At 67.9% G+C, this 55,910-nt stretch carries 60 protein-coding genes and 1 pseudogene (1 of these 61 cut by a window edge); 37 read left to right on the forward strand and 24 right to left on the reverse strand.

Going from position 1 to position 55,910, the window contains the following annotated elements; genetic code table 11:
• Positions 1-39: 39 nt before the first annotated feature.
• Together DL990_RS02255 and DL990_RS02260 are read right to left on the reverse strand one after the other, a co-directional pair.
• Positions 40-825 carry an alpha/beta fold hydrolase gene (locus tag DL990_RS02255; RefSeq protein ID WP_125779840.1) on the reverse strand — a complete coding sequence of 262 codons (786 nt, stop codon included), beginning with the start codon at positions 823-825 and terminating at the stop codon, positions 40-42.
• Positions 826-839: 14 nt separating this feature from the next.
• Complete coding sequence (locus DL990_RS02260; protein WP_125797745.1) at positions 840-1,328, reverse strand: GNAT family N-acetyltransferase; 489 nt, start codon at positions 1,326-1,328, stop codon at positions 840-842.
• A 150-nt stretch (positions 1,329-1,478) separates the two neighbouring features.
• On the opposite strand from DL990_RS02260, the gene DL990_RS02265 reads away from it, so the two are divergent.
• Positions 1,479-2,126: a VanZ family protein gene (locus tag DL990_RS02265; RefSeq protein WP_125797746.1), complete on the forward strand. Its 648-nt coding sequence runs from the start codon at positions 1,479-1,481 to the stop codon at positions 2,124-2,126.
• Here DL990_RS02265 and DL990_RS41410 read toward each other — a convergent pair.
• On the reverse strand, positions 2,067-2,243 hold the full coding sequence (locus DL990_RS41410) for a hypothetical protein (protein WP_199746188.1): 177 nt from the start codon (positions 2,241-2,243) through the stop codon (positions 2,067-2,069). The genes DL990_RS02265 and DL990_RS41410 overlap by 60 nt on opposite strands.
• A 97-nt stretch (positions 2,244-2,340) precedes the next feature.
• Positions 2,341-2,994 carry a bifunctional 2-polyprenyl-6-hydroxyphenol methylase/3-demethylubiquinol 3-O-methyltransferase UbiG gene (locus tag DL990_RS02270; protein ID WP_125779845.1) on the reverse strand — a complete coding sequence of 218 codons (654 nt, stop codon included), beginning with the start codon at positions 2,992-2,994 and terminating at the stop codon, positions 2,341-2,343.
• A gap of 28 nt (positions 2,995-3,022) precedes the next feature.
• Here DL990_RS02270 and mug point away from each other — a divergent pair, with 28 nt between their 5' ends.
• The 6 genes from mug to DL990_RS02300 all read left to right on the forward strand — a co-directional run bounded on the left by mug (position 3,023) and on the right by DL990_RS02300 (position 8,219).
• Positions 3,023-3,589 carry a G/U mismatch-specific DNA glycosylase gene (gene mug / locus DL990_RS02275; protein ID WP_125779847.1) on the forward strand — a complete coding sequence of 189 codons (567 nt, stop codon included), beginning with the start codon at positions 3,023-3,025 and terminating at the stop codon, positions 3,587-3,589.
• Between the two features lie 282 nt (positions 3,590-3,871).
• Positions 3,872-4,672, forward strand: a complete 801-nt coding sequence (locus DL990_RS02280; protein ID WP_125779849.1) for a response regulator transcription factor — start codon at positions 3,872-3,874, stop codon at positions 4,670-4,672.
• Between the two features lie 183 nt (positions 4,673-4,855).
• Positions 4,856-6,700: an acyl-CoA dehydrogenase gene (locus DL990_RS02285; protein WP_125797747.1), complete on the forward strand. Its 1,845-nt coding sequence runs from the start codon at positions 4,856-4,858 to the stop codon at positions 6,698-6,700.
• A gap of 123 nt (positions 6,701-6,823) precedes the next feature.
• Positions 6,824-7,099: a GlsB/YeaQ/YmgE family stress response membrane protein gene (locus DL990_RS02290; RefSeq protein WP_125797748.1), complete on the forward strand. Its 276-nt coding sequence runs from the start codon at positions 6,824-6,826 to the stop codon at positions 7,097-7,099.
• 71 nt (positions 7,100-7,170) lie between these two features.
• Positions 7,171-7,470 (forward strand): GlsB/YeaQ/YmgE family stress response membrane protein, encoded by a 300-nt coding sequence (locus tag DL990_RS02295; RefSeq protein WP_125779855.1) that lies wholly within the window; start codon positions 7,171-7,173, stop codon positions 7,468-7,470.
• A gap of 32 nt (positions 7,471-7,502) precedes the next feature.
• Positions 7,503-8,219: a leucine-rich repeat domain-containing protein gene (locus DL990_RS02300; RefSeq protein WP_125779857.1), complete on the forward strand. Its 717-nt coding sequence runs from the start codon at positions 7,503-7,505 to the stop codon at positions 8,217-8,219.
• A gap of 108 nt (positions 8,220-8,327) precedes the next feature.
• Here DL990_RS02300 and DL990_RS02305 read toward each other — a convergent pair whose 3' ends face one another.
• From DL990_RS02305 to DL990_RS02315, 3 genes are read right to left on the reverse strand one after another with little or no spacing between them, the layout of a single operon-like run.
• Positions 8,328-10,172: a VanW family protein gene (locus tag DL990_RS02305; RefSeq protein ID WP_125797749.1), complete on the reverse strand. Its 1,845-nt coding sequence runs from the start codon at positions 10,170-10,172 to the stop codon at positions 8,328-8,330.
• A 30-nt stretch (positions 10,173-10,202) separates the two neighbouring features.
• Positions 10,203-10,496 (reverse strand): co-chaperone GroES, encoded by a 294-nt coding sequence (locus DL990_RS02310; protein WP_007032412.1) that lies wholly within the window; start codon positions 10,494-10,496, stop codon positions 10,203-10,205.
• A gap of 40 nt (positions 10,497-10,536) precedes the next feature.
• Complete coding sequence (locus DL990_RS02315; RefSeq protein WP_125797946.1) at positions 10,537-12,345, reverse strand: NHL domain-containing thioredoxin family protein; 1,809 nt, start codon at positions 12,343-12,345, stop codon at positions 10,537-10,539.
• A gap of 179 nt (positions 12,346-12,524) precedes the next feature.
• Here DL990_RS02315 and DL990_RS02320 point away from each other — a divergent pair, with 179 nt between their 5' ends.
• Positions 12,525-13,094 (forward strand): hypothetical protein, encoded by a 570-nt coding sequence (locus DL990_RS02320; RefSeq protein WP_125797750.1) that lies wholly within the window; start codon positions 12,525-12,527, stop codon positions 13,092-13,094.
• A 61-nt stretch (positions 13,095-13,155) separates the two neighbouring features.
• Here DL990_RS02320 and DL990_RS02325 read toward each other — a convergent pair whose 3' ends face one another.
• Both DL990_RS02325 and DL990_RS02330 read right to left on the reverse strand, forming a co-directional pair.
• Positions 13,156-13,620: an SRPBCC family protein gene (locus DL990_RS02325; protein ID WP_125797751.1), complete on the reverse strand. Its 465-nt coding sequence runs from the start codon at positions 13,618-13,620 to the stop codon at positions 13,156-13,158.
• Between the two features lie 35 nt (positions 13,621-13,655).
• Positions 13,656-16,001: an oxidoreductase gene (locus DL990_RS02330; protein ID WP_125779865.1), complete on the reverse strand. Its 2,346-nt coding sequence runs from the start codon at positions 15,999-16,001 to the stop codon at positions 13,656-13,658.
• A gap of 276 nt (positions 16,002-16,277) precedes the next feature.
• Between DL990_RS02330 and DL990_RS02335 the strand changes: the two genes are divergently transcribed.
• The 5 genes from DL990_RS02335 to DL990_RS02355 all read left to right on the forward strand — a co-directional run bounded on the left by DL990_RS02335 (position 16,278) and on the right by DL990_RS02355 (position 20,094).
• Positions 16,278-16,868: a DUF3558 domain-containing protein gene (locus DL990_RS02335; protein WP_125797752.1), complete on the forward strand. Its 591-nt coding sequence runs from the start codon at positions 16,278-16,280 to the stop codon at positions 16,866-16,868.
• 172 nt (positions 16,869-17,040) lie between these two features.
• Positions 17,041-17,544, forward strand: a complete 504-nt coding sequence (locus tag DL990_RS02340) for a hypothetical protein (protein ID WP_125797753.1) — start codon at positions 17,041-17,043, stop codon at positions 17,542-17,544.
• Positions 17,545-17,579: 35 nt separating this feature from the next.
• A complete protein-coding gene (locus tag DL990_RS02345; protein WP_233620362.1) occupies positions 17,580-18,155 on the forward strand; it encodes a DUF3558 domain-containing protein in 576 nt (191 codons plus the stop codon).
• Positions 18,156-18,158: 3 nt separating this feature from the next.
• Positions 18,159-19,349: a hypothetical protein gene (locus DL990_RS02350; protein ID WP_125797755.1), complete on the forward strand. Its 1,191-nt coding sequence runs from the start codon at positions 18,159-18,161 to the stop codon at positions 19,347-19,349.
• A gap of 1 nt (position 19,350) precedes the next feature.
• Entirely contained in the window at positions 19,351-20,094 is a 744-nt protein-coding gene (locus DL990_RS02355) for an ESX secretion-associated protein EspG (RefSeq protein ID WP_125797756.1), read from the forward strand.
• On the opposite strand, the gene DL990_RS02360 is transcribed toward DL990_RS02355, so the two are convergent.
• The 4 genes from DL990_RS02360 to DL990_RS41675 all read right to left on the reverse strand — a co-directional run bounded on the left by DL990_RS02360 (position 20,091) and on the right by DL990_RS41675 (position 23,129).
• Positions 20,091-20,846: an amino acid ABC transporter ATP-binding protein gene (locus tag DL990_RS02360; RefSeq protein WP_125797757.1), complete on the reverse strand. Its 756-nt coding sequence runs from the start codon at positions 20,844-20,846 to the stop codon at positions 20,091-20,093. The genes DL990_RS02355 and DL990_RS02360 overlap by 4 nt on opposite strands.
• Complete coding sequence (locus tag DL990_RS02365; RefSeq protein WP_125779879.1) at positions 20,843-21,649, reverse strand: amino acid ABC transporter permease; 807 nt, start codon at positions 21,647-21,649, stop codon at positions 20,843-20,845. Before DL990_RS02365 ends, DL990_RS02360 begins: the two co-directional genes overlap by 4 nt.
• A 70-nt stretch (positions 21,650-21,719) precedes the next feature.
• On the reverse strand, positions 21,720-22,541 hold the full coding sequence (locus DL990_RS02370) for a transporter substrate-binding domain-containing protein (protein WP_125790815.1): 822 nt from the start codon (positions 22,539-22,541) through the stop codon (positions 21,720-21,722).
• 216 nt (positions 22,542-22,757) lie between these two features.
• Positions 22,758-23,129: a hypothetical protein gene (locus tag DL990_RS41675; RefSeq protein WP_125779883.1), complete on the reverse strand. Its 372-nt coding sequence runs from the start codon at positions 23,127-23,129 to the stop codon at positions 22,758-22,760.
• 116 nt (positions 23,130-23,245) lie between these two features.
• Between DL990_RS41675 and DL990_RS02375 the strand changes: the two genes are divergently transcribed.
• From DL990_RS02375 to DL990_RS02385, 3 genes are read left to right on the forward strand one after another with little or no spacing between them, the layout of a single operon-like run.
• Positions 23,246-24,907, forward strand: coding sequence for a circularly permuted type 2 ATP-grasp protein (locus tag DL990_RS02375; RefSeq protein WP_125797758.1), 1,662 nt, complete (start codon positions 23,246-23,248; stop codon positions 24,905-24,907).
• Positions 24,908-24,919: 12 nt separating this feature from the next.
• Positions 24,920-25,867, forward strand: a complete 948-nt coding sequence (locus DL990_RS02380) for an alpha-E domain-containing protein (protein ID WP_125779887.1) — start codon at positions 24,920-24,922, stop codon at positions 25,865-25,867.
• Entirely contained in the window at positions 25,864-26,706 is an 843-nt protein-coding gene (locus DL990_RS02385) for a transglutaminase family protein (protein WP_125779889.1), read from the forward strand. Before DL990_RS02380 ends, DL990_RS02385 begins: the two co-directional genes overlap by 4 nt.
• Positions 26,707-26,710: 4 nt before the next feature.
• Here the strand turns inward: DL990_RS02385 and DL990_RS02390 are convergent, their stop codons facing one another.
• Positions 26,711-27,715 (reverse strand): iron chelate uptake ABC transporter family permease subunit, encoded by a 1,005-nt coding sequence (locus DL990_RS02390; protein ID WP_125797759.1) that lies wholly within the window; start codon positions 27,713-27,715, stop codon positions 26,711-26,713.
• Positions 27,712-28,695 carry an iron ABC transporter permease gene (locus DL990_RS02395; RefSeq protein ID WP_125779893.1) on the reverse strand — a complete coding sequence of 328 codons (984 nt, stop codon included), beginning with the start codon at positions 28,693-28,695 and terminating at the stop codon, positions 27,712-27,714. The genes DL990_RS02390 and DL990_RS02395 overlap by 4 nt, the downstream gene beginning before the upstream one ends.
• A gap of 114 nt (positions 28,696-28,809) precedes the next feature.
• Between DL990_RS02395 and DL990_RS02400 the strand changes: the two genes are divergently transcribed.
• Positions 28,810-29,808, forward strand: a complete 999-nt coding sequence (locus tag DL990_RS02400; protein WP_125797760.1) for an ABC transporter substrate-binding protein — start codon at positions 28,810-28,812, stop codon at positions 29,806-29,808.
• 41 nt (positions 29,809-29,849) lie between these two features.
• The gene (locus DL990_RS42345) at positions 29,850-30,005 is read left to right on the forward strand and encodes a hypothetical protein (protein WP_158632580.1); all 156 of its coding nucleotides are present in this window, start codon (positions 29,850-29,852) and stop codon (positions 30,003-30,005) included.
• A gap of 17 nt (positions 30,006-30,022) precedes the next feature.
• On the opposite strand, the pseudogene DL990_RS42350 reads toward DL990_RS42345, so the two are convergent.
• Both DL990_RS42350 and DL990_RS02410 read right to left on the reverse strand, forming a co-directional pair.
• A pseudogene (locus DL990_RS42350) lies at positions 30,023-30,124 on the reverse strand (hypothetical protein); the annotation flags it as partial.
• A gap of 43 nt (positions 30,125-30,167) precedes the next feature.
• Complete coding sequence (locus tag DL990_RS02410) at positions 30,168-31,580, reverse strand: M20/M25/M40 family metallo-hydrolase (protein ID WP_199746189.1); 1,413 nt, start codon at positions 31,578-31,580, stop codon at positions 30,168-30,170.
• 373 nt (positions 31,581-31,953) lie between these two features.
• Here DL990_RS02410 and pdhA point away from each other — a divergent pair, with 373 nt between their 5' ends.
• The 7 genes from pdhA (at position 31,954) to DL990_RS02445 (ending at position 39,273) form a co-directional block, all read left to right on the forward strand.
• Complete coding sequence (gene pdhA / locus DL990_RS02415) at positions 31,954-33,159, forward strand: pyruvate dehydrogenase (acetyl-transferring) E1 component subunit alpha (protein ID WP_125779899.1); 1,206 nt, start codon at positions 31,954-31,956, stop codon at positions 33,157-33,159.
• Position 33,160: 1 nt separating this feature from the next.
• The gene (locus DL990_RS02420; protein ID WP_125797762.1) at positions 33,161-34,153 is read left to right on the forward strand and encodes an alpha-ketoacid dehydrogenase subunit beta; all 993 of its coding nucleotides are present in this window, start codon (positions 33,161-33,163) and stop codon (positions 34,151-34,153) included.
• Positions 34,154-34,170: 17 nt separating this feature from the next.
• The gene (locus DL990_RS02425) at positions 34,171-35,532 is read left to right on the forward strand and encodes a dihydrolipoamide acetyltransferase family protein (RefSeq protein WP_125797763.1); all 1,362 of its coding nucleotides are present in this window, start codon (positions 34,171-34,173) and stop codon (positions 35,530-35,532) included.
• Positions 35,533-35,680: 148 nt separating this feature from the next.
• Positions 35,681-36,259, forward strand: a complete 579-nt coding sequence (locus DL990_RS02430) for a TetR/AcrR family transcriptional regulator (RefSeq protein WP_125797947.1) — start codon at positions 35,681-35,683, stop codon at positions 36,257-36,259.
• Between the two features lie 26 nt (positions 36,260-36,285).
• On the forward strand, positions 36,286-38,229 hold the full coding sequence (locus DL990_RS02435; RefSeq protein WP_125797948.1) for an ABC transporter ATP-binding protein: 1,944 nt from the start codon (positions 36,286-36,288) through the stop codon (positions 38,227-38,229).
• Positions 38,230-38,231: 2 nt separating this feature from the next.
• A complete protein-coding gene (locus DL990_RS02440) occupies positions 38,232-38,732 on the forward strand; it encodes a DNA topology modulation protein FlaR (protein WP_125797764.1) in 501 nt (166 codons plus the stop codon).
• A 58-nt stretch (positions 38,733-38,790) separates the two neighbouring features.
• Positions 38,791-39,273, forward strand: coding sequence for an FxsA family protein (locus DL990_RS02445; RefSeq protein WP_125779909.1), 483 nt, complete (start codon positions 38,791-38,793; stop codon positions 39,271-39,273).
• Positions 39,274-39,533: 260 nt separating this feature from the next.
• On the opposite strand, the gene DL990_RS02450 is transcribed toward DL990_RS02445, so the two are convergent.
• On the reverse strand, positions 39,534-40,124 hold the full coding sequence (locus tag DL990_RS02450; protein ID WP_125780076.1) for an SCP2 sterol-binding domain-containing protein: 591 nt from the start codon (positions 40,122-40,124) through the stop codon (positions 39,534-39,536).
• Positions 40,125-40,210: 86 nt separating this feature from the next.
• Positions 40,211-40,882 carry an SCP2 sterol-binding domain-containing protein gene (locus tag DL990_RS02455; protein WP_125797765.1) on the reverse strand — a complete coding sequence of 224 codons (672 nt, stop codon included), beginning with the start codon at positions 40,880-40,882 and terminating at the stop codon, positions 40,211-40,213.
• A gap of 126 nt (positions 40,883-41,008) precedes the next feature.
• Here DL990_RS02455 and DL990_RS02460 point away from each other — a divergent pair, with 126 nt between their 5' ends.
• Positions 41,009-41,674 (forward strand): TetR/AcrR family transcriptional regulator, encoded by a 666-nt coding sequence (locus tag DL990_RS02460; protein ID WP_125779914.1) that lies wholly within the window; start codon positions 41,009-41,011, stop codon positions 41,672-41,674.
• On the opposite strand, the gene DL990_RS02465 is transcribed toward DL990_RS02460, so the two are convergent.
• Positions 41,657-42,502, reverse strand: a complete 846-nt coding sequence (locus DL990_RS02465; RefSeq protein WP_125779916.1) for a MaoC/PaaZ C-terminal domain-containing protein — start codon at positions 42,500-42,502, stop codon at positions 41,657-41,659. The two genes, DL990_RS02460 and DL990_RS02465, sit on opposite strands and share 18 nt — an antisense overlap.
• Before the next feature lie 2 nt (positions 42,503-42,504).
• Positions 42,505-43,839 (reverse strand): 3-oxoacyl-ACP reductase, encoded by a 1,335-nt coding sequence (locus DL990_RS02470; protein ID WP_125797766.1) that lies wholly within the window; start codon positions 43,837-43,839, stop codon positions 42,505-42,507.
• A gap of 92 nt (positions 43,840-43,931) precedes the next feature.
• Here DL990_RS02470 and DL990_RS02475 point away from each other — a divergent pair, with 92 nt between their 5' ends.
• The 4 genes from DL990_RS02475 (at position 43,932) to DL990_RS02490 (ending at position 47,534) form a co-directional block, all read left to right on the forward strand.
• A complete protein-coding gene (locus tag DL990_RS02475) occupies positions 43,932-45,221 on the forward strand; it encodes an acetyl-CoA C-acetyltransferase (protein WP_125797767.1) in 1,290 nt (429 codons plus the stop codon).
• Between the two features lie 68 nt (positions 45,222-45,289).
• Positions 45,290-46,243 carry an ATP-binding cassette domain-containing protein gene (locus tag DL990_RS02480; RefSeq protein WP_125797768.1) on the forward strand — a complete coding sequence of 318 codons (954 nt, stop codon included), beginning with the start codon at positions 45,290-45,292 and terminating at the stop codon, positions 46,241-46,243.
• Entirely contained in the window at positions 46,240-47,043 is an 804-nt protein-coding gene (locus DL990_RS02485) for an ABC transporter permease (RefSeq protein ID WP_125779924.1), read from the forward strand. Before DL990_RS02480 ends, DL990_RS02485 begins: the two co-directional genes overlap by 4 nt.
• A gap of 119 nt (positions 47,044-47,162) precedes the next feature.
• Entirely contained in the window at positions 47,163-47,534 is a 372-nt protein-coding gene (locus tag DL990_RS02490) for a YciI family protein (protein ID WP_125779926.1), read from the forward strand.
• A gap of 66 nt (positions 47,535-47,600) precedes the next feature.
• On the opposite strand, the gene DL990_RS02495 is transcribed toward DL990_RS02490, so the two are convergent.
• Both DL990_RS02495 and DL990_RS02500 read right to left on the reverse strand, forming a co-directional pair.
• Positions 47,601-48,107, reverse strand: a complete 507-nt coding sequence (locus DL990_RS02495) for a DoxX family membrane protein (protein ID WP_125797769.1) — start codon at positions 48,105-48,107, stop codon at positions 47,601-47,603.
• A gap of 129 nt (positions 48,108-48,236) precedes the next feature.
• On the reverse strand, positions 48,237-49,268 hold the full coding sequence (locus DL990_RS02500; protein ID WP_125797770.1) for a glycerophosphodiester phosphodiesterase family protein: 1,032 nt from the start codon (positions 49,266-49,268) through the stop codon (positions 48,237-48,239).
• A 65-nt stretch (positions 49,269-49,333) separates the two neighbouring features.
• Between DL990_RS02500 and DL990_RS02505 the strand changes: the two genes are divergently transcribed.
• The 7 genes from DL990_RS02505 (at position 49,334) to DL990_RS02530 (ending at position 55,658) form a co-directional block, all read left to right on the forward strand.
• Entirely contained in the window at positions 49,334-50,101 is a 768-nt protein-coding gene (locus DL990_RS02505) for a MerR family transcriptional regulator (protein WP_125797771.1), read from the forward strand.
• A gap of 189 nt (positions 50,102-50,290) precedes the next feature.
• Positions 50,291-51,481, forward strand: a complete 1,191-nt coding sequence (locus tag DL990_RS02510; protein ID WP_125779934.1) for an ATP-binding protein — start codon at positions 50,291-50,293, stop codon at positions 51,479-51,481.
• Between the two features lie 553 nt (positions 51,482-52,034).
• Positions 52,035-52,184, forward strand: coding sequence for a hypothetical protein (locus DL990_RS41415; protein WP_007032374.1), 150 nt, complete (start codon positions 52,035-52,037; stop codon positions 52,182-52,184).
• Positions 52,185-52,419: 235 nt separating this feature from the next.
• Positions 52,420-53,343, forward strand: coding sequence for a helix-turn-helix domain-containing GNAT family N-acetyltransferase (locus DL990_RS02515; RefSeq protein WP_125797772.1), 924 nt, complete (start codon positions 52,420-52,422; stop codon positions 53,341-53,343).
• 69 nt (positions 53,344-53,412) lie between these two features.
• Positions 53,413-53,769: a YciI family protein gene (locus DL990_RS02520; RefSeq protein WP_125779938.1), complete on the forward strand. Its 357-nt coding sequence runs from the start codon at positions 53,413-53,415 to the stop codon at positions 53,767-53,769.
• 19 nt (positions 53,770-53,788) lie between these two features.
• Positions 53,789-54,994: an RNA polymerase sigma factor gene (locus tag DL990_RS02525; RefSeq protein ID WP_125797773.1), complete on the forward strand. Its 1,206-nt coding sequence runs from the start codon at positions 53,789-53,791 to the stop codon at positions 54,992-54,994.
• 43 nt (positions 54,995-55,037) lie between these two features.
• Positions 55,038-55,658: a hypothetical protein gene (locus DL990_RS02530; protein WP_125797774.1), complete on the forward strand. Its 621-nt coding sequence runs from the start codon at positions 55,038-55,040 to the stop codon at positions 55,656-55,658.
• 1 nt (position 55,659) lies between these two features.
• Here DL990_RS02530 and mctP read toward each other — a convergent pair whose 3' ends face one another.
• Positions 55,660-55,910 carry the final stretch of a monocarboxylate uptake permease MctP gene (mctP, locus tag DL990_RS02535; RefSeq protein ID WP_125779944.1) on the reverse strand. The gene runs 1,393 nt beyond the window's last position, so the window shows 251 of its 1,644 coding nt (coding positions 1,394-1,644); its start codon lies off the right edge, out of view; the stop codon is at positions 55,660-55,662.

Consider the following 55,910-nt stretch of genomic DNA (forward strand, 5'->3'; position numbering starts at 1 on the left):
GACGATCACCAGAGGAAATAGTCGGACGATAGGCAAACGTCACATGGCGCGTGAACCGTTCAGAAGTACCCGCGCCACCAGCTCGGGCTCGTCGTTCATCGGCACGTGCCCGCAGCCGCGCAACACCAGCAGCTCGGCCTTCGGCGCGATGCGGCGCAGCTCGGCGGCCTTCGGACGGGCGAGGATGCGATCGCGTTCCGCCCACGCGATGGTCACCGGGACGTCCTGGACGACGCCGTCGAACCGGAAGCCGCCGCGGGCCTGCGCCAGCGTCGGCCGGAAGCCGGGGCAGCCGGCGAGCGCGCGGATGTCCTCCAGCACGACCTGCGTGGTGAGCCGGTCCGGGCGGCCGACGATCATGCCGGTCAGCATCGACCGGCCCGCCGGTGTCGCGGCGAGGCGCCGGGCGGTGCGTTCGGGGATGCGCTCGGCCAGCAGTCGGTGGGTGCGCAGCATGCTCAGCGCGTATCGCTGCTGCCGCGGCGTCCACAACCCGGCCGGGGACAACGCCGTCACGCTGCGGACGAGACCCGCTTCCCCGAGCGCGAGCGAGAGCAGGCCGCCGAGCGAGTTGCCCGCGACGTGCGGTTTGCCGAGGCCGAGTTCGCCGAAGAACTTCGCGAACATCTCGACAGCGGCCTCGACGCCGTACCCGCCGGAGTGCGGTGCGGATTCGCCGAAGCCGGGCAGGTCGACGGTGATGACGTCGCGGTGCGGGGTGAGCAGGCCGAGCACGGGCGACCAGGCTTGGCGCCGGTGGCCGACCCCGTGGATCAGCACCAACGGCTCACCCTTGCCCGCGCGGTCGAAGACGACGTTGTCCATCCCGCGAGGTTAAGCTATTTACTGCTACCTCCGGTAACAGGTAAATAAAGGCGTTCGCGCCGACGGGTGACGTCGTTCGGCATCGGCTCCAGTTCGCCCGTCGCGATGAACCCGAGTTTCAAATACAGCCGCCGCGCCCGGTCGTTGTCCTCCGCGACGTGCAACCACACTTCACGCGCGCCGTCGGCCTCGGCGGCCGACCGCACCTCATCCATCAGCTTCGTGGCCAGCCCGCGACCGCGCGTTTCGGGCGCGACCCACATCGAATAGAGGATCCAGCCGTCGTCACGCGCCCGCCCGGCGACGAGGCCCACCGGACGGTCTTCGTCGAACGCCGCGAACCAGGCGTCACCCGCCAGCTTCGCGAGCCATTCCTCGTCGGACTGCGCCCGCTCGGCCGCGGCGATCGAGCCGTAGTTCTCGGGGGTGTCCATCAAGGCGCGCAGGCGGATCTCGCGGAAGACGTCGAGGTCCGCGGGAGTGAGCCGTCGAACGAGCAGCATCCGGGCAGACTCCCATGTCGGCGGGCGAAGCGCGGAACGAATATCGCCGATCGGCCAAGATCGGGGTCGGCCACTCGGCCGATCCCGTCCCGGCTGTCGCGGCCCTTCGACCGAAGTGGCGGGGCCTGCCGGATCCATAACGTCAACGGCATGACGAACGCACAGGTCACCGCCCTGCAGTACGGCTTGATCGGCTTCTTCGCACTCTGGGCGACGGCGCTGATCCCGCAGCTGATCATCCTGCATTCGCGGCACGGCCGGGTGCGCCTTCGTCCGGTTCTGACCATGGCCGCCGTGCTGCTCTACGGCAGCATGACGCTGGCGGTGACCTTCCTGCCGATGCCCGGTCCCGGCGTCAAACCGCTGAGCCAGACCGTGCAGCTGAACCCGTTCCAGTGGATCGCCGACATCCACACCGAACTGCTCAAGCACGGGCTGCCCGCCGCCGACTGGTTCACCACGCAGACTTTCCAGCAGGCCACCATGAACGTGCTGCTGTTCGTGCCGCTCGGGTTCTTCGCCAGGACGCTCTGGAAGCGCGGCCTCATCGGCACGACGCTGATCGGTCTCGTCGCTTCGCTGCTGATCGAGATCACGCAGCTCACCGCGAACTTCGGCACCGCGCCCTACGTGTACCGGATCTTCGACGTCGACGATCTGCTCAACAACACCGGCGGCGCGATGCTCGGCTGGATCGCCGGGGCGCTGCTGCTCAGCCTCGTGCGGAAGCCCGCTCCGTCAACGGTCGAGCTTCAGCTTCCGCGCCGCGAGCGAGTCGACCTCGCCCAGATCCGCTAGCCTCGCCTGCCGTCGCTGGGCCGCGCGCCGCGCGGACCGCCGGTCTTCCGCGATCACCAGCACGGTCGCCACCACGAAGATCAACGCGACCACGCCGAGGATGAGCGAGAACTGCAAGACGCCTCCTCGAATACGACCTTGTGTGCGAGATCACAAACAGTACGCACGTCGTGGTGACTTGGCCACCCCTTGCGACGAAAGTGGGTGCCGTGGATCACGCGGGGACGGCCGCGAACCACGTCCGGCCTCCGGTGCACCAGCGCTCGAAGACCAGCCCGGCCTCGGCGAGCGCGGCCTCCAGTGCCGGGAGTTCCAGCCGGCGGCAGGTGAAGGCCTGCGTCCACGAGCGGCCCCCGGCCGAGTATCGAACGACCGCCGACAGCAGATCTCCCTGGTGGACGACCTGTTCGAGCCGGACGTCGACCTCGCCGAGCCTGCCGCCCCGCGCGTCGCGGACCGACTCGAACCACTCCGGCGGATGCCACTCGACGAGCACCCGCCCACCGGGCGCGAGATGCGCGCGGGCGGTGGCCAGGAAGGCCGCGCGATCGGCGTCGGCGGCGGTGTTGACCAGATGGCTGCCGAGCAGCACCACGTCGAAGACCCGATCGAGCCGCAGCTCCTCGATCTTCGAACACACCTTTTCGGCGCGGACATGGGCGAGCATCTCCGGTGAATCGTCCACCGCGACCACCGGATGCCCCAGGTCCAGCAGCGCGTGCGTGACCCGCCCGACGCCGCTGCCGAGCTCCAGGATCGAGGCGCCCTCCGCGACCGTCTCGTGCACGATCCCGGGCTCGCCGGCGGGCGGCAGCAGCCGGTACGCCTCCACCGGACAGCCGTCGACCGTGAACGCCCCTTCGCCCATACCCGCCAGCGTGCCGGAAACTGGCCGGGTGAGGACGAAACCGACCAAGGACGAGCTGGCCGCCGCCTACGGCAGGACCATCGACGACGTCATCGCACCGGATCTGGACGTGCTGTTCTGCGGGATCAACCCCGGTCTCTACTCCGGCGCGCTCGGCCTGCACTTCGCCAGGCCGGGGAACCGGTTCTGGCCCGCGCTGTACCGCGGCGGTTTCACCCCGCGCCTGCTCGACCCCAGCGAGCAGGAGGAGTTGCTCGAACTCGGCCTCGGCATCACCAACGTCGTCGCGCGGACGACGGCGCGGGCCGACGAGCTGACTCCGGACGAGTTCCGCGAAGGCGGACGGCTTCTCGTGGCGAGGGTCGCCGAATACCGGCCACGCTGGCTGGCCGTCGTGGGGATCACGGCGTTCCGGGCCGCGTTCGGCTTGCCGAAGGCGAAGGTCGGCCCGCAGGACGCCGAGATCGGCGGGGCGCGGGTCTGGGTACTGCCCAATCCGAGCGGGCTGAACGCGCATTGGACGCCCGCGGCGCTCGGGGACGAGTTCGGCCGGCTCTTTGATCAAGCACGGTGCCCCGAAGTCCACTCTGAGTAGCGAACACGCCAAGATCTACCCTCGTCACGCTCGTTCGAGGCAGAGATCCACGACCAGCTGATACGCAGAGTTTGCTGCGACGAGTCGATACATCTATGAGGGGGATATCGCGTCACGTGCACCGACCTGCTGACTCGTAATAGTTACGAGGTGTCATCTCTGTCCGGTCCCGCAGGGGGGACCGGTTGACGAGGGTGACCACGCCGGGGGGCGGTGGTCACCGAATGGGCTTTCGAGTCCTCTCGTCCGGAGATGGCGGGCAGGAAAACGGAGGGGTCCGTGATGCGAAGCATCGAGCCGAACCGAACGCAGGCCGGGAGGCCTGGTGGCCTGTCACCAGGCGGCCGAGGCCTCGGCGTGGCCGCCGTCGATCCGATCCCGGTCTTCTGCGAGGGACTGAGTTCGCTGGTCCACCGCACGCCGGGGTTGCAGTGGCTCGGGCACGCGTCGAGCCACCACGCCGCGCTCCAGCTGTGCGAGCAGCTCAAACCGGACGTCATCGTGCTGGATTCGGCGCTCGACCCGAACTGCCATCTGTCCCGGCTGCTCAGCGGCGGCGATCCGGCGCTGGTCATCATCACGCTGGTCAGAGACAGCAACCGCACGCAGCAATACCTCGCCGCGGCGATCGCGGCCGGCGTGCACGCGATCGTGCCGAGGGCGACCGACGGACGGCATCTGACCGAGGCGATCCGGCGCGCGCACAGCGACCGCCGGTACATCGACCCGACGCTGGCGGCACTGACCGCCCGGCCGAAACGCCAGCCCGTGCTCCCGAAGCCGGGCGACGCCCCCAAGCCCGCGGCCGCGCGCGGCCTGATGCCGCTGTCCCGCCGCGAGTACCAGGTCCTGCAACTGGTCGCCGAAGGGCTGGAGAACTCCGGGATCGCGAAGATCCTGTTCCTGTCCGTGGAAACCGTGCGGACCCACGTCAAGAGCATCCTGCGCAAGCTTTCGGCCAGGGACCGGACGCACGCGGTGACCATCGCGTTCCGCTCCGGCATCCTGATCGCCACCCCCGACGACGCGCACACCCCGGCCGATACGACCCCGGCCACTTCGATCGCGCCGTCGACCCGCTGAACCCGCCCGGCCGTAGGCTCCGCTATCGCGGTCGACGGACGCTGAGACCCCCATATTGCTGATTTACACATCACAACAGTGGCCATTCACTTGCCGCCGGTTACCCACAGGTAATATCCTGATGTTACCGGCGAGTAGGGAACATGTGCCCGGCCGGGGAGCCGAACACATTGGAGTGACGACATGGGCCACTACAAGAGCAACGTCCGAGACCTGGAGTTCAACCTCTTCGAGGTACTCGGCGTGCAGGACCGCCTCGGAAAGGGCGTCCTCGCGGAGTCCGACGAGGAGACCGCCCGCGGCGTGCTGACCGAGCTGAACAAGCTGGCTTCCGGTCCCCTCGCCGATTCGTACGCCGACGCGGACCGCAACCCGCCGGTGTACGACCCGAAGACCTTCTCGGTGAAGATCCCCGAGTCGTTCAAGAAGAGCTACCAGGCGCTGATGGACGGCGAATGGTGGCGGCTGGGCCTGCCGAACGAGCTGGGCGGCTTCGGCCTGCCCCCGACCGTGCAGTGGGCCGCGGCCGAGCTGATCCTCGGCGCCAACGCGCCGCTGTTCATGTACATGGCGGGTCCGAACTTCGCCGGCATCGTCGACAAGAACGGCACCGCCGAGCAGAAGCGCTGGGCGCAGATCATGATCGACCGCGGCTGGGGCGCCACGATGGTGCTCACCGAGCCCGACGCCGGTTCCGACGTCGGCGCCGGTCGCGCCAAGGCCGTCAAGCAGGAGGACGGCTCCTGGCACATCGACGGCGTGAAGCGGTTCATCACCTCGGCCGAGAACGACATGGTCGAGAACATCATGCACCTGGTGCTGGCCCGTCCCGAGGGCCCCGGCATCGAGACCAGGCCCGGCACCAAGGGCCTTTCGCTCTTCCTCGTGCCGAAGTTCCACTTCGACAGTGAGACCGGTGAGCTGGGCGAGCGCAACGGCGCCTTCGTCACCAACGTCGAGCACAAGATGGGCATCAAGGCCTCCACCACCTGCGAGCTGACCTTCGGCCAGCACGGCACCCCCGCCAAGGGCTGGCTGCTCGGCGAGGTGCACGACGGCATCGCGCAGATGTTCCAGGTCATCGAGTACGCCCGCATGATGGTCGGGACGAAGGCCATCGCGACGCTGTCGACCGGTTACCTCAACGCGCTCGAGTACGCCAAGGAGCGCGTCCAGGGCGCCGACCTGCCGAACATGCTGAACAAGGCGGCGCCGCGCGTCACGATCACCAACCACCCGGACGTCCGCCGTTCGCTGATGCTGCAGAAGGCGTACGCCGAAGGCCTGCGCGCGGTGTACCTCTACACGGCGACCTTCCAGGACCAGGTTTGGACCGGCGAGGGCGACGAGGCGTCGCTGAAGGTCGCGCACGGCGTCAACGACCTGCTGCTCCCGATCGTCAAGGGAGTCGGTTCCGAGCGTGCGACCGAGCAGCTCGTGCAGTCGCTGCAGACCCTCGGCGGGTCCGGCTTCCTGCAGGACTACCCGATCGAGCAGTACATCCGTGACGCGAAGATCGACTCGCTGTACGAAGGCACCACGGCCATCCAGTCGCTGGACTTCTTCTTCCGCAAGATCGTCCGCGACAAGGGTGCTTCGCTGGCCTACGTCGCCGGGGAGATCACGAAGACCATCGAGTCGGAGATCGGCAACGGGCGGCTCAAGAACGAGCGCGGTCTGCTCAAGCAGGCGCTCGAGGACACCCAGGGCATGCTCGGCTCGCTGATCGGCTACCTGACCTCGTCGCAGGAAGACCCGCAGAACATCAACAAGGTCGGCCAGCACACGGTCCGCCTGCTGATGTCGGTCGGCGACCTGCTCATCGGCTGGCAGCTCATCAAGCACGCCGAGGTCGCCATCGGCAAGCTCGACGCGGGCGCGTCGGCGAAGGACACCCCGTTCTACGAGGGCAAGCTCGCCGTGGCGTCGTTCTTCGCGAAGAGCGTGCTGCCGGAACTGACCGCGCGCCGCGCGATCGTCGAGGCCGCGGACAACAGCCTCATGGAGATCTCCGAAGCCGCGTTCTAAACGGTTTCGTGACGAAAGGCCCTCTCCCTCGTGGAGAGGGCCTTTCTGGTTTCGAGGGGGTTTCGGGCGGGCATCACCGTGCTGAGTCCGCCTCCGGGCGGAGACCTCGGCAAAGGAGTCTCAATGACAGTCACCGGCATCATCACGGCGATCGTGGTCGGTTTGATCCTCGGGGTGCTCGGCAGGTTCTTCGCACCCGGCAAGCAGTCAATCCCGATCTGGTTGACCATCATCGTCGGTATCGCCGCCGCCTTCGTCGGTACGGCGATCGCCCGTGGACTCGGCTACGCGGACACGAAGGGCTTCGACTGGCTCGAACTCATCACCCAGATCGTCATCGCCGGTCTCGGGGTCACCCTGGCCGCGAACCTCTACGGACGCCGCAGTGTCACCCGGTAAGGGGTCTTGAGGCGCGACGAGCCCGAATCGGTGTCACCGTGGGCTCATCGATATCCAGCTAAGGAGGAACCATGTTGGGTGGCCTTTGGGGCATCATCACCACGATCGTGGTCGGCCTGATCCTCGGTGTCATCGGTCGGATGATCGCACCGGGCGATCAGAAGATCCCGATGTGGCTGACGATCATCGTCGGCATCATCGCCGCGTTCATCGGCAATTGGCTGGCCGGGGTGTTCGGGGTCCGCGACACCGCGGGCATCGACTGGATCCGGCACGCCTTCCAGGTCGGCGCGGCCATCGTCGGCGTGATCGGCGCGGCGGCGATCTACGCGAAGATCAAGGGCGGCGGCGGGCACCGGGCCGTGACCTGAGCCCACCGGTCCATCGCCTACGGTCGGCCCCTGTGACCACTCGGCTCGAACTCAGTGGCCAGGGGCTGACCTCCCTGCGCGGACTTCCCTTTCCGACCTCGCTCGAATACCTGGATCTGTACGACAACCGGCTGACATCGGTTCCCGACGAGCTGTGGTCGCTTTCCGGGCTACGCGTGCTGAATCTGGCGACCAACCGGCTGACCGCCATCTCGCCGTCGATCGGCGGCCTGCGGAATCTGCACACGCTCGATCTGGGGCACAACGAGCTTTCGACCCTGCCGGACGAACTCGGCGAGCTTTCGGGGCTGACGGAATACCTCTACGTGAGCGACAACCGGCTGACCGAGTTCCCCGTCGCGCTGTGCTCGCTCGGACGGCTGAAATACCTGGGGTGTACGGACAATCGCATCTCCACCCTCCCGGACGACCTCTCCGGGCTGGCTTCGTTGCGCGAATTTCGCTTGTACGGCAACGGGTTGACCGCACTGCCGGAGTCGATCGGGACACTGTCCGCGTTACGCGAGCTGCATCTGCGGCGCAACCGGCTGACGGCGTTGCCGCCCTCCATCGGGGAGCTGAGCGAGTTGCGTCAGCTGGACCTGCGCGAGAACAAGCTCACCTCGCTGCCGGAGTCGATCGCCCAGTTGCCCAAATTGGACAAACTGGATCTGCGATGGAACAAGGAACTCCGGGAACCGTCGTGGCTCGCGGACTTCGAAGCCCGCGGCTGCATGGTGCTGCGGTGACGAGCCCCCATACCGCACGACCCCGCCTCCGCGTCGTTGCGAAAGCCACTTTCGCAACGTTGAAGGTTGCGAAAGTGGCTTTCGCAACGCGCCACGTCGCCTTACCGCTCAGGCGCAGATGACGGTGGCGCGCGGCGAGTAGGTCGCGTTGCGGGTCTCCCGGCGGACCTCCGTGCCGGTGACGACGTCGACCAGCACCCGCGTGTCCGAGGTGCTGAAACCGGCCGCGCCGGGATCCGGCACACAGCCGGGACCCGAACCGGCCTGCACCGGCTGCGGGACGAAGGAGTGCCGTTCGCCGCCGACGCTCTGTACGGAAAACCGTTTCGTGCCCCAGATCCGCACCGTCACCGAGCCGTTGGCGGGGAGCACCTGGATCGCGACCCCGGTCGGGGCGTCGTTGACGATCTGCATCTCGACCGGTGAACCGTTGTCGTCGATCGCCTTCACGTCTCGCGCGACCGGATAACGGTCGAGGTAGTGGTCGTGCTCCAGATGTCCGCCGTCGGCCATGCCTGCCAGGTACGCGGCGTTGTAGAGCGTCGTCGCGAGCTGTGAAACGCCGCCGCCGACCACCACCGGGCCGGTGCCGTCCTCGTTCACCGGGGCGGGGACGTAGCCCGCTTCCGCCGTCCTCGGCCCGGATCGCGCACCGAGGCTGAACGTCTCGTTCGGCTTCACGATGGCGCCGGAGACCCTGGCGGCCAGCGCCTGCACGTTCGTCATCGCCGGTCCGCTCAGGCCCGACGTGGTGAACTCGCCGATGACCTCGTTGATCCCGAGGACGTTCGCCGCGTCGGTGCTGACGGCCGGGCTGCTGGCGTCGTAGACCGCTTTCAGCTCCCTGTCCTGGCTTTTGGCGAGCGTCGAGGTCAGCGCGGAGAACGTGAGGCCCCAGTTGACCTTCCGCGCGTCCTTCGACGGCTGGACGGCCGGCCTGTCGCCGACGAAGACGATCTGGGCGTTCGCCCCGTCGGTCTCGGTCTCCTTGAGCTGCGGCTGCGCCGCGGCCCGCAGTTTCCCCTGGTCGATCCGGACTTCGAGGTTGCCGTCGTCGCGCGCGGCGAACTGGAACGCCCCCGCGATCGTGTCCGGTTTCAGCGTCGCGTCCTTGCCTTCGCCGCGGATCACGAGCGGCTTCGCGACCGCCGGGACGACGATCTTGGCGAGCGCCGCGTGCACCCCCGGCGAAGTCGCCTTCACCGGCGAGACGTTCACCTTCAACTCCACGCCGTCGTCGCTCAGCCAACCGTCGATGACCGCGGCGACCGCCGCTTTGACGTCGGCGAGCGACTGACCGGCCCGCGGTTCGACCGCCGCCGGAACGACTCCGCCGTCGGTGCCCTCGACGGACCGGAAGGTGATGTTCCCTTCGATCGGCGGACGGTTCAGCTGCGCGGCGGCGAGATCCGAGACGGTCTTTTCGAGCTTCGGCGCGTCGGTCCAGGTGACGACGCCGACCTCACGACTGGTGAAGAACGACATCACCCGCGTGTACGGGCTCAGCGGCTGGTGGCCGGCGCGGCCCAGCGTCTGCGGCCAATCCAGGCCGAGGCCGGACGACGTCGGGTACAGCACCGTGCGGACGTCTCCCGCCCGGACGCGGACCGGCTCGATCAGCCTCGGTTCCAGCTCACGGCGCAGCTTCGACTCCGCCTCTTTGTGCGTCAGGCCGCCGACGTCGATCCCGGCGACCGTGACGCCGCGCGGGACGTCCCCGGCGCTGACGATGAGATCGACCGCGTACACGAGCACGAACAGGCCCATGAGGACCCCGGTGACCATGAGGGCCTTGCCGAGGCCCCGGCGGAACTTCGACGCGGGTGTCGGTGGCGGCAGGGCCACCCTGTCGCCCTCGAAGAGCTCGTCGACCAGGTCTTCGTCGGTGTCCGCGGGGGGCAGGAGGTCGTCGGTGAACAGATCGGTGCCCGGCTCCTCGTGGTCATCGCGCACCTTCCCTCACCACCCCTCCCGCGGCTCGAGCTACAGGTACAACCCCGTGCCGTGTTCGGTCCGTTCGGTCGCCACGGCGTGGATGTCCCGCTCCCGCATCACCAGGTGCCCCTCACCCTGGATCTCGACCTCGTGCTGGTCATCCGGGTTGAACAGCACCCGATCGCCGGTCTTCACGTTGCGCACACTGTTGCCAACGCCCAGTACATCACCCCAGGCGAGCCGCCGCGCGACCTGCGCGGTGGCGGGGATGACGATCCCGCCGGAACTCCGGCGCTCTCCGTCCTCGGGGGACAGCTTCACGAGCACCCTGTCCTGCAGCATCTGAATCTCGAGTTTCGGCCCGTCTGACACGAGTACGACTCTACTTACCCGGATCGCCGGCCATGACCAGGCTCAGCACGCTTTCTCCACCGGTTTCGAACCGCACGGGCACGCCCCAGTCCTGCCGGGTGATGCGGCAGGCCGGGTGTTCGCCGCCGTCATCACAGCTCGCGGCCTGCGCGACGACCTGCAAGACGCCCGCGGTGACTCCTTCGGCGAAGCGGAGCTTGCGGAACAGGTCCGTGCCCACGCCCGCGCCGTCGGCGAGCAGTTCCGGCGGCGACGCGCTGATCTCCAGCCGTGTCGAGGGCCCGTAACGGTCGTCGAGCTTCTCGCCGGGAGGCGGAGTGAAGACGACGGAGAACTCCAGCCGGCCCGGCGCCAGCACGGTCGGCGGGCGGCGGACCGCGTGCGCGGCCCCTGCCACGGCCTGCTCACCGAGCGGCACCGGCCCGATCCGGCCGCCCGCGGACTCGACGACCAGCAGTTCGCCGTCGTGCACCAGCAGACCGGACGGCTCCGCGAGACCGGACGCGAGCGTGGTCACCTGGCGGGTGAGGGGGTCGTAGCGGCGGACGGCGCCGTTGTAGGTGTCGGCGATCGCGATGGTGTCGCCGGGCAGCACGGCGAGGCCGAGCGGATGCTGCAGGAGCGCCTTGTCCGCGGGGCCGTCGACGTGACCGAAGGAGAACAGGTCGACACCGACCGCGGTGTGCACGGTGAACGTCTCGCCGTCGGGCTCGATCCAGCGCAGCGCCGACGTCTCCGCGTCCGCGAGCCACAGCTTCTGCCCGTGGGGCGTGAGACCGGACGTCTGCGCGAAGAACGCCTCGTGGACGTCGCCGTCACGCAGGCCCTCGACGGTCGTACCGGCGAAGCGGCGGATGGAGCCCGAGACCGGCTCGAACACGCTCAGCGTGTGGTTGCCCGCCATGGCCACCACGACGCCGCCCGCGGGACCCCACCAGGCGACATCCCAAGGGCTGGTGAGGTCGATGTCGAGCGCCTTGCCGGTGTCGACGCCGTCGCGCCACTGGCGGCCGGTGCCGGCCACCGTGGAGACCTCACCGGTGATCAGGTCGATACCGCGCAGCCGGTGACCTGCCGTGTCGGCGACGACCGCGTGGTAACCCGCGCGCTCGGCGACCTCGTACGGCAAAAGGGTGATTCCGGCCGGCTCGGTGAAACTCGCCAGATCGAACGGACCATCCTGCGCGCCGCGCTCACCGCTGCCGAAGCGGCGGATGATCGTCTCGCCGTCGGACGCGAACTCGACGATGGAGTGGTTGCCGGTGTCGGCGACCAGGATGCGGCCTTCGGCGGTGGTGACGGCCTTGCTCGGGAAGCGCAGCTCGGTGCGCTGCTCCTCGGCGGGCACGTACGGGCTGCCGCCGCGGCGCAGAGTGCCCTTGGCCTCGTGGGTCGCGACGAGATCGGCGATCACCCGGCGCAACGCCTCGGCATGCCCCTCACCGGCGGCGACGTGGACGACATACCCCTCGGGGTCGACGACGACCAGCGTCGGCCACGCCTTGACCGCGTACTGCGACCAGGTGGTCATCTTCGGGTCGTTCAGCACCGGATGGTGCACCTCGTAGCGCCGCACGGCGGCCTCGATCGCGGCCGCCTCGCCCTCGTGCAGGAACTTCGGCGAATGCACGCCGATGGTCACCAGGACGTCGGCGAACTCGGCCTCCAGCGGCCGCAGCTCGTCCAGCACATGCAGGCAGTTGACGCAGCCGCTGGTCCAGAAGTCCAGCAGGACGACACGGCCGCGCAGCCCGGCGAGCGTGATCCGCTCGCCGCCGGTGTTGAGCCACACGTCACCGGCGAGCTCGGGCGCCCGCACGCGGGACTGCGTTCGTGGGGAAGTCACGACATGAGTGAACTACACCGATGGCCGCTCTGTTCCGAGGTCCAGGCGTTGAGAGGGCGAGCTCACCCCGGGGGAGGAGCCTCATGTGGGTGATGAGGGCGTGGCGTTAAAAGAGAAGGCGCCCGCGCGGTACGCAATTTAGGCTCGAACACATGTCCACTGTTGAGCACGCCTTCACCATCGAGGAGGCACACGACCTCCAGGCGAGCTTGGCCGAACCCGTGCGTCCCGGGTTGAGCGAGGCCGAGCTCGACGACGTCGAAGCCCGTTTCGGCTTCCGGTTCGCCGCCGATCACCGCACGTTCCTGTCCGCCGGGGTGCCGATCGGCGACCGCTGGCCGGACTGGCGTTGCGGCAACCCCGACCAGCTGCGGAAACGCCTGGACTGGCCGGTCGACGGGGTGCTTTACGACGTCGAACACAACGGCTTCTGGCTGCCCGGCTGGGGCATGCGCCCGATCGACCTCGACGACGCGCTTTCGCGAGCCCGCTCGCGGCTGGCGCGTGCCCCTCAGCTCGTGCCCGTCTGCGGGCACCGGTATCTGCCCGGGATCGCCGGGAGCACGGGATATCCGGTGCTGTCGGTGTATCAGACCGACATCGTCTATTACGGCTACGACCTGCGGGGATACCTGTGGCACGACTTCTGCGACCAGCCCTTGGGCCCGCCACCGGCGGGCGGGCCGCGGCACATCGAGTTCTGGTCGCGGTTCGTGGAGTGAACGGGGCCAGGGCGTTCACCGCGGTGCGTCGCCCTGGATCCGGGGTTCGCCGTGAGATGGGTCAGGACTCGGCGGTGGCCTTCAACCGGGCCAGCGTCGCCGCGATGTTCGCCCGGTTGGCGTCGTCCCGCTTCCAGACCCCGGTGAACAGCGACGTCGGCCCGCGTAGCCAGCCCGGCCGCCGGTCCCACGTGCTTTCGACGGCCACGCAACCGTCGCCGGTGGACTCGATGTCGTACTGCCAGCGCGCCACGGGGAGTCCGGCGACGGTGGTCACCTCGAACGCGAACCGCTTGCCCTCGTCGGCGTCGGTGATCGTCGAAAGGGTGCTCCAACGACGGATCCCGTGACGATTGCGGCCGCGGAACTTGGCGCCGACGGCGGGCTCCTTCGCCGCACCCACCCAACGATGCACCTCGTACTCTTCGGCCATGCCCGCGAGCGCGCCCGGGTCGCTGACCAGGGCGTACACCTTCTCGGGCGGGGCGGCGATCGCGATCTTGCCGGTGGCGCTGGGCTCCGTCATGACATACCTCCGTACTGAGGGTATGTGAAATACCCTCAGTTGTCGCGGCGGAGCATGCGGCTTATCCCGGCCGCCACCGTCGTCGCCAGCACCCAGCCCGAGGCGGTGAACCCGGCCGCGACCCAGTTGTCCATCCCGTGCATGTACCAGCGCGACTTGTTGCCGAAGTCGACGATCGGCACCAGGAGGTCGATCGTGTAGAGCACCGGGTTCCACTGCAGCCCGGTGTCGTCCTGGTTGACCAGGCACCGCGGCCCGCTCACCGTGAGCTTCGGATTCGTGATGCAGTCGTCGACGCCGAGCCCGAACCACAGACTGCCCAGCACGAGCAGCGTCAGCAGCCAGCCGAGCGCGCGCACCGGACGGAAGCCGTAACCGACCATCGACCGCTGCAACCAGCTCCACACGTGCACGCCTGGACCGAAGAACTTGAAGCCCTTCGCGAGCGCTTCGTACCGGAACTGCTGCTTCTTCAGCAGCACCGTGGACGCGTGCTCTTCATTACCGGACGCGCGCAGCGTCGCCGCCAGCTGGTCGTACGGTCCCGGGCGGTAACCGTCCATCGCCTTGCGCAGCAACACGATCCGATGGTCGATCGCCCGGTCGTCGTCGAGCGCGATGTCCTCTTGCAGTGCGTCGTACCGGAAATCCTCCAGCTCGATCCCCGTCGCCGACGCCCAGAACGCCTCGTTGTCGCCCATCGTCCCGCAATGCGCACGCCGCAACACGATCCGGCCGTCCGGCGGAGTGGCGGGCGTGAGCAGGAACTCGTCGGCCGAAACGTCACTGCCGTCGAGCGCGATCCCGTGCTGCGGAAGGGAACCGAGCCGCGCGCCGCGGAAGTCGACGCGCCGCGCGACCTGCGCGCCGTCGAGGTTGACCCCGCCCTGCGCGACGAACGGACGCTCCTTGTTCTCGGTGAGGATCAGATCCCGGCCGATCCGCGCGGTGCGGACGTCCAGCGAGTAACTGGTGCGCGTGCGCGCGCCGGGCTCGGTCAGGCTCGTGCCGAAGAGGTTCACGCTGCCGCCGACCTCGGCGCCCTGCAACCGCAAGGTGCCCTGGACGGTCGCGTCGGTGAGCTGGAAGTTGCCCGCGATCTTGGCGCGCCGCGCGGAAAAGACGTCACGGCGCGGGTGCAGGAACATCGAGTTCCACGCCAGCACGTTGCCGCCGACGGTGATGTCGGCCATGCGCAGCTGCCCGGACGGCACGCGCAGGCTCGTCGCCTCGAGATCGCCGCCGATGGTGGTCCCGTCGAGATGGATCGCGCGGTCGTAGTAGGGAATGCTCTGCCCGCGGACGACCTGGACCTCCGCGCCCGCCAACCGCAGCGAACCACCGATCCGGGCGTTGACCATCCGCAACGTCCCGGTCACCTGCATACCGTCGCTGAGCTCGAGGTTTCCGTTGACCGTACATCGATCCGCGACCAGCGCCGGCCGCGGATCGATGTACGGATCGTTCGACTTCCACGCGTCGACGACGATCGGCCCGGACTGGTTCACCGAGAGCTTGGCCTCGCGGAAAATGATGTCACTGTCCACAGTGGCGCTCGGCAGGAACATGATCCCACTGGCGGAGAAGCGTTTCCGCTGCGCAGCGGGCCCGTAGTTGTCCACCTCGCACAGCAGGCTGCCGCCGATGTGGATCCCGTTCCCGTTGAGCGCGAAGCCGTCCCGGTTGTTCAGCGTCGCGCCGGAGAAGTTGACATTACCGCCGGCCCGCATCCCCGGGAGGCGGACTTCTCCGTTAGCCACCAACCGATACGCCAGCAGCGCGCCCACGATGTTGACCCGGTCGGCCTGGATCGCCTTGCCGCGCGGATGGGTGATCACCGTGCGGGTCAACACGACCGAACCCTCGATGACCGCGTCGGTGAGGTTGACCGCCGCGTTCGGCATCCCGCGCTCGCGATCGTCGCCGCGCTGGACCGTGGTCTCCTCGATCTCGTGCTCGGCGTCGACGTGCACGACACTGCGGATCAGGCGGACGTCGTTGCGGGTACGGAGATTGCGCGCCTTGAGCCCGGGCAGCCAGCACTTGCGGAACACAAGCCCGAGCAGATGCGCCTCACGGACGTCCGGCGGATGCTCGAACCGGCACCGCTCGAACCGGAACAGATACTTGATGTCGGCCGCGCGCAGATCCAACGTCCCGGTGATGTACGCGTCCTCGACCTGCACGATCGGCGCGTTGGTCGCCTGACGACGCCACCGGAGCAGCCCCGTCGTCCCCGGCTTCATCAGCTCGGACGCCGGGACCTCGTACCGCTTGTCGGGGTTGGGATCGAACGGGTCGAGCGGCGGCAGGGACGTGTCGCCGTTCTGGTCACCTTCCCCCGGATCGCGCGGCCCGTTGTTGCGCCGAAAACCCGGCATCGTCTCGCTTCCCTCCCCCGTCGTTCCTCGGCCACCAGCGAAGCCGATCACGCACGGGATTCGCAAGTGGCCCAGGACAGTAGACCGGAACCTGCCACAGGACTACGACGGCAGAACGGCCACCCCGGGTTCCGGACCAGGGTCTTTCTTTGGGCGTTGGTGATCTTGACCGGATCCGGCGTTGGGGCGGCGGTTCGCTGCTACGGTCACTCAGCGGAGTCGGTGGTGGGCTACGGGTAGGTCGCGCCCTTCGCGGCCCGTGCGGGGAGGCACGAGATGAAGCGTTTCTTGCTCTTGGCAGCGGCAGCATCACTTTTGACCGGTGGTTGCGGCGCGCAGGTGACCGGCACCGCGACGACCAGCGCACCGTCCTCGGCGCGACTTCCGTCCGATGGAGCGCCGGCAGTGACAGACCCGATCGCCGCGACCGCGAGCGTCGAGGCGGATCCGTGCAGCGCCATCCCGACGGCCGAGATCGAGGCGATCGGCGGCAAGGTCAAGAACTCCCGCCTTGATGATTTGACCATGGGAAACAACTGCGTCTGGGTCTTCCAAGAATCGCCTAACACCGTCAGCGCCGGACTTGTCACTGGAAACAAGGACGGTCTGAGCGCCCTCTATGCACAGAACGCAACTTCCGGCCTGACCACCTTTAAACCGGTCGATCCGATCAACGGGTACCCAGCAGTGATCTTCGCCAACGGCGGCGAGGGCGAAGGAAACTGCACTCTCGCCGTCGGTGTTCGAGATGACCTGGTCTACACCGTTATCCCGCGCCTGACCGACCATCACCCTTCCTTCTCAGACCCATGCGGCATGGCGACCAAGGTGGCGGCCGCGGCGATCAACCACATCAAGAAGCCCTGATCAGGCAAAACCGCCGTTCGGGACAAATGACGCCCGGCCCCCCACCTTTCGATGGTGATCTTCCTCGAAGTGGCTGATCAACGGTTTACCTGCTGCTATCGTCACCGGTTGGAGTCAGCAGGGAACTACGGGTAGGTCGCGCCCCATCGCGGCCCGTGCGGGGAGGCACGTCATGACAGGACCGGGACGCGGCCCTCAAGGGGTCTATGACCAGATCAACGGGCCGGGGCCGCAGGCGCCGCCGCCGAACTCGGGGTTGATTCCGGGTGCCGCCGCAGCGCCACCCCCACCCCCGCCGCCCAACTACGGTGAACTGGGGAGCGGCCAGGCGAAGGCCGACTTCGCGACGGCGTCAGCGAACGGTGGCTGGGAGTTCGACCCAGTCGCCATGGACGCCGTGATCAAGTCCCTCGAAGACTGTCTCGAGAGCGACTTCCGGAAGGCGCGTCGCGAGGCCGACGTACTGAATCAGATCCAGCCACCGGGCCATGAAATCGGCAGCGAGGGATACACGGTCGCCGCGAACAACTCGGGAAGCTCCTACCAGGCCTTTATGCAGGGGGCCTGGGACTACACGAACTCATACCTGGACACTTTGAGGCAAATCCGGACTGCGTATCAGAACCAGGATCAAGCAGCCATCGACGCACTCCGCCAGATCGGGAAGGCCGACTGATGCTCCACGCCAGGAAGTTCGTGTCCATAGCCGCGGTGAGCGGTTTGCTGCTGGTGAGCGGATGCAGCGACCCGAAGACGGGAAATGCCACCTCAGCCGCCCCGACTGCGCCTACCTCGGCACGGCTACCGGCGAACGGCGCTCCTGCTGTGACAAACCCGATTCTGAATACCGCCCAAGCCGAATCGGACCCGTGTAGCACGGTAGCCACCGCTCAGATCGAGGAACTCGGCGGAAAAGTCGAGAAGACCGAGGTCGACGACGGAACGTTCGGAAAAAGCTGCGGCTGGATCTTCGAAGCAGGGCCTAGCAGCGTCACCGCGGGCCTTCTACCTGGCAATAAAGATGGGCTGAGCAGCCTCTACGCAAAACACGCGCAGGGCGGGCTCTCCACATTCAAGCCGATCGACTCGATCGAGGGGTATCCAGGCGTCATCTACGACAACGGCGGAGAAGGCAAGGGGCGGTGCGTACTCGCAGTAGGCGTGCGTGATGACCTTACTTATACGGTCACACCGCTCCTGACCACAGGGAACCCAATGCTGTCAGATCCCTGTGGTTTGGCAACCAAGGTCGCTGCCGCGGCGATCAAGAAGCTCAAAGGAGCTTAGGCCATGACCTATAGCGGCTGGGAGATCTTCACCAAACTCAACGCCAATCCCTCCACGACGGAAACTCTCGACAAAGCGCAGGTCGCCTCGCACAAGTTGATGGTCTTCCACGAAAACTTCAGCACGGCGATGGAGAAAAGCCAGACCGCGCTCAGCACGTTCTGGAAGGGCAAAGCCGCCGACAGCGGCGTAGCAGGCCTTGCTCCGCTCATCGCGACTTCCAAGATCGCGGGCGAGAACATGGATCGCGCCCGGCAGTCGATGTACGACCAGAACGCCTCTTTCCATTACACGCGCGGCAATGTCCGGCCGGTCGAGAAGGAGCGCGCGGGGGACAGCGGGCCGGAGGACGTTCTGTCCATCGGCGCGAGTGACGACGAGATCGCGGCCGCGAAGTTCGACGCGGACACCAAGCACAACGTCGAGATCTACGAGCCGTACTACCAGGACACGCAGCCTCGGCAGCAGTCGCTCGCGCCGGCGTATCCGGCCGCGCACGATCCGAACGTTTCATCCGGGCCGATCACGCCGGAGCCGGTCGACCCTGGTCAGACCAAGGTCAGCGGGTTCACCGGTGGGCCCGGTGACTCGGGGCGGCATGGTGGACCCGGCGGGTACACCGGCGGGCCGAGTTCGTACAGCGCGCCTCCGGGGGCCGAGGGTTATCAGGCGCCGAGGCCGCCGCAGGTTCCGCAGCCGCCGAGGATGCCGCAGATGCCGAGGCCGCTGCCTTCGCCGCAACCGAACGATCGGACCGACCTGTCCTCCAAGGCGGACGACAAGGTCCAGGGGCGTCCAGGCAACTTCCCACCGCCAAACCTCGGGCCGGGTGGACCCGGTGGCGGCACTGGATTCGGCCCGGGGTCGGGTGGGTTCAGCGGCGGATTCGGGCCTGGTGGCGGGTTCGGGCCGGGTGGGTCGACGGGTGGGCCGGGGAGCATGGGGCCCGGTCGCGGTGTCGGCGCCGGGATGCCTGGTGAAGCCGCGATGCGCGGTACACCGGCGGGAGGCCCCGCGGCGGCGGGTCGTACCGGCGCGCCGGGGATGGGCGGCGGCGGGATGGGCGGCGCCAAGGGCAAGGGCGGCGAGGACGAGGAGCACCAGCGCAAGATCATGCTGCAGGAAGAGGACGGCGACTCCCTCTTCGGCGGCTACGACGGGGACAAGCCGGTTCCGCCGGTGATCGGCGCGTAACGTGCTGCGGAAACCCGTCGAACTGACGCTCCGGACTTACGAAACCCTGCTGGACCAGCACAATCTGGGCGACATCCACCCGACGCTCGTCCGTGGCGCGCAGTGGTACCTGCCCGAGGAACGTCGCGGGCTCGCCGCGACCGCACAGTCCGAATTGGACGGACAGGGTCTGCTCAGGCATGGCCGGATCGACGACGAATTCCTCGACGCCTTGCGTTTCCTGCAGCGGCCTGCGGTGGAGTACTACTCGTGGGTGAAGTCCGAGGGGCGTGAGCGGACCGTTCGCGCCGCGGGCAGTGGCCGGGAAGCGGCCACGGTCGTCTTGGTCGACAAGGTCGTGTACCTGAAGCCGACCAGACCGGACACGCTCGCGCAGGATTTCACCGGTCTGCTCCCGGAGGCTCCCGCCGCGCGCACACCGTCGTTGAACTGCGCGGAAGCCGATCTGCAGGTCCTGATGAAGGGCGAAACGCTGACGGGCGGTGGCCCGAGCATCCGCGACGCCAAGAAGATCATCCAGTGGATCCGGTCGCCGCACACCTTCTTCGGCAGGCTGTACGTCGCCATCCGTGACGGCGGCGGCAACCGGAAACGCGTCGAAAGGCCACCGGGCTGGATGGACACCGAACAGGGCCGCGTCGTGTTCGGCCCGGACGCCAAGGGCTGGGTGAGCCTCATGGGCGCCGGGCCGCACGAAATCGTCTCCAAGGTGGTCCAGCTGGAGTCGCAGCTCCGGGGGCGTTAGCCCTGGTGGTTCGGGTTCAACACCCGCGAAAGGAACGTCTTCGTGCGTTCCTCCTGCGGGTCGCCGATCACCTGGGCCGGCGAACCCTGCTCGACGACGACACCGCCGTCCATGAACAGCACGGTGTCGGCCACCTCGCGGGCGAACTGCATCTCGTGCGTGACGACGAGCATCGTCATGCCCTCCTGCGCGAGTTGCCGCATGACCGCGAGGACGTCGCCGACCAGTTCGGGGTCGAGCGCCGACGTCGGTTCGTCGAACAGCATGACGTCGGGGTCCATCGACAGCGCCCTGGCGATCGCGACGCGCTGCTGCTGCCCGCCGGAGAGCTGTGTCGGCAGCGAAGATTCCTTCTCCGCCAACCCGACCTTCGCGAGGTTCTCCCGCGCGATTCGCTCCGCCTCGTCCTTGCCGCGCTTCAACACCTTGCGCTGCGCGACGGTGAGGTTGTCGAGCACGCTCAGGTGCGAGAAGAGGTTGAACGACTGGAAGACCATGCCGATCTTCGTGCGGGCGCCGTCGATGTCGACGTCCGAGTCGGTGATCTCGCTGCCGTTTACCACGATCTTGCCCTGCTGCGGTTCCTCGAGGAGGTTGACGCAGCGCAACAACGTCGACTTGCCGGAGCCCGACGGGCCGATGATGCAGACGACCTGGCCGCGCTCGACGTGCAGGTCGATGCCCTTGAGCACTTCGAGTTCGCCGAACGCCTTGTGCAGTCCTGAAACCTCGACGATCGTCTGGGCGCTCATACCGTTCCTCCGCCGGGCACTCCGGCTCCGTATTTCTTCTCTAGCCGCTGCTGCAGGATCGACAGCGGAATGGTGATGACCAGATAACACAGACCGGCGACGACGATCGGTGTCAGGCCCTTGGCCTCCAGCAGCGCCTGACGGCTGAACTGCGCGAGTTCCTGCTGCGCCGGCGTGGTGCCGAGCAGGAACGCCAGCGAAGAGTCCTTCGTCAGCATGATCAGCTCGTTGGCCAGCGGCGGCAGGATGATCCGGAACGCCTGCGGGATCACGACGGTGATCATCGTGCGCGCGGGCGACATGCCGAGCGACCGCGCGGCCTCGACCTGTCCGCGCGGCACCGCCTGGATACCGGCGCGGATGGTCTCCGCCATGTAGGCCGAGGACACGATGCCCAGCGCCAGCATGATCGAAATGTTCCGCGGCAGGAACACGTTCGGGAAGGCGATCGGCACCCCGACACCGACCGCCAGGAAGATCAGCAGCGCGGGCAGGCCGCGGAAGAATTCGATGTACCCGCGCGCGAACCAGCGGTACGGGGCGACCGAGGACAGTCTCATCAGCGCGAGCAGGAGACCGAGCCCGAGACCGAGCGCGAAGCCCAGCGCGGTGAAGATGATGGTGTTCTTCAGTGCGACGGTGATGACGTCCGGGAACTGCTTCGCGGCGACTTCGAGGTCGAAGAACGCCTTGCCCAGCCGTCCCCAGTCGGCCAGCAGCGCGAACACCACGACGATCACCAGCAGCAGACCGTACTGCGCCCACCGGAACGCCGATCGTCGCTGGCGGCGGCTCAGAGCCATTTCTCTCCTCAAACAGGTGGTGACAAGCCTGTGGCCGGTGCGCTGGGCACCGGCCACAGAGGACGGATTATCAACCGGCGGCCGGGCTGCCCGGCTGCCAGGTCGGCGCCTTGCCGAACCACTTCTGGTAGATCTGCGCGTACGAGCCGTCTGCGGCCGAGGCCTTGAGGACCTCGTTGACCTGGTTGAGGAGGGCGGTGTTGCCCGTCTTCATGCCGATTCCGTAGAACTCGTTGGTCTTGAACTCGGTGACGACGGTGGTGTCCGGGTTCGTCTTCACGAAGTCGTAGAGCACGCCGTTGTCGTTGACGCCCGCGTCGACCTGGCCGCTCTTGACCGCCTGCTCCAGCAGCGCGAGGTCGTCGAAGGTGACGATCTCGGCGCCGGCGGCCTTCTCCTTGGCGTAGTCGGCACCGGTGGTGGCCGACTGGACGCCGATCTTCTTGCCCGCGACGTTGCTCAGGTCCTTGATCGGCGAACCGGTCTTGACCAGCAGCGCCTGCGACGCCTCGAAGTACGGGTCGGAGAAGACGAACTTCGCCTTGCGCTTGTCGTTGATCGTCATACCCGCGGCGGCGAGGTCGCACTGACCGGTGTTCATCGCCTCGCCGGACTCGATGTTCTCGAAGGCGATGTCGACGATGCTCTGCTCGACGCCGAGCTTCTTCGCGACGAGGTCGACCAGGTCGACGTCGAAGCCGACGATCTTGTCGCCCTGCTTGACCTGGAACGGCTGGTAGGGCAGGTGCGTGCAGGTGGTGAGCTTGCCGGAAGCGACGAGCTGGACGCCACCGGCCGCGGTGCTCTGCCCACCTTCTTCGCCACACGCGGTCAGCGCACCCGCGGCTAGGGCGAGCGCCGGGATCAGGGCGAGCGCTTTCAATCGGGCCACGTCGTCACTCCTTGTAGTTCCCATGTGTCGAGAGCACGCATATTGCCACTCATCCGGCGGCAATCACAGCACCGAGACGTTACAGCGCTGTTTCCACCGACGACCGTCCCGACGACGGGATCGAGCCGACCTCGGTCCCGATGGGTCACGACAGGGGTTCAACCGGCCCAGCACGTGAAACACGGTGGGGCGCCGAAGCGCCCCACCGCCGCCTTACTACTTGTTCCAATAATCGAACACGTAGCCGTTGTAGCAGATACCCGCACAACTGGGGTCAACAGGAAAGTACCGGAGCGGCCCAACGTTGTAATATCGGGCGAATTCGCTCCGCTCACTGACACAGCTATTGTAGTTATGACCGCACCAACGACTGTTGACATCCGCTACGCCGACACTGGTCGACGGTGCTGCGGCACCGTCCTGAGCAGCCATCGCGACACCCGGGACAGCCAACGCCGCCACTGCGGCACCGGCCACGATGAACGCCTTTACAAGATTCTTCACAATTCCCCTTGAAAATTGCATCGAAAATTCAGATTCTGCTTGTCCAGCAGATAATGCGCGATTTATCACATGGCGAAACGCCAAACAGAATCCAACCTTCCCCAGTCAGGTTTGAATACGCCCGGGGAGGCTAGCATCAGGTTGATCATTACAACAAGCCAACCCCGGTGACTCGCGCCGGACGGGGTCCATGGGTCACGATGGCCCCCATGAACAACAACCCGGCGCCGCGCCTCCCACCTGCGGGCCGCCGCCCGCGGACGACGACGTCGGCGCGGCGCGCGGCGAGGCCCGGGGCGCAGTTCGACGGCTATCTCTCGCCGTCCCGGCCGCACGCGGGCGCGTACGACGAGATGTTCACCGCCGACGGCACGGTCCGCCAGCCGTATCGGGCGTTGTACGAGTCGATCTCCTCGCTGACGTCGGCGGATCTTTCGTCGCGGTCGGCGGCGATCGACCGGGCGATGGTGGATCAGGGCATCACGTTCTCGCTGTCCGGCCAGGAACGCCCGTTCCCGCTCGACCTGGTGCCGAGGGTGATCACTTCGGCCGAATGGACCAAACTCGAACGCGGTGTGGCGCAACGGGTCCGCGCGCTGGAGGCCTTCCTCGCCGACGTGTACGGCGATCGGCAGATCCTGCGGGACGGTGTGCTCCCACGCCGGCTGATCACCTCGTGTGAGCATTTCCAGCGCGAGGCGTTCGGGATCAACCCGCCCAACGGCGTCCGCATCCACGTGTCCGGTGTGGACCTGGTGCGTGACGAGGAGGGCACCTTCCGGGTGCTGGAGGACAATCTCCGCAATCCCTCGGGTGTTTCGTACGTGATGGAGAACCGCCGCACGATGGCGCGCGTGTTCCCGGATCTGTTCGCCCAGCACCGGGTCCGCCCGGTCGGCGACTACGCCTCGCATCTGTTGCGCGCGCTGCGGGCGGCGGCCGCGGCGAACGTCGCCGATCCGATGGTCGTCGTGCTCACGCCGGGAGTGCACAACTCCGCGTACTTCGAGCATTCGCTGCTGGCCCGGCTGATGGGGGTCGAGCTGGTCGAAGGCCGCGACATGTTCTGCCGTGACAACGTCGTCTACCTGCGCACCACCGAGGGCGAACGGCAGGTCGACGTCATCTACCGCCGGATCGACGACGAGTTCCTCGACCCGGTGCACTACCGGCCCGATTCCGTGCTGGGGGTCGCCGGGATCCTCAACGCGGCGCGCGCGGGCAACGTGGTGGTCTCGAACGCGGTCGGCAACGGTGTCGGTGACGACAAGCTCGTCTACACCTACGTGCCAGAGATGGTGAAGTACTACCTCAACGAGAAGCCGCTGCTGCCCAACGTGGACACCTTCCGGTGCTGGCTGCCGGACGAGTTCGACCACGTCATGCAGCATATGGACGAGCTGGTGATCAAACCGGTCGAAGGCTCGGGCGGATACGGCATCGTGTTCGGCCCGGAGGCGTCGCAGGCCGAGCTGGCCGCGCTGAAGCGGAAGGTCCGGGCGCACAAACGCGGCTGGATCGCGCAGCCGGTGGTCCAGCTGTCCACCGTGCCGTCCAAAGTCGACGAAAGGCTGGCGCCGCGGCACGTCGACCTCCGCCCGTTCGCGGTCAACGACGGCAAGGAGATCTTCGTGCTGCCGGGCGGACTGACCAGGGTCGCGCTCCCGGAGGGCAGCCTGGTGGTCAACTCGTCGCAGGGCGGCGGTTCCAAGGACACCTGGGTGCTGGCGCCGCGGTCTTCGACGGCGGAACGGGAGCTGGAACGCCCGGCGCTCGGCGCACTGTCCGAAGTGGACGGACTGGTCGCCGAACAGGGCCCCGAGCTGACCACGACCCAGCAGCAACAGCAGCAACAGGCCTAAAGGGAGGTTGATGTGCTAGCCCGTAACGCGGAATCGCTGTACTGGATCGGCCGCTACGTCGAACGCGCCGACGACACCTCCCGCATCCTCAACGTCTCCGTGCACCAGCTGCTCGAAGACGCGAGCGTCGACCCGGACCACGCGAGCCGCCAGCTGCTCGCCGTCCTCGGCATCTCGCCGGAGGGGATGGATTCGCTCGACGTGTGGAAGCTGACCGAACTGGTCGCCTACGCCAAGGACAATCCGGCGTCGATCGTCGGTTCGATCAACTCCGCCCGCGAAAACACGCGCGGCGCCCGCGAGGTCGTCTCGACCGAGCTGTGGGAATGCCTGAACGCGACCTGGAACGCGGTGCCGGACAGGCAACGGTACGCGCGCCGCGCCGGGCCGCACGCCTTTCTGTCCTTTGTGGAGGAACGCGCGGCGATGTTCGCCGGGCTCGCGGATTCGACGATGAGCCGCGACGACGGCTGGCTGTTCCTGGTGCTCGGCCGTTCGATCGAACGCGCGGACATGGTGGTGCGGCTGCTGCTTTCGCGGGTACAGGACAGCGCGTCCTCACCTGGCTGGATCACCGTGCTCCGTTCGGCCGGCGCGCAGGACACCTACCTGCGAACCTATCGCGGCGCACTCGACGCGGCCCGGGTCGTGCAGTTCCTGATGCGCGACACGCTGTTCCCCCGTTCGGTGTTCCACGCGCTGCGCCAGGCGGAGGAATGCCTGGAAAGGCTGGATCCCGGCGTCAACTCGCGGGCCAACGAGAAGTCCGAAGCGCTGCGGCAACTCGGCCGCGCCCGCAGTGAGCTGGAGTTCCTGCGGCAGTCCGATCTGCTGGAGGACCTGCCGAAACGGCTCGGCGCGCTCCAGACGTCGATCAAGGACATCGGCGACGCGGTTTCGGTGCAGTACTTCCATTCGTCGCCTTGGGTGGCCTGGAGCGGTGCGGAGGTTTCGCTGTGACCTGGCAACTTCGGGTGGCTCACCGCACGGGATACCGGTACGCGACGCCTGCCACGCAGTCGTACAACGAGGCGCGGCTGACCCCGCGGTCCGATCGGCGGCAGACCACGGTCGTGAACCGGGTCGAGACGACGCCCGCGACCCGCGCCTACCGGTACACGGACTACTGGGGCACCGTCGTGACCTCGTTCGACCTTCACGCGCCGCACACCGAGTTCACCGTGCTCGCGACGTCGGTGGTCGAGACCGCCGACGAGGGCGAGCCGATCCGCTCGGCGTCGTGGAAGGACCTGCGCGGAGACACGGTGGTCGACCACCGCACCGAGTACCTGACGCCGACGCCGTACACGCCGCGCGATCCGGAACTGACGAAGGTCGCGCGCGAACTGCGGAAGGGGCTCGACCCGGCGGAGGCCGTGCTCGCCGTCTGCGAATGGGTCAACCAGCAGCTCAAGTACCAGCCGGGGACGACCGGCGTGCACAGCACGGCGACCGACGCTTGGCGTGCGCGCGAAGGGGTTTGCCAGGACTTCGCGCATGTGACGCTGGTGATGCTGCGCGCGATCGGCGTCCCGGCGCGGTATGTCTCCGGGTACCTGCACACGAAACCGGAGGCGAAGCTCGGCGAGACGGTCGAGGGCGAGAGCCACGCCTGGGTCGACGTGTGGACCGGCGGCTGGTGGGCCTACGACCCGACGAACGCGATCCCGGTCGGACCGCGCCACGTCTGGGTCGCGTACGGCCGCGACTACGCCGACGTGCCACCGCTCAAGGGCATCTTCACCGGTGGCGGTCAGTCCACTTTGGACGTCTCGGTGCAGCTGACCCGGCTGACGTGAGCCGTCAGGCCCGGCGCCGCAGCAACAGCCAGAGCAGGTAGGCGCCACCGAGGGCCGCCGCGACGACGCCCGCGGGCAGCAGCGAAGACGCCAGAAGGCGCTGGCCGAGGAAGTCCGCCGCGACGACCAGCGTCGCCCCGGCGAACACCGACGCCACCAGGTTGGGCCCCGGCAGCCGCGTCATCCGGCGCGCCAGCTGTGGTGCGGCGAGGGCGATGAACGGGAGCGGGCCGGTCGCCGCGGTGGCGGCGGCGACCAGCGCGACGGCGACGAGCACCAGGGTCAGCCGCACGCGGTGGACGTCGACGCCGATGCCGGTGGCGGTGTCGTCGCCCATCTCCAGCATGCGCAGCGCGCGGCCGTTCGCGAAGACGACCGGGACGAACACCGCCATCGCGACCGCCAGCGGCACGAAATAGCTCCAGTCGCGGCCCGACAGGTCCCCGACCAGCCAGCCGACGGCCTGCGCGGCGGCTTCGAGGTTCGCCTTCACCAGCAGGTACGAGTTCACGCCGACCAGCACCGCGCTGACCGCGATCCCGAGCAGCACCAGCCGTGAACTCAGCAGGCCGTGCGGCGCGCACAGGGCCATGACGACCAGCGCGGTCAGCAAGCCGCCCGCCAGAGCGCCGAACGAGACGACCGCGGGGCTGCCGCCGAAGACCAGGAACGTCACGATGCCGCCGGTCGCGGAACCCGTGGTGAATCCGATGATGTCCGGGCTGCCCAGCGGATTGCGGGTGATCGTCTGGAAGATCGCCCCGGCCAGCGCGAGCGCGGCGCCGACGAGGACCGCGACCAGCACACGCGGAAGCCGTCCCATGACGACCAGGTACTGCGCCTTCGTCCCTTGGCCCGCCAGGGTCGCGAGCACCTCGCCGGGGCTCATCTCGTAGTCGCCCGTGCCGACCGAGAGCACGACGAGCGCCAAGACCACCAGGGCCAGCGCGGCGATGACGACCAGCGATCGTCTGTCCAAACCGGACTCACGGCGGACGGGGGCGGTCATCGGCGCACCGCCTTCAGCCGCCTGGCCACGATCACGAACGCGATCCCGCCGACCACGTCGGTCATCACGCCGACCTGGATCTCACCCGGCGCGCCGAGAAGGCGGCCGAGGACGTCGCAGCCGAGCAGCAGCACCGGCCCGAGAAGCGCCGAAAGCAGCATCACCCAGCGCTCGTCCTGGCCGACCAGCGACCGGACGACGTGCGGGATCATCAGGCCGACGAAGGCGATCGGCCCGCAGGCCGCGGTCGCCGCCGCCGACAGCAACCCGACGGCGACCATCCCGGCGACGCGGACGAGCGCCGGATTCGCGCCGAGACCGCGGGCGGTGTCCTCGCCGAGCGCCAGCGCGTTCAGCGCGCGGGCCAGCACGATCGCGATCACCACGCCCGCGACGAAGAACGGCAGCAGTACGGACAACTGGTCCGCGTTCCGGTTGACCAGCGAGCCGACCAGCCAGAACCGCATCGCTTCCAGGTTGTGCGTGTTGATCATCTGCATGCCCTGGTTGATCCCGACGAACACCGCCTGCACCGCGACCCCGGCCAGCACCAGCCGCAGCGGGCTCGTGGCGCCCCGCGTGCCGCCGATCACCGAGACCAGCGCGGTTCCCGTGAGCGCTCCGGCGAAGGCGAACCAGACGTACTCACTGGGCGAAGTCACCGAGAACACGGCCGAGCCGAGCACGATCGCGACGGCGGCGCCGTGGTTGATGCCGAGCAGACCGGGTTCCGCCACCGGGTTGCGGGTGATCGCCTGCATGAGCGAACCCGCCAGCCCGAGCGCCATCCCGACCAGGACGCCGAGCACCGTGCGGGGCAGACGATCGTCGCGGACGACGACGTCGTTGTAGCTGCCGTCGTAAGCGAAGAGAGCGTGCAGCACTTCGCCGAGGGAAAGGCGGTTCGAGCCGAAGCCGATCGAAAGCAGGACGACCGCGGCGAGCGCTACGAGCGACCCCGTCAGGACCAGCGTTCGCACGGAAACGCTGGTCCTCGGTGATCTGACGCGCTCCGTGACCTGGACCATGGCGTTCACGATAAGGGAAGGCTAGCCTAACGCCGAACTTCGGTCCCTCGGTGAAAGAAGATCTCCATGCACCTCTCTCGACGCGGCTTCCTCGCCGGCACCGCGGCGCTCGGCGCCACCGGCCTCCTGACCGCCTGCGGCTATCAGGAAGAGGCGCCCGCCACGGGAGCGGGCGCGACCTGGTCCTTCACCGACGATCGCGGCCGGAAACTCGAAGGCGAGCGGCCGACCCGGATCGTCGCGCAGGTGACCGCCGCGGCGGCACTGTGGGACCTCGGCGTGAAGTCGGCCGGGATCTTCGGCCCGTCGAAGTTCGCCGACGGCAAACCGGATCCGCAGGCGGGCGGCGTCGACCTGAACGCGGTGACCTCGCTCGGGAACGTCTACAACGAGTTCAACTTCGACAAGTTCGTCTCGCTGAACCCGCAGCTGCTGGTCAGCGTGATGTACCTCAAGGACCAGATGTGGTACATCCCGGACACGCAGACGGAGAAGATCGACAAGGCCGCGCCGAGCGTCGGCGTCCGGCTGCAGGGGCTCGCGATGCCGGAGGGGATCGCGAAGTTCATCGCGCTGGCGAAGGCACTCGGGGCCGACACGAACACTCCGGCGATCCAGGCCGCGAAGGCCGAGTACGAGAAGGCCGACGCCGCGCTGGGCGACGCGATCAAGAAGGCATCCGGACTGAAGGTCCTCCTGATCTCCGCGCAGAAGGACACCGTCTACATCGCGAACCCGCCGTCGTTCGCGACCTCGAAGCACTACCAGAACAAGGGGCTGAACTTCGTCCTCCCCGAGGCGCCGGACGAGAGCCAGGGCGGCTACTACCAGCAGATCAGCTGGGAGAACATCGGCAAGTACACCGCCGACGTGATCATGTACGACAACCGCGGCGGCTCGCTCTCCCTCGGCCCGGACGGGCTCGGCGGCGTGCCGACCTGGGGCCGGCTGCCCGCGGTCAAGGCGGGAAAGCTGATCCCTTGGAACAACGAGACGCCGTTCTCGTACCAGCGCTTCACGCCGCAGCTGACGGAGCTCGCGGCCGCGCTGAACAAGTTCGCCTAGCGACGAGGGCGGCGGTGGCCGTTCGGTACAGGTGGTCGTGAGTGGCGATAGGCGACGGCGCTGCCGCGATCGTGCCCGGCGACGGCGAACCGTTCGTGCCCGAGGTGACTCATGAGCGCGACGATGTGCCGGGCCATGGCACGTTTCGAGTGCGCGGAGTGACCTCGCTGGTCTCGGGTTTCGAGGACTGGCCGTAGCCGGGGAGATCCGGGCAGACGACGGTGAACGCGTCGGCGAGCCGAGGCGCGACGTCGTACCAGGTGGTGTGGGTGCGGTTCCTCCCGGAGCTGCAATGAAGGGGCCTTTCATAGCAAATTTTGCTATGAAAGGCCCCTTCATTGCAGCGTGAGCGGAGGAGATCAGCTCCGCGCGTGTGCGTCCAGGATGTGCGCGACCGCTTCGGTGACCCGCTGCGCGAAGTCGATGTTCAGCCACTCGTCCGGCACGTGGATGTTCGAGTCCGGCCCGCAGGCGCCGGTGACCACGAACTGCGCCTCCGGGTACTTCTCGCCGAGCAGCCCCATGAACGGGATCGACCCGCCCATGCCGAAGCTCTTGTGCGGCGCGCCGAAGACCTCGCCGCTCACGTGGTGCAGGACGTCGTCGAGCCACGACGCGGTGACCGGCGCGTTCCAGCCGTTCTCGGCCTGGAAGTCGCCGAGCTCCACCGAAGCGTCGTACGGCACGTCGGTGGTGAGCACGCGGCGGACCGCCTCCATCGCGGCCTGCGCGTCGGCCGTCGGCGGGAGGCGGAAGCTCAGGGTGAGCGTGGTGCTGTCCCGCAGCACGTTGCCCGCGTCGGCCGGGAGCGGGAAGCCCTCCGCGCCGATCACCGAAAGCGTCGGCCGCCACGAGTTGTTGAGCAGCAGCTCCAGGTCGTCGTCGGACACCGTCCGGCCGACCACCGGGAAGAGCGTCTTCGCCGCGCCGGGCGCGATCTCGACGACACCGCGAGCGTCCTCGACGCGGTTCTCCGGGATGTCGACGCTCAGCTCGGCGAGCTTGATCTCGCCGGTCTCGGCGTTCTCGATCCGGTCGAGCAGGACACGCAGGACACGGAACGAGCTCGCGACGATGCCGCTGGCCATCCCCGAGTGCTGCGCGGACTCGAGCACCTTCACGGTGACGTTGACGTGCAGCATGCCGCGCAGGCTGGTCGTCAGCCAGAGGCGCTTGTAGTCGGTGCCGCCGGCGTCGAGGCAGACGACCAGCGAGACCTCGCCGAGCTTCTCCTTCAGGTGCTCGACGTAGGCGGGCAGGTCCGGGCTGCCGGATTCCTCACCGGTCTCCAGCAGCACGACCGCGCGGGAGTGCTCGCCACCGGCGGCGCGCACGGCCTCGATCGCCGTCGTCGCCGCGTAGCCCGAGTAGCCGTCGTCGACCGCGCCGCGGCCGTACAGCCGCCCGTCGCGGATCACCGGCGTCCACGGGTCGAGCCCCTCGGACCAGCCGCCGACCGGGGGCTGCTTGTCGAGGTGCCCGTACATCAGCACGGTGCCCTTGTCGGCCGCCGCGGACGTCGCCGGGATGTCGACGACCAGCAGCGGGCTGCGACCTTCGAGCTCCACGACCTCGAGCGTCGCGCCGGGGATCTCCCGTGCGGCGATCCAGGAACGGACGTGCTCGACGGCGGCGGCCAGATGACCGGTCTTCGCCCACTCGGAGTCGAACGCCGGCGACAAGGCGGGGATCGCCACCAGGCCGGACAGGCTGGGAAGGACGTCGTTCGTCCAGTTCGAAACCACGGTTTCGCGTACGGATTTCTGCTCCACGTCCGCCATCCTGCCACGGGTCGGGGAGGGTGGGATGGGTCACAGCGGCGGGCACGGATCGTCATCGATCAAGCCCGGCAGGCCACCCGTCCGGACGAGTCGTCCGCTGGTCGGCCCGCGGGTGAATTCCCTACTTTCGGCGGCCCCACACTCGGGCTTCCTAGCATTTTCCCTGATCAGACACCCTTTCTCAGCAACAAATCAGCATCCGCCACTGACCAAAACGGCGTCCGGCATGCCAGGATGTGCGCACGAACCGTCAACGCCGATGGTGACCCAGCGCTTCAGATCCGACGCGCTGGTCCCCGCCGGCGCAGTCACTGTGGCCGCCACAAGTGGCCGCCAGAGGCGCCGACATCAAGGAGAGCAGCGCATGCCGTCCGAACACTGGACGCACCCGGAGCCTGGAGATGGTCCCGCCGCCGTAGCGGCGCAACCTTCCCCCGAACAGGTGATCGCCGGTTTGCGAGCAACGAGCGAAGGTGGCGCTGAGCTGACTCAGCTGCTCACCCCCGAAGGCGAACGAGTCGCCTCGCCGCAATTCGACCGCTACGTCGACGACGTCGACACCGAAGCCCTCAAGGGCCTGTACCGCGACATGGTCCTGGTCCGCCGCGCGGACCGCGAGGCCAACGCGATGCAGCGCCAGGGCCAGCTCGGCATCTGGGTCCCGCTGCTGGGGCAGGAGGCCGCGCAGATCGGCTCCGGCCGCGCGCTGCGGAAGACGGACATGGCGTTCCCCAGCTACCGCGAGCACGGTGTCGCGTACGCCCGCGGCGTCGACCTCAAAGAGGTGCTCGGCATCTTCCGCTGCACCGACCACAGCGGCTGGGACTACAAGGCCCACGGCTTCCACCCGTACACCATCGTGATCGGCAACCAGGTGCTCAACGCCGCCGGTTACGCGATGGGCCAGAAGTTCGAAGGCAAGGTCGGCGACGACGACGGCGAAGCGACCATCTGTTACTTCGGTGACGGAGCGACTTCGCAGGGCGACGTGCACGAAGGCTTCGTCTGGGCCGCCGTCTACGACGCGCCGCTCGTGTTCTTCTGCCAGAACAACCAGTGGGCGATCTCGGAGCCCACCGAACGCCAGTCGCGGCTGCCGCTGTACCAGCGCGCCCGCGGTTACGGCTTCCCCGGCATCCGCGTGGACGGCAACGACGTCCTCGCCTGCCTCGCGGTCTCCCGCTGGGCGCTGGAGGAGTGCCGCCACGGCAACGGCCCGGTGCTGATCGAGGCGTTCACCTATCGGATGGACGCGCACACCACCACCGACGACCCCACCCGCTACCGCCTCTCCGACGAGCTGGAGGAGTGGAAGCTGAAGGACCCGATCGAGCGCGTCCGGGCGTATCTCGCCCGCGGTGGCGGCGCCGACCAGGCGTTCTTCGACCAGGTGCAGGCAGATTCGGACGCGTTCGCGGCGGAGCTGCGCGAGTACTGCTTCAACATGCCCGAACCGCCACCCGAGCGGATCTTCTCCAACGTGTACGCGGAATCGACGCCGCTGCTGGACGCGCAGCGCGAAGAGTTCCTGTCCTACATGGACGGCTTCGTCGGGGCGGGTGAGCACTGAAATGGCCGACCTCCAGAAACTCACCATCGGCAAGGCGATCAACCTCGGCCTCCGGCGCGCCATGGAAGAGGACCCCAAGGTCCTGGTCATGGGTGAAGACGTCGGCAAGCTCGGCGGCGTCTTCCGCATCACCGACGGCCTGCAGAAGGACTTCGGCGAGCAGCGCGTCCTGGACACGCCGCTGGCCGAATCAGGCATTATCGGCACCGCGGTCGGCCTCGCCGTCCGCGGTTTCCGCCCGGTGTGCGAGATCCAGTTCGAGGGCTTCATCTTCCCGGGCTTCGACCAGATCTCCAGCCAGGTCGCGAAGCTGCACTACCGGACGCAGGGCAAGATCAAGATGCCCATCGTGATCCGGGTGCCGTTCGGCGGCGGCATCGGCGCGGTCGAGCACCACTCGGAGTCGCCGGAATCGCTGTTCGCGCACATCCCCGGGCTCAAGGTCGTGTCGGTTTCGAACGCCGTCGACGCCTACTGGGGCATCCAGCAGGCGATCAAGTCCGACGACCCGATCCTGTTCTTCGAGCCGAAGAAGCTGTACCACTCGGGTGCTTTGAAGGCCGAGATCGACACCGACGCCACGCCGGACCCGCTGTTCAAGTCCCGCGTCATCCGCGAAGGCACGACGGCGACCGTCGTCGCGTACGGCCCGTCGGTGAAGGTCGCGCTCGACGCGGCAGCCGCCGCCGAGGACGAGGGCAAGTCCCTGGAAGTCATCGACCTGCGGACGCTGTCCCCGCTCGACCTGGGGCCGGTGTTCGAGTCGGTGCGCAAGACCGGACGGCTCATCGCGTTGAGCGAGGCGCCGTCGGAGTCGTCGCTGACCTCGGAGATCGCCGCGCGTGTGCAGCAGGAATGCTTCTACTCGCTGGAAGCCCCCGTGCTGCGGGTGACCGGATTCGACACGCCGTACCCGCCGGCCAAACTCGAGGAGCACTACCTCCCCGATCTGGACCGGGTCCTGCACACCGTCGACCGTTCACTCGCCTGGTAAGGGGGGAAGTTCCTGAAATGCCCGAGTACAAACAATTCCCCCTCGCCGACACGGCGGAGGGGCTGACCGAAGCCGACATCATCGCCTGGCAGGTCAAACCGGGTGACACCGTGACGGTGAACCAGATCGTGGTCGAGGTCGAGACCGCGAAGGCCGCCGTCGAACTGCCCATCCCGTGGGCGGGCGTGGTCACCGAACTGCTCGTCGAACCGGGCCAGACGGTGGAGGTCGGCGCGCCGATCCTCACCATCGACGTCGACCCGGACGGCAAGGCGGCCCCCGCGCCAGCCGCTGCAGCCCCCGTGGCGGAAGAGCCGGCGGAAGAGGAGATGAAGCCGCTGGTCGGCTACGGCTCCAAGGCCGTCGTCACGCAGCGGCGTGCGCGGAAGGGCGCGGCACCGGCCGCTCCTGCCGTCGCCCCGGTGGCCGTGGCGCCCGCTCCTGCCAAACCCGCCAAACCCGCCGAGCCTGCCGCGCCTTCGAAGCCGAAGGGTGGGTACGTGCCGCTGGCGAAGCCGCCGGTGCGCAAACTCGCCAAGGACCTCGGCGTCGACCTGCACGCGCTCACCGGCACCGCCGAGGGCGGCGTCATCACCCGTGACGACGTACAGGCGGCCGCTAACGGTTCCTCGGCACCGGCCGCTGCTGTGTCCAGTGTGGACAGTGGCTACGACCCGGCGACACGGGAACGCCGGGTGCCGATCAAGGGCGTCCGCAAGGCCACCGCCGCCGCGATGGTGCAAAGCGCCTACACCGCCCCGCACGTCACGGAATTCCTCACCATCGACGTCACGCCGATGATGGAATTCCGGGAGAAGCTGAAGAAGTCGCGTGAGTTCGCCGGGGTCAAGGTCACCCCGCTGACCTTCGCGGCGAAGGCCGTCTGCCTGGCGGCCAAGCGCACTCCGGACGTCAACGCGGTGTGGGACGAGGCGGCGCAGGAGATCGTCTACAAGGACTACGTGCACCTCGGGATCGCCGCGGCCACCCCGCGCGGGCTCGTCGTGCCCAAGGTCCGTGACGCGGATTCGATGTCCCTCAAGGAACTCGCGATCGCGCTCACCGAGCTGACCGACGTCGCCCGTGAGGGCAAGACCACCCCGGCGGCCATGCTCGGCGGCACGATCACCATCACCAACGTCGGCGTTTTCGGCGTCGACACCGGGACGCCGATCATCAACCCCGGCGAGTCCGCGATCCTGTGCCTCGGCGCGATCAAGGACACCCCGTGGGTGGTCGACGGCGAGATCAAGGTGCGCAAGGTGCTCCAGCTTTCGCTGAGCTTCGACCACCGCGTGGTCGACGGGCAGCAGGGTTCGGAGTTCCTGGCCGACGTCGGCGCTCTGCTGGCCGACCCCGCGGTCGCGATCACCTACTGACGTTTTGCGCGTGAAGGCCCCCTTCCCTCGGCTCAGCCGAGGGAAGGGGGCCTTCATGCGCTTGAGGCTTAATCGCTTGACGGAGTGAGCGCTCACTCCGCACACTGAAGGCATGACAGAGACCGCCTCCCGGCGGAGAGCGCCGGGAATGAGTGCCGACGAGCGGCGCCGGATGATCGTCCAATCCGTGCTGCCCTTGCTGGTGGAGTACGGCGCCGGTGTCACGTCCAGCCAGATCGCCCGGGCCGCGGGCATCGGTGAGGGCACCGTCTTCCGCGTGTTCAAGGACAAGGACGAACTGTTCGCCACCTGCTTCGCCGAGGCACTGAAGCCCGACCAGGTACTCGACGCGATCGCGGTCATCGACCTCGACCAGCCCCTCGACGACAGGCTCATCGAGGCGGCCGACGCGCTCAGCGCGCATCTCCAGCGGATGGGCGCGCTGATGGCGGTCATGCACGGCTCCGGCAAGCGGCCGGAGCATCGCCGCAACGACCACCGTGACCACAGCGACCGGCGAAAGGAGTCGATGAGCGCGATGCGCGACGCCATGGCCGAACTGTTCGAGCCGGAGAAGGACCGTCTCCGGCTGCCGCCGACGCAGTCCGCGGCGCTGTTCCTGTCGTTGCTGTTCAGCGGCCGGATCCGGTTCAGCGAGACCGGCGACGAACCGACCACGATGGAACTCGTCGACGTGTTCCTCAACGGCGCCTTGGGGGCCGCGTGATCGGCCCGCCCGGTGGGGGAGGCGGCCTGGAACTGTTCATGGCGCGCGGCGGCAGACGTCGTCGCCCGCCGTCGACGGTGCCCGACAGCGGTCTGACCGGCCCGGTCGACATCCCGGAGCCCGAGCCCGAAGTACTCCCGAAAGACCTGAAGTCCCGGCTCAACCGCATGTGGATCAACATCGCGGGCACGGTCCGCGGCCTGCCGAAGGTCGCGAAGCTGACCTGGCAGGCGAGCCCGGCGCTGACCATCGTGATCACCCTGGTGACCCTGCTTTCCGGTCTCCTCCCGACGGCGACCGCGTACATCGCGAAGCTGCTGATCGATTCGGTGGTCGCGGCGATCCAGGGACACGGGACGAAGAGCGCGATCGTCGGCGTCGCCCTCTTCCAGTTCGGCGTCCTCGTGCTCACCGCGGTTTCGCAGGCCCTGACCACCTACGGCCAGACACTGCTGCAGGAACGGATGACGCTGACCATCCGCCACCAGGTGATGAGCCACGCGAGCGAACTGCAGCTTGCGTACTTCGAGGGTTCCGCGTCCTACGACATGCTGCGCCAAGCCGCGCAGGAGGCGCCGACGCGGCCGCTGTCGATGATGAACTCGGCGCTCGGCCTGATCCGGACGTTGATCACCTTCAGCAGCATGATCGTGCTGCTCGTCTCGATCAGCCCGCTGCTGGCGCTCGTCGCGCTGGTGGCGCCGATCCCCGCGTTCATCTCGCAGTCGAAGTACGGCGCCCGCGCGTTCTGGCTGACGTTGATGATGTCCCCGCTGAAACGACGCATGGACTATCTGTCCTCTTTGGTCACCACGGACACCTACGCCAAGGAGACCAAGCTCTTCGGGCTCGGCCCGTACTTCGCCGACCGGTTCCAGCGGCTCGGCCAGGTCTCCTACGACCGTCAACGGACACTGACCCGCAAACGCAGCGTCAGCTCGACGTCGTGGGGGTTGCTCAGCACCACCGCCGGATCCGCGATCGCGTTGTACATCGCACTGGAGGCCGTCGGCGGCAGGCTCACCCTGGGCGATCTCGCGCTGTACACGGCCGCGGCGGCGTCGGTGCAGACGTCCGTCCAGGGCCTGTTCACCGCGTTTTCCGGGATGTACGAGAACAATCTCTACCTCGACACGCTGTATCGCTTCCTCGGGACGAAACCGGAGATCGTCGCGCCGCCGGAGCCGCGACCCCTTCCGTCCACTGTGGAGGGACACATCCGCTTCGAAGAAGTGTCCTTCACCTATCCCGGAGCACCCGACCCAGCCCTCGACGGTGTGAGCTTCGAGATCCGGCCGGGCGAGACGGTCGCCGTCGTCGGCCGCAACGGAGCCGGGAAGTCGACGCTGTTCAAACTGCTGTGCCGGCTGTACGACCCGACGGGCGGGCGGATCCTGCTCGACGACGTCGACATCCGCGAATACGACCCGGTGGAACTGCGGCGGCGGATCAGCGCGATGTTCCAGGATTACGTGACCTACCAGGGCACCGCGGCCGAGAACATCGGGCTCGGCGACCTGACACACCTAGTCGACCGCGAACAGATCGAGACGTCGGCGAAACGGGCCGGCGCCGACGAGCGGATCGAGCGCCTGCCCAGCGGCTACGACACTCCACTCGGCCGTTGGTTCGACCAGGGTGTCAGCCTCTCCGGCGGCGAATGGCAGAAGATCGCGCTGGCCAGGGCGTTCCTGCGGGAAGCGCCGATCCTGATCCTCGACGAACCGACGTCCGCGCTGGACGCCCAGGCCGAGCACGACCTCTTCTCGCGGCTGCGGGAGCTTTCGGAGGGGCGCACGACGCTGTACATCTCGCACCGGTTCTCCACGGTCCGGCAGGCGGAGCGGATTCTGTTGCTGGAGAACGGAAAGGTCGCCGAATACGGAACACACGACGAGCTGATGGCGGCGAAGGCGGGCTACGCGGAGCTGTTCACGTTGCAGGCCGCCGCCTATCTCGACGAGGCCTGACGATGCGGCGGATCATGGTCGTCGGCTGCAGCGGCGCCGGGAAGTCGACGTTCTCGCGTCGGCTGGGCGCCGCTCTCGGCCTGCCGGTCACCCATCTCGATCGGCTCTTCTGGCGGCCGGGGTGGACCCGGGCGCCCGAGGAGGATTTCCACGCCGCGCAGCAGGAGATCGTCTCGTCGGACGCCTGGGTGATCGACGGGAACTACGGGGCGTCGATGCGTCTGCGGCTGCCGCGGGCCGACGCGATCGTGTTCCTCGACTTCCCGCGCCGCATCTGCCTCCGGCGGGTGCTGGTGCGGTGTATGCGCGAGCACGGGCAGGACAACCAGGCGCCCGGCTGCCCCGAGCGCTTCGACCGGGAGTTCTACTCCTACGTCTGGCGCCGGCCGAAGGACCACCGGGAACGGACGGTGCGGCGGCTTGCGGACCAGGGCGCGCACGCGCGGCGGATCGTGCTGACCAGGCCGCGTGAGGCAGCGGAGTTCCTGCGCCGGATCGGTTGACCTCGGTCACCGTATCGGGGGTTGGGAGCAAAACGGGCAAGCCGTACGTTGTCCAAGTATGGCTGTCGCGTTCCTGCTCTATGTCGTCGCCGAGATCGCCGCCGTGTGGGCGGTGGGCTCGGCCGTTGGCGTGCTCGGCACGATCGCGCTGCTCTTCGCCGGTGCGTTCGTCGGCTCCTGGCTCGCCCGCCGCGAAGGCGGCCGCGCCTTCCGCGCGTTCGCCGAGTCCGCGCGGCTCGGGCGACCGGCCGACGCGGAGAAGGAACTCACCGACGGGATGCTGATCGGGCTCGGCGGTCTGCTGATCCTGCTGCCCGGTTTCGTCAGCGACGTCATCGGCCTGCTGTTCATCCTGCCGCCGACACGGAGTGTCGCGCGCAAGGTCTGGCAGAAGCGGATGGCGCGCCGGGCGGTCAAGTTCGCCAACCGCACGCGCGGGCCGGTGATGGTGGTGGACAGCGAGGTCGTCGCGGACACCCCGCCCACCGAGGCCGCCAAGAAGCAGCCGCCGGTGATCGAGGGCCGCATCGTCGAGGGCTGAGTGCCGCTCGGCTTCGCCGCACCAATCAGCGAACTCTCGACGAGACAGGTGCCGTGCCGAGGGTTGAGCCCCTCGCGAGTGGTGGGGTGAAGGCGCCCTTCGCCGGGTCTGATGCGAGGGGGTCGCGGTCCGTGAAGGCCTCCTTGAGGGACTCTGGGTCCCTGAAGGACCCCTTCACGTACTTCGAGCGACCAGGGTGCCGGAAAGCGTTGGTACAGGTGGTCGTGAGTGGCGATTCGGGTTCTAACCCGAATCGCCACTCACGAGCCGCTCGGCTTCGGAATGTCGAAATACCCGCTGAACCGCACCGCCGGCGCGTACTCGCCCTTCACCTTCACCTTGCCGGTCACGAACATCGCCGCCACGGCCGCGTTGCCGGTGGCCATCCGGATGAAGTCGTCCACGGAGAGCGTGATGGTGGTGTCCGGAGTGCGCGCGAGATCGGTGCTGGAAACGCAGACGCCGTCTTCGATGACCGTTTGAAAGCGATCGAAACCGTCTTCTCCGTGACCGTCGGTAAAACGCCATGCGACGACGAAGTCGACATGCCGTGCGCGTTCCGGTGCGAAATGATCCGACATTCTGCGGAAAATCTCGTCGAGGAACGCCGCACGCAGTTCCGGATGATCGGCGATCGCCTTGAGTTGTTCGCGGGACGCCCGTTGCACGACGTCGACGAGCACCTCGGTCTCCAGCGAGCTCAGCTCGATGCCCGCACCGGTTTCGCCCAGCATGTGCAGGGTTTCCAGGACCTGGGTGAACTGCTCGGGGCTCAGTTTGGCGAGCTCGAGCTTCTCCGCGAAAGCGTTGACGACGTGCTCGCCACCGGTGCGCGTCTTGTGCAGCCGCAACGGACGGGAAAGGCGTACCTTGTCCCGCCAGCGCCGGATCGGAGAATTTCGGGGCACGGCACGGAAGTGTATCTGCTCGGCCGGGTTCAGGACGGCTTCGGCAGGTCGAAGAAACCGATCAGACCGGCCGCGAATGCCAGGTCACCTTTTACTTTGATCTTTCCGGTGACGAATAGCACAGCCGGCGTCACCTGATGGGTGATGAGCCGGAAGAAATCGACGGGCGCGATCGTGATCGTCACCCTCGGCTTCTCCCTCATGGGCGCCGATGGGCCCTCGGCGGGAAGACGTACCTCGGGCCTGCTCACGGTGCACTCGCCGTGCGAGATCACCGTCTCGTAGCGGTCGTACCCGCCGTCGCCGGTGCCACCGGACAGCCGCCAGTGGACGACGGCGTGCAGGGTCTTCGCGCGGTCCTGCCGGATGTGCGCGCCCATGCGGTCGAAGATCTCGCGCAGCACCCGGTCCCGGAGCGGCCGTTCGGCGACGACGCTCTCGAGTTGCGTACGCGAGGCGCGCGCGACGAGGTTCGCGAAGCGGGCCGGGTCGACCTTGCGGAGGTCGAACGCGGGCGCGGACTCGGCGAGCCGCCCGAGTGCGGCCAGCAGCCGCCGGACGTCGTCCTTGCCGAGGTCCTTCGGGTCGATGGCGCCCGCGACCTCGTTGACGTCGAGAGAGTGTGCTTCGGCCGAATCCGGCTCGATCCGTTCCAGCGCGTCGACCAGCGCGCGGCCGGTCAGCCCCACGGTCTCGGTCATCTGCCCTCCAGCTCGCCTACCCGAGCGTAAGGCTACCCGCCAGTAGGTAGGCGGGCAAGCGTGCCGAAATCACCCTTGCCGGTGGCAGCCCGGTAGCGTCTTACGCGAACTAAGGGGAGGTCCTGAGTGTCCGAGGAAGTATCGCGTCCCGCCGAACGCGCCAAAAGGCTGCCGAGAGCGGTGCGGGAACGCCAGATCCTGGACGCGGCGGTCTCGGTGTTCTCGCGCTACGGCTATCACTCCGCGTCGATGGACGAGATCTCCGAGGTCGCCGGCGTGTCCAAGCCGATGATCTACACCTATCTCGGCTCGAAGGAAGACCTCTTCGGCGCGTGCATCCGCCGCGAAGCCACCCGCCTGCTGGAGGCGGTGCAGGACGGGATCAAACCCGATCTGCCGCCCGACATGCAGCTTTGGCACGGGCTCCGCGCGTTCTACCGGTTCGTCGCCGACTACCGCGAGTCCTGGACGGTGCTGCATCGCCAGGCCATGACCGTCGGCGGCACCTTCGCCGCGGAGATCACCGACATGCGCACCCGCGCGATCGAGCTGGTCGCCGCGCTCGTCGTCTCCGCGGGCACCCGCAAGGGGCTCGGCGAGCAGGCCGAGTTCTCCGGCGCCGGACTGTCCGCCGCACTGGTCGGGGCGGCCGAGTCGCTGGCCGACTGGGCCCTCGACCACCCCGATGTCTCCGACGGCGTACTCGCCTCGTGGCTGATGAACCTGGTGTGGCTCGGGTTCAACGACCTCGTCGAGGGCGAGATCTGGAAGCCGTCAGAGAGCGACGACTGAGCCCTCCAGGTGCGGCTTCGGCTTGCGTGCGTTCCAGAGCTCGAACGCCCAGCCCTCGCCTTCACTCCACGTCGTGAACGCCGCCTTCGCCGGCAACAACACCGGCTGCTTGAACTTCACATCGACGGTGAACGCCTCCGGAAGCCTGCCTTCGAACGCCGCGAGCGCGTGCGCCTTCGTCCACATGCCGTGCGCGATCGCGGACGGGAAGCCGAACGCCTTCGCGGTGATCGAGTGCAGGTGGATCGGGTTACGGTCGCCGGAGACCTCGGCGTAGCGGCGGCCGATGTCGCCGGGCACCTGCCAGATCGCGGTGGGCGACGGCTGGGAGAGCTGCCCGCGCGAGGTCTTCTCGCCGCTGCCGCCACCGCGTCGCAGGTACGTGCTGACGTCCGTCCACACCGGACTGTCGCTGACGAGCAGCTCGCTGATCACGTCGAACTGCTTGCCCTTCTCGTGCGGGCGCAGGTCCTCGGCGCGTACGCGCAGGGTGAACGTCTCGTCGAGCCGCAGCTGCCGGTGCTGGGTGATCCGGTTCGCGACGTGCACCATGCCCAGCAGCGGGAACGGGAAATCGGCCTCGGTCATCAGCGCCATCTGCAACGGGAACGCGAGGATGTGCGGATACGTCGCCGGGAGGACGTCGTCCAGCCGGAATCCGCACACCTGGTTGTACGCGGCGAGATGTGCCGGGTCGACGACGACGCCCTCGCGGACGAACTCGGTGCCCGGCAGCGTGTTCCCGCCGCTCTTGCGCAGCGAGCCGAGCAACGCCTTGGGGTACAGCGAAGACAGGCTCGGCGATTCACGGAGTTCCTTGACCGCCATGATCACGCCCCCAGCAGTGCCTGGCCGCAGACGCGGACCACGTTGCCGTTGACCGCGGCCGAAGCCGGGTTCGCGTACCAGGCGATCGTCTCGGCGACGTCGACCGGGAGCCCGCCCTGGCCGAGGCTGGAGAGCCGCCGCCCTGCCTCGCGGATGAACAGCGGAACGGCGGCGGTCATCTTGGTCTCGATGAAACCGGGCGCGACGGCGTTGATAGTGCCGCCGTATTCGGCGAGCTTCGGCGCGCCGTCGTTCACCATGCCGATGACGCCCGCCTTGCTGGTGGCGTAGTTGGTCTGGCCGACGTTGCCCGCGATCCCGGCGATCGAGGAGACGCCGATGATCCGGCCGTTCTCGTGCAGCACCTTGTCGGCCACGAGCTTTTCGTTCACCGCGAGCTGCGACGCGAGGTTGACCGCGATGACCGAGTCCCAGCCGCCTTCGGTCATGTTGCCGAGCGTCTTGTCGCGCGTGATGCCCGCGTTGTGCACGACGATGTCGACGCCGCCGTGGCGCGTGGTCAGGTACTCGGCGAGCTTCTCCGGCGCGTCGGCGGCGGTGATGTCCAGCTGCAGCGAGGAGCCGCCGACCTTGTTGGCCACCTTGGACAGGTCCGCGCCCTGCGCGGGGATGTCGAGCGCGACGACGTGGGCGCCGTCGCGGCCCAGCACCTCGGCGATGGCGGCGCCGATACCGCGGGAAGCGCCGGTGACCAGGGCGACCTTGCCTTCGAGGGGCTTCGTCCAGTCTGCCGGGGTGGAGGCGGTCTTGGTCTCGGTGCCGACGCGGATGACCTGGGCGTCGACGAAGGCGGACTTCGACGACAGCAGGAACCGGAGCGTGGACTCAGTGGCCTCTTCGGCACCTTCGGCGACGTACACGAGCTGGGCGGTCGCGCCCCGCTTCAGTTCCTTACCGACGGAGCGCACGAAGCCTTCGAGGGCGCGCTGCGCGATCCTCTCGTGTCCTTCGGCCAGCTCCGGCGGCGTTCCGAGGACGACGACGCGGCCCGACGGCCCGACGCTCCGGATCACCGGGTGGAAGAAGGAGTAGATCTCGCGAAGCTGCTTCGGGTCCTTCACGCCAGTCGCGTCGAAGACGAGCGCGGCGTGCTTGTCGGCGGCCGCGGAGATGACCTCGATGCCCGCGCGGTGCAGCTGCGCCTCGATCACCTTTTCGAGGCGACCGCCCGGCGCGGCACCCAGAAGTGCGGGACCCTCGAGAGGGGGTTGACCGGGCTTGTACCGGCGGAGCGTCGCGGGATTCGGCAGGCCGAGCTTCGGCACCACGAACTTCCCCACCGGGGATTTCGTGAACTGCTGGTACCTGTCAGCCATCGCGTTCCTCCCGTGCAGTTTGCGTCACGTCGCATTCTAACCTACTCGCTAGTAGGTTACAGTGTGAGAGAGCCTACGGAGGAGTGGAAAAAATGGCCACGAAAAGGACGGCACCCGTGCGCAAGGTCGCGATCATCGGCGGCAACCGGATCCCCTTCGCCCGCTCGAACGGCCCGTACGCGCAAGCGTCGAACCAGGACATGTTCACGGCCGCCCTCGACGGCCTGGTCAGCCGATTCTCCCTCCAGGACGAGGTGATCGGCGAGGTCGCCGCCGGCGCCGTGCTCAAGCACGCCCGCGACTTCAACCTCGCCCGCGAAAGCGTCCTCGGCAGCAGGCTGAACCCCGCCACCCCGGCCTCCGACGTGCAGATGGCGTGCGGCACCGGTCTCCAGGCGATCATCAACGTCGCCAACAAGATCGCGCTCGGTCAGATCGACTCGGCCATCGCGGGCGGCGTCGACACCACGTCCGACGCGCCGCTGGCGGTCAACGACGACCTGCGCCAGATCCTCGTGCAGCTCAACGCCGCGAAGACGCTCCCCGACCGGCTGAAACTCGCCGCGAAGCTGCGCCCCGGCCACATCGTCCCCGAGATCCCGCGCAACTCCGAGCCGCGCACCGGCCTGTCCATGGGCGAGCACGCGGCGCTGACCGCGAAGGTCTGGGAGATCACGCGCGAGGCGCAGGACGAACTCGCCGCGACCAGCCACCAGCGCCTCGGCGCCGCGTACGACAAGGGTTTCTTCGACGACCTGGTGACGCCGTACCTGAAGCTGGCCCGCGACCAGAACCTGCGGCCGGACTCCAGCGTCGAGAAGCTCGCGAAGCTGAAGCCCGCCTTCGGTGGTCCTGACGGCACGATGACCGCGGGCAACTCGACGCCGCTGTCCGACGGCGCGTCGACCGTCCTGCTCGCGACCGAGCAGTGGGCGAAGGCGCGGAAGCTGCCGGTGCTGGCGTACCTGACGTTCTCGCAGACCGCGGCCGTCGACTACGTCCACGGCGACGAGGGGCTGTTGATGGCGCCCGCGTACGCCGTCCCGCAGATGCTCACGCGCGCCGGGCTCACCTTGCAGGACTTCGACTTCTACGAGATCCACGAGGCCTTCGCGTCGCAGGTGCTCGCCACCCTCAAGGCGTGGGAGGACCCGGCGTTCGCCAAGGAGAAGCTCGGCCTCGACGAGCCGCTCGGCTCCATCGATCGGGCGAAGCTGAACGTCAACGGCTCGTCGCTGGCGGCCGGGCACCCGTTCGCCGCGACCGGCGGCCGTATCGTCGCCACCCTCGCGAAGCTGTTGAACGAGAAGGGTTCCGGTCGCGGGCTCATCTCGATCTGCGCGGCGGGCGGCCAGGGCGTCACCGCGATCCTCGAAAAGTAACGTTCGCCCGCAGCGGATCGGGGAAAAACCCGGGTGCCTTTGTCGGTGCCCGGGTCTAGCGTGTGCGCATGTTCGCAGTTCAGGCGAAAGCGCTGGTCAAGACCTATGGGTCCACACGGGCGCTCGACGGGGTCGACCTGTCGATCCCGAAGGGCAAGGTGCTGGGCCTGCTGGGGCCGAACGGTGCCGGCAAAACGACGACGGTCCGCATCCTGACCACCCTGCTCCGCCCGGATTCGGGTGAGGCGGAGGTGGCCGGGTACGACGTGCTGGCCCAGCCCGACGCCGTCCGGCGGTCGATCGGGTTGTCCGGGCAGTACGCCGCCGTGGACGAGAACCTCACGGGGTTCGAGAACCTGTACATGGTCGGCAGGCTGTACGGGAGCAAGAAGGCCGCGGCGAAAACTCGGGCACGTGAACTGCTCGCCCGGTTCCGGCTGGAGGACGCGGCGGATCGCCCCGCCAAGACGTACTCCGGCGGTATGCGGCGACGGCTCGACCTCGCGGGGGCGCTGGTCGCCGAGCCGACCGTGGTGATCCTCGACGAACCGACCACCGGGCTCGACCCGCGCGGCCGGATCGAGACCTGGGAGGTCATCAAGGAACTGGTCGCCGACGGCACCACGGTCCTGCTGACCACGCAGTACCTGGAGGAGGCCGATCAGCTCGCCGACTCGATCGTGGTGATCGACAAGGGGAAGGTCATCGCGCGCGGCACGGCCGACGAGCTCAAACAGGAGATCGGCGGTGAGCGGCTGGAGCTGGTCGTGGCGAACGCGAACGACCTCGCCGTCACCACGCAGGTGCTGGCCGATGTCGGCTCGGGGACACCGTCGGTCGACGAGCACACCCGCAGGGTCGACGTCCTGGTCGAGGGCGGACCGAAGGCGTTGATCGAGGCGCTGCGGCGGCTGGACGCGCAGGGAGTCGCCATTCAGGACGTCGCGCTGCACCGGCCGACGCTCGACGACGTGTTCCTTTCGCTGACGGGGCACGCGACGGACGAGGGGGACAAGAAGTGAGCGCGGTCGCGAAGGCCTTTTCCGACGGTGGCGTGATCACCTGGCGGAACCTGAAGAACGTCCAGCGCAACCCGGACTGGCTGATGGCGGCGACCCTGCAGCCGATCATGTTCGTGCTGTTGTTCGCGTACGTCTTCGGCGACGCGATCGGCGGTGAGGCAGGCGGTCTCGCGTACCGGGAGTTCCTGATCGCGGGCATCTTCGCGCAGACCGTCGCGTTCAACTCGGCGTTCACCGTGATCGGGTTCGCGAACGACCTGCAGAAGGGCATCATCGACCGGTTCCGTTCGCTGCCGATCTCCCGCCTCGCGGTGATCTTCGGCCGGACGACGTCGGATCTGGTGATCAGCGTGGTCGCGCTGGTCGTCATGTCGCTGTGCGGGCTGCTCGTCGGCTGGCGGATCCGCGGCAGCTTCCTCGACGCCGTGCTCGGCTACCTCGTGATGCTGATGTTCGCCTGGGCGCTGTCCTGGGTCGGCGCGTGGATCGGGCTCGTCGCGCGCAGTGTCGAGGTCGCGCAGAGCGCCGGGCTGATGTGGATGTTCCCGCTGAGCTTCATCTCGACGGCGTTCGTCCCGGCGGACAAGCTGCCGGGGGTGCTGAAGGCGATCGCCGACTGGAACCCGTTCACCGCGGTGATCAACTCGGCCCGTGACCTGTTCGGGAACCGCTTCGGCGCGGCACCGACGGGCTGGCCGGCCGAGAACGCTTCGCTGTACGCGATCCTGTGCTGCGTCGCCATCATCGCGATCTTCGCGCCGCTCGCGACGGCCCAGTACAAGAAGGTCGCGAGCCGCTAGAAAACTTTCGTGTCGCTGAAACATTCTTTCTGAACGAAATGTCGAACCGCCGTCGAGCCGCTCGACGCGTCGGTGAAGGCGGGGTAGAAACAGCCCCGCCAAGACACTGAGGAGCAGCGATGCGGTTTCTGATGATGCACCGGCTCGACGAGAGCGCCCCGGAAGCCTGGAACCCCAGCAAGGAGTTCATCGAGCAGATGGGCGCCTTCATCCAGGACTCGTTCGAGAAGGGCATCTTGATCACGGCGGAGGGCGTGCACCCGTCGGAGAAGGGCGCGAAGGTCCGCAAGGGGCGCGGCGGCAAGATCACCGCGACCGACGGCCCGTTCACCGAGGCCAAGGAGGTCATCGGCGGGTTCGCGCTGATCAACGCCAAGGACCTGGCCGAGGCCGTCGCTTTCGCCGAGTCCTACGCCGCGTTGTTCGACGAGATCGAGGTCGAGGTGCGGACCGTCGTCGAGGAAGAGGACATCGCCGCCTTCACCTCATGACCCCACGCAATCAGTCACCTACTTGCGGCCTCTTCCCGGCGCAAGTAGGTGACTAATTGCGGAGTTCTACTTCGTGATCGCCTTCTCGGCCTTCTTCGCCAGCTTCTCGGCGCGCTTCTCCGTCTTCGACGCGGCGCGGCGCGCACGCCAGCCGAGCGACGGCTTGCCGGCGGTGTCGGCGGCGGCCAGCAACAGGCCACCGGCGAGACCGGCGTTCTTGATGAACTGGATCTGCTGCTGCTGACGCTCGGCCGGTTCCTTGATCTCCCAGAACCGGTGCGCGGCGAGCGTCGTCGGGACGAGGCTGCCGAGCAGCAGCAGCGAGGCCAGGCGCGGCGCCTTGCCCGCGGCGAGCGCGACCCCGGCGCCGACGTTCACCGCGGCGTCGATCCGGACGAGGGTGGCGGGGTCGCGCGGCACCGACTCCGGCACCACGCCTTCCAGCTTGTCGAAGGACTCGGTGAGGAACGGCTCCGCTGCCTTGGCGTGCCCCTGGGTGTCCCTCAGCGCGCCGATCCCACCGGAGATGAAGATCGCGGCGAGGAGCGGACGTGCGACGCGACGGAGAATCACGGTCGTAACCTTTCTGATCCGGACCCGGGAAACAAACCTATCCCCAGTCTTCCCGCCCGCCACATCGCCGAACCGCGCTAACGGAGTATCCGGGAATATTTCTCTGGCACTAGACGGTTCTAGATTTCCCTAGCGGTCCCGATACGCCCTCGGCAGCTTGAAGCCGCGGTCGGCCGCGACCGCCCGCAGGCGGTCGGGATAGTCGGTGATGATGCCGTCGACCCCGTCATCGATCAGTTTGTGCATGGTGGCCGGGTCGTCGATCGTCCAGGGCACGACCTTGATCCCCGCCCGATGCGCCTCGATGACCAGCGCCTTCGTCGTGAACGGCCGGTAGTCGGGGTCGCCGACCTTGCCGCCCTGCGGGTTGCCGTGCACCGGTGAGAGCGCCTTCGCGCCGAACGACTTCACCGCGCGGACGGGGCTGCCGCCGAAGTCGTCGATGTCGAGCCCGCCGAGCCACGGCGACTTGCCGGGCTGCCCCACCTGCAGGAACTCGGGCTGGGTCAGCGCGACCGTCGGAAGCCACGGCGCCACCTCGCGAAACCGCATCAGCGCGCCCCAGTCGAAGCTCTGGATCGAGACGTTGTGTGCGAACCCTCCACGCACGATCTCACGCACCGCCCGCTGGACGAACTGCTCACGCGGCGCCGTCTCGTGCGGCGCGGCGGCCTCGACCTTCGTCTCGATGTTGAACTTGATTCCCCCGGCCCGGTGGTCCCTGGCCAGCTGGAACAGCTCGGCGAGCGTCGGCATCTTGGCGCCGGGGGAGAGCGTCTGGCCGGGATGCGCCGGCTGGCGGATGGACCCGCAGTCCAGCGTGCGGACCTGCGCGAACGTCAGGTCCTTCACGTATTTGCCGACATACGGGTACGCCGGGTCGCCGGGGGTCGCGGGCGCGGTGTCGCGGCACTTCGCGGGTGTCGTCTTGCGGTCGTGGGTGATCACCTCGCGACCGTCCTTGGTGATCTGGAGGTCGAGTTCGAGCGTGGTCACCCCCAGCTCCATCGCCTTGCCGAACGACGCGAGCGTGCTCTCGACCGTGAGGCCGAGCCCGCCGCGGTGGGCCTGGATGTCGAAGCCGCGACGCGGGTGCGCGTCAGCGACCCCGGCCGTCGTCAACGTCAGCGCAGCGGCCATGACCAGCGCGAATGTCTTCATTCGTGAACCATGCCACGGTCGGGTGAACTTCGATTGACTTTGACGCAACGTCAACCTCTACCTTCATGAACATGCCGAACGAGAAGGAGTGGTCGATCCAGGACATCGCCCGCTCGGCCGGGACCACGAGCCGCACGCTGCGCCACTACGGCGACATCGGACTGCTCGAACCGAGCCGGGTGGGGAACAACGGATACCGCTACTACGACCAGGACGCGCTGGTGCGGCTGCAACGGATCCTGCTGCTTCGTGAACTCGGGCTGAGCCTGCCCGCGATCGGCGAAGTGTTCGAAGGGGAGCAGGACACGACAGCGGCGCTACGCACGCACCTGAAGTGGCTGGAGCAGGAGCGACAGCGGCTCGGACGGCAGATCGAATCGGTCAGGACGACCTTGAAGAAGACAGAAAGAGGTGAACAACTGATGGCAACGGAAGTGTTCGACGGCTTCGACCACACGAAGTACGAGAAGGAGGTCACCGAACGCTGGGGCGCCGACGCCTACAAGCAGGGCGACCGGTGGTGGAAGTCGCTGAGCGCCGAGGACAAGAAGGCGCACCAGCAGGAACAGAAGGACATCGCGGCGGCCTTCGGCGAGGCGCACGCCAAGGGCCTGCCCGCCGACGGCGACGAGGCCCAGGCGATCACGCAGCGGCTGTACGAGTGGCTCCGGCCGGCCGTGCGGGCCGTGTCGAAGGGCTACTTCGCCGGTCTCGGGCAGCTGTACGTCGACGACCCGCGCTACGGGCAGTACGACGAGAAGCACGGCGCGGGCACCGCGGAGTACATCCGTGACGCGATGGCGGTCTACGCCGAGCGCAACCTGCGCGACTGATGACCGAGGGGCGGGGCTGCAGACCCGTCCATTCGGAGCCACCAGGACGCTATGAAGGACGCTTTCATTGCAAAATTTGCTATGAAAGGCCCCTTCATCTCACGCCGGTCGGCGTAACCCGGCGCGACACGCCTATCCCTCTATGGCGGAATATCGGCTCCACGCTAGAAACGCCGATAGCGTGTGAGAGTGGATCCCATCCGCAACCCCTTCGCCCCGGGCGCCGGTCAACGGCCGCCCGAGCTCGCAGGCCGCGTGCGCGAGCTCCAGGCCTTCGAGGTCGTGCTCGAACGGGTCGCACGCGGGAGACCCGAACGCAGCCTGATGCTGACCGGCCTGCGTGGCGTGGGGAAGACCGTGCTGCTGGGCGAACTGCGCTCGCGGGCCATCAAGCACGGCTGGGGCGCCGGCAAGATCGAAGCCCGCCCGGACACCGAACTCAGGCGGCCGCTTTCGGCCGCGTTGCATCGCGCGATCCGCGACCTCGCCGTGCGCCATCGCGCGCCGGACCGGGTCGAGCAGGTGCTCGGCGTGCTCAAGGCGTTCGCGCTGCGCGCCAACAAACCGGACGCGAAGCTCCGTGACCGCTGGCAGCCCGGCATCGACGTGCCCGCCGCGCAGGGGCGCGCCGATTCGGGCGACATCGAGATCGACCTGGTCGAGTTGTTCACCGAGGTCGCGGAGCTCGCGGCCGACGTCGGCACCGGGGTCGCGCTGCTGATCGACGAGATCCAGGACCTGCTGCCCGAGGACGTCTCCGCGCTCTGCGCCGCCTGCCACGAGCTTTCGCAGTCGGGGGCGCCGCTGGTCGTGGTCGGTGCAGGGCTGCCGCACGTGCCTGCGGTCCTTTCGGCGTCGAAGTCGTACTCGGAACGCCTCTTCCGCTACGCGCGCATCGACAGGCTCGATCGCGAAGACGCCGACCTCGCGGTGATGGCGCCCATCGAACGCGAAGACGCGGGCATCGAACCGGAGGCGCTGGACGCCCTGTTCGACGCGTCGGGCGGCTATCCCTACTTCATCCAGGCGTACGGCAAGGCCGCCTGGGATGCCGCGCCCGCCGACCCCATCACCGTGAAGGATGTCCAGGTCGCCGCCCCGGAGGCCGAATCGGAACTCGCGGTCGGCTTCTTCGGCTCCCGGTACGAACGCGCGACGCCCGCCGAGCGCGAGTACCTGCTCGCGATGGCCGAGCTGACCCAGGGCAGGGACGAGTCCGCCGGCACCGCCGATGTGGCCGTCTACCTGGGGCGGAAGCCTTCGTCGCTGTCGCCGGCACGGGACAGCCTGATGAAGAAGGGCCTGGTGTACTCCGCCGAACGCGGTCACATCGCCTTCACCGTCCCGCACTTCGGCCACTACTTGCTCGGCCGGGACTAAGCGCTGTCCTGTAATTATCGCCGGGTGTGCTGACCTGCAGAAAGGGAGCGGGGGACCTTTGCTCCCACGGGAGGGGGCGTGTGGATATAGGGACGTTGAGTGTCCCTCTATCCACACACCCCTCACTCACTGTCAGGACCATCGCTGACTGTGTGGATTTTGGGGCGTCAGATGTCCCGAAATCCACACGGTCACCGCGCAAGAGAGCAAGGGACCTTTGCTCTCGCCTCCGGGTCGGTCCACCCGGCCCGTCCACAGCATCACGGCGAACATGACTTACAGGCAGGACAGCGACTAAGCCTCTCTGCGGCTTTATCGTCTCAGCGCTAGAAAGCGGTAGAGAACCCTACCGCCGCTTTGTCACACCTTCAGCGTTACCAAGAAGTGACCGGCGCCACCAAATCTCTCCGGTTTTACGCTCTTGTTGCCGATGATTCATCGGCAGGTGTGCCAAGTCACCGGATAATCGTTGGCTTCCTTGTGAAAAAGGGTGCATACTAGGAGCACAGCCACGAAGACGCAAGATCTACTCCCAAGGGGATGACACAAACCGATGAACAACATCGCCGCCAAGCTCCGTGCCCGTCGCGCCGAGGCTCGCACTCGCCGGGCCCTGAACCGGGCGATCGACACCGCGGCCACCGCGACCGTTCGTCAGGAGCTCATCGCTATCTCCCAGGCGCGTCACACGCACATGCGCTGACCCGACAACAACCGTTGTAGGTGTCGCCCGTTCGAGTGACCTACGACACATAGTGCGTGAGGTGTAACGCCGCGGAACGTGGCGTCGATACCCACTACGACCCCGTGATGCTGGCGGACCCCCGACCTGGCAGCATCACGGGGTTTCCATATGTCCACCCCCGGAAAGATTTCTTGCCTTCACCGCCTGGCGGGGTAACACTTGACCTAGTCAATGAATCTGTTGAGGTGGTCAAATGAATCGTTCCGCGGACCGGGTGGCGACCGTCCGGGCCTTCAACCGTCTGTACACCGGCGTGATCGGCGTCCTCGACGAAGGACCGGCCGACGCCGAATACTCGCTGAGCGAAGCCAGGGTCCTCTTCGAACTCGCGCAGCAGGACCCCACCCAGGTCACCGACCTGCGCAAACGTCTCGACCTCGACGCCGGATACGCGAGCAGGCTGCTCGCGAGGCTCGAAGGGCGAGGCCTCCTCACCCGCGAGCGCAGCGACGAGGACGCCCGCCGTCAGCTCGTCCGGCTGACCGAGGACGGCCGCAAGGCCTTCGCCGTCCTCGACCAACGGTCGGTGGGCAGGATCGGCTCGCTGCTCGGCAAGTTCGGCGAAGACGAGCAAGAGCGGCTGCTCGGCGCCATGGACACGATCACCTCGCTGGTCGGCGAGCGCGCCCCGAACCCCACGCTGGTCCTGCGCCCGCCCCGGCCCGGCGATTTCGGCTGGGTGGTCCACCGCCACGGCGCCCTCTACTCCCGCGAATACGGCTGGGACGAACGCTTCGAAGCACTCGTCGCCCGCGTCGTCGCCGAGTACGTCGACAGGCGCGGCGACCCTCGCCAAGCGGGCTGGATCGCCGAACTCGACGGGGAACGCGTCGGCAGCATCTTCTGCATGCCCGCCGAGGACGGCATCACCGCGAAGCTGCGGATGCTGCTCCTCGAACCGGCCGCGCGTGGCCGCGGCGTCGGGAAACGCCTGGTCACCGAATGCGTCGAGTTCGCGAGGGCGTCCGGCTACCCCGCGATGGAACTCTGGACGGTCTCGGTGCTGGACGCGGCGAGGGCGGTCTACCGGAAGGCGGGCTTCCGGCTGGTGAGCGAAGAGACGATCGAGGGCTTCGGTTACGAGCTGACCGGCCAGACCTGGCGGCTAGAGCTGTGACCTGTTCGGACGATGTCGATTCGCGGAGCGCTTGTTCGTCTAGGGACCATCGATCCCAAGGAGGACGCCATGCCCCACTACATCGGTTTCATCCGTGCCACGAAGGACTCGCACGACCACCTCGGCCCTGACGAAGCGCAACGCGTGCTCGAGAACTACATGGCCTGGGCGGAGGAGCGCACGAAGGAAGGCCGCTTCGTCGACGGCGGCGGGCTGTCGAAGAGCGGCCGGGTGCTGCGCGGTTCCGGTGGCGAGGTCGGCGTGACCGACGGGCCGCACACCGAGGCCACCGAGATCGTCGGCGGCTACCAGGTGATCGAGGCCGCGGACCTCGACCAGGCGGAGAAGATCTTCGCGACGCATCCGCATCTGGAGTTCGGGCCGATCGAAGTACGCAAGGTCGGCGAACGCGGTTGCGAGGACTGATGCGGAAGGTCGCGCTGTCATGAGCCGTCCGGCCGGCGTGGTGGAGCATCTGTTCCGGCACAGTGCCGGGCGGATCGTCGCCACGCTGGCCAGGGCGCTCGGCCCCGAACGGCTGGACCTGGCCGAGGAAGACCTCGCCGACGCGCTGGAACAGGCGCTGCGCACCTGGCCGCGGTGCGGGATCCCGGACAATCCGCGGGGCTGGCTGTTCCGGGCCGCGCGGAACCGGGCGATGGACGTCGTCCGGCGCGAGCAGACCCTGCGCGCGCTGCTGCCGCGGCTCGTGGAGCTCGACGGCTACGAAGCCGATCGGCGCACGGACGACGAACTCGTGCTGATGTTGCTGTGCTGCCATCCCGCGCTGCCGATGGTGTCGCAGGTGGCGCTGACCTTGAAGACCGTCGGCGGGCTCGGGGTGAACGAGATCGCGGCGGCCTTGCTGACGAAACCGGCGACGGTGGCGCAGCGGCTCGTGCGGGCGAAGAAGTGGTTGCGCGCGTCGGGGAAACCGCTCGGCCTGCCGGGGCAGGACGCACTGGAGTCCAGAGTGGACAGTGTGCTGGCCGTGCTGTACCTGCTGTTCAACGAAGGTTACGACGCGACGACCGGAGACGTCGCGGTGCGCGGCGAACTGTGCGGTGAGGCGATCCGGCTGGGACGGCTGCTGCTCGCCGAGCCGAAGACGGCTCTGCCGAGGGTGCGGGCGCTGGTGGCGCTGATGCTGTTGCAGGGGAGCAGGCTGCCCGCGCGGGTCGACCGGGACGGTGATCTGCTGCTGCTCGACGAACAGGACCGCGACCGCTGGGACCACGCGATGATCGCCGAGGGGACGCGGCAGTTCGAGCGGGCGTGCACCGGGCCGGAGATGTCGGCGTACCACGTCGAAGCCGCGATCGCGTTGTGTCACAGCACGGCTCAGCCGCCCGATTGGCGCCGGATCGTCGGGCTGTACGACGACCTGCTGGCGCTGCGCCCGTCGCCGGTGGCGCGGCTGAACCGCGCGATCGCGCTGTCCATGGTGGACGGTGCCGTCGCCGGGATCGCCGAACTCGACACCGTCGAGGCCGACCTGCCGGACTACACCCTGCTGCCCGCCGTCCTCGGCGCGCTGTGGCTGCGGGCCGGCGACCCTGTGCGAGCCGCCGAGCACTATCGGCGAGCGCTCGCGCTGCCCTGCTCGGAACCGCGACGCCGCTTCCTGACCCGACGCCTGGAGGCCTGCTGACCGGCGACACCCGCAGTTCACGTGGGCACGGTTATCTGGAGAGGTGAACTGGACCGCGTACATCGACGGCTACTGCGAACGTCTGGCCCCCGGACTCTGGGGTGAGCCGCTCAACAGCCTCAGCAATCTCGCGTTCCTGATCGCCGCGATCGCCGTCTGGCGGCGACCGAACGGCCGTGTCCTCGCGGTCCTCATCGGACTGGTGTTCCTCGGCAGCACGGCCTTCCACCTGCTCGCCACCCGCTGGTCCGCGGCCGCCGACACCGGCTTCATCCTGGTGTACGTCCTGTACTACGCCGCCGTGTTCCCGCACGTGTTCTTCGGCGTCGGCCGCAGGCTGTCCTGGATCGGCGTCCCCGTGTTCCTCGCGTTCACCGCCCTCGTCGCGTCGCTGGGCGGTGGGCTGTACCTCTCGGCGCTGATCGGCCTCGTCGTCTTCGCGGTCATTCTCCGGGGTGAAGATCGCCGCAGGTTCGCCGTGGCCGCCGGCGTCTTCGGGGTGTCGCTTTCGTTCCGCACGGCCGACCACACGGTCTGCGGGAGCTTCCCCGCCGGGACGCACTTCCTGTGGCACCTGCTGAACGGCCTCGTCCTCTACCTGACGGCGACCGCGGCCACGAGAAAGGCCGCGTCCCGGCAGGACGCGGCCCCTTCTCACAGCTGACTCAGTGGACGCCGATCTCGCGGAGATCCTTGTCGTGCTCGTCGGCGTGGTAGTCCTCGGCCTCGGTGTCGTCCGTGCCGTTGAAGACCTTCAGCTGCCGCGCGATCAGCGTGAAGATCACGGCGATCAGCAGGTTCGCGGCCAGCGCCACGAAACCGACGTAGATCTGCAGCTGCGAGCCGCTGAGCGGGTGCCAGCCGAAGATCGACAGGTCGCCGAGCTTCAGCGCCGAGCCACCGAAGTGCGCCTTGC

The organism is Amycolatopsis sp. WAC 01416, assembly GCF_003947485.1.
GTDB lineage: Bacteria > Actinomycetota > Actinomycetes > Mycobacteriales > Pseudonocardiaceae > Amycolatopsis.

Coding starts and splice junctions, on each gene's coding strand:
- DL990_RS02255 (WP_125779840.1), bottom strand. CDS start 825: ATGGACAACGTCGTCTTCGACCGCGCGGGCAAGGGTGAGCCGTTGGTG.
- DL990_RS02260 (WP_125797745.1), bottom strand. CDS start 1,328: ATGCTGCTCGTTCGACGGCTCACTCCCGCGGACCTCGACGTCTTCCGC.
- DL990_RS02265 (WP_125797746.1), top strand. CDS start 1,479: ATGACGAACGCACAGGTCACCGCCCTGCAGTACGGCTTGATCGGCTTC.
- DL990_RS02270 (WP_125779845.1), bottom strand. CDS start 2,994: ATGGGCGAAGGGGCGTTCACGGTCGACGGCTGTCCGGTGGAGGCGTAC.
- DL990_RS02280 (WP_125779849.1), top strand. CDS start 3,872: ATGCGAAGCATCGAGCCGAACCGAACGCAGGCCGGGAGGCCTGGTGGC.
- DL990_RS02285 (WP_125797747.1), top strand. CDS start 4,856: ATGGGCCACTACAAGAGCAACGTCCGAGACCTGGAGTTCAACCTCTTC.
- DL990_RS02290 (WP_125797748.1), top strand. CDS start 6,824: ATGACAGTCACCGGCATCATCACGGCGATCGTGGTCGGTTTGATCCTC.
- DL990_RS02295 (WP_125779855.1), top strand. CDS start 7,171: ATGTTGGGTGGCCTTTGGGGCATCATCACCACGATCGTGGTCGGCCTG.
- DL990_RS02310 (WP_007032412.1), bottom strand. CDS start 10,496: ATGCTGCAGGACAGGGTGCTCGTGAAGCTGTCCCCCGAGGACGGAGAG.
- DL990_RS02320 (WP_125797750.1), top strand. CDS start 12,525: ATGTCCACTGTTGAGCACGCCTTCACCATCGAGGAGGCACACGACCTC.
- DL990_RS02325 (WP_125797751.1), bottom strand. CDS start 13,620: ATGACGGAGCCCAGCGCCACCGGCAAGATCGCGATCGCCGCCCCGCCC.
- DL990_RS02330 (WP_125779865.1), bottom strand. CDS start 16,001: ATGCCGGGTTTTCGGCGCAACAACGGGCCGCGCGATCCGGGGGAAGGT.
- DL990_RS02335 (WP_125797752.1), top strand. CDS start 16,278: ATGAAGCGTTTCTTGCTCTTGGCAGCGGCAGCATCACTTTTGACCGGT.
- DL990_RS02340 (WP_125797753.1), top strand. CDS start 17,041: ATGACAGGACCGGGACGCGGCCCTCAAGGGGTCTATGACCAGATCAAC.
- DL990_RS02350 (WP_125797755.1), top strand. CDS start 18,159: ATGACCTATAGCGGCTGGGAGATCTTCACCAAACTCAACGCCAATCCC.
- DL990_RS02360 (WP_125797757.1), bottom strand. CDS start 20,846: ATGAGCGCCCAGACGATCGTCGAGGTTTCAGGACTGCACAAGGCGTTC.
- DL990_RS02365 (WP_125779879.1), bottom strand. CDS start 21,649: ATGGCTCTGAGCCGCCGCCAGCGACGATCGGCGTTCCGGTGGGCGCAG.
- DL990_RS02375 (WP_125797758.1), top strand. CDS start 23,246: ATGGCCCCCATGAACAACAACCCGGCGCCGCGCCTCCCACCTGCGGGC.
- DL990_RS02390 (WP_125797759.1), bottom strand. CDS start 27,715: ATGACCGCCCCCGTCCGCCGTGAGTCCGGTTTGGACAGACGATCGCTG.
- DL990_RS02400 (WP_125797760.1), top strand. CDS start 28,810: ATGCACCTCTCTCGACGCGGCTTCCTCGCCGGCACCGCGGCGCTCGGC.
- pdhA (WP_125779899.1), top strand. CDS start 31,954: ATGCCGTCCGAACACTGGACGCACCCGGAGCCTGGAGATGGTCCCGCC.
- DL990_RS02420 (WP_125797762.1), top strand. CDS start 33,161: ATGGCCGACCTCCAGAAACTCACCATCGGCAAGGCGATCAACCTCGGC.
- DL990_RS02425 (WP_125797763.1), top strand. CDS start 34,171: ATGCCCGAGTACAAACAATTCCCCCTCGCCGACACGGCGGAGGGGCTG.
- DL990_RS02430 (WP_125797947.1), top strand. CDS start 35,681: ATGAGTGCCGACGAGCGGCGCCGGATGATCGTCCAATCCGTGCTGCCC.
- DL990_RS02440 (WP_125797764.1), top strand. CDS start 38,232: ATGCGGCGGATCATGGTCGTCGGCTGCAGCGGCGCCGGGAAGTCGACG.
- DL990_RS02445 (WP_125779909.1), top strand. CDS start 38,791: ATGGCTGTCGCGTTCCTGCTCTATGTCGTCGCCGAGATCGCCGCCGTG.
- DL990_RS02455 (WP_125797765.1), bottom strand. CDS start 40,882: ATGACCGAGACCGTGGGGCTGACCGGCCGCGCGCTGGTCGACGCGCTG.
- DL990_RS02465 (WP_125779916.1), bottom strand. CDS start 42,502: ATGGCGGTCAAGGAACTCCGTGAATCGCCGAGCCTGTCTTCGCTGTAC.
- DL990_RS02470 (WP_125797766.1), bottom strand. CDS start 43,839: ATGGCTGACAGGTACCAGCAGTTCACGAAATCCCCGGTGGGGAAGTTC.
- DL990_RS02475 (WP_125797767.1), top strand. CDS start 43,932: ATGGCCACGAAAAGGACGGCACCCGTGCGCAAGGTCGCGATCATCGGC.
- DL990_RS02480 (WP_125797768.1), top strand. CDS start 45,290: ATGTTCGCAGTTCAGGCGAAAGCGCTGGTCAAGACCTATGGGTCCACA.
- DL990_RS02490 (WP_125779926.1), top strand. CDS start 47,163: ATGCGGTTTCTGATGATGCACCGGCTCGACGAGAGCGCCCCGGAAGCC.
- DL990_RS02500 (WP_125797770.1), bottom strand. CDS start 49,268: ATGAAGACATTCGCGCTGGTCATGGCCGCTGCGCTGACGTTGACGACG.
- DL990_RS02505 (WP_125797771.1), top strand. CDS start 49,334: ATGAACATGCCGAACGAGAAGGAGTGGTCGATCCAGGACATCGCCCGC.
- DL990_RS41415 (WP_007032374.1), top strand. CDS start 52,035: ATGAACAACATCGCCGCCAAGCTCCGTGCCCGTCGCGCCGAGGCTCGC.
- DL990_RS02515 (WP_125797772.1), top strand. CDS start 52,420: ATGAATCGTTCCGCGGACCGGGTGGCGACCGTCCGGGCCTTCAACCGT.
- DL990_RS02520 (WP_125779938.1), top strand. CDS start 53,413: ATGCCCCACTACATCGGTTTCATCCGTGCCACGAAGGACTCGCACGAC.
- DL990_RS02525 (WP_125797773.1), top strand. CDS start 53,789: ATGAGCCGTCCGGCCGGCGTGGTGGAGCATCTGTTCCGGCACAGTGCC.